The sequence below is a fragment of the Burkholderia sp. BCC1047 genome (assembly GCF_902833155.1).
GTDB classification, from domain to species: Bacteria; Pseudomonadota; Gammaproteobacteria; order Burkholderiales; family Burkholderiaceae; genus Burkholderia; species Burkholderia sola.
In genome coordinates this window covers 1-56843 of the sequence record NZ_CADFEH010000037.1, presented here as the reverse complement: position 1 = coordinate 56843, position 56843 = coordinate 1, and the positions used below count along the sequence as shown (strand labels likewise).

The window sequence follows — 56843 nt, the reverse complement described above, 5'->3', positions numbered from 1 at the left end:
TATCGGTCTATCCAATAGTCAAGCTGACTTGATGACCGGCGCCGCTCTCGAAGATCGCCACGCGGCAACCCCATCGGACCGCGCCGGGAGGCCGATTTCGTCGAGCAGCATGATGCTAGAATAATCGGTCTATGCTGCTGAAACATCGAGGAGGAAGCCGTTCGTGCGAGCCAACAAACGCCAGCTGGTGGTAGACAAAGCGACCGAACTGTTCTCCAGGCACGGATTCCACCCGGTGGGTGTCGACTGGATCATCGACGATTCCGGTGTCGCCCGCATGACGCTGTACCGGCATTTTGCGAGCAAGGACGAGCTGATCCGCGAAGTGCTGGTCCAGCGCTACGACCTGATCGTCGGCAGCATCGCCGCGCAATTGCAGCACGTCGCCGATCCGGTCGAGCGCGTCAAGACCATCTTCGACTGGTACGCGGCGTGGTTCAGGACGCCTGAATTTGCCGGCTGCCTGTTCGAGCGCGCGCTGGCCGAATTCGGCACTGCTTATGCGCCGATCTCGGATGTCGCGATCCGCTATCGCCGCAAAATGGTCGAATGGATCGCGGAACTGATCGCGGCGCTCGTGCCGCCCGAAGCCGCCAAACGGCTGGCAACGGTCTTCATGATGCTGCTGGACGGCGCCACGGTCGAGGCACGGGCGTTCAACGATTCCGCTGCTGCCGCGCGCGCGTGGCAAGCCGCGCACGCCCTGCTCGAACAGGCGATGCACGCGACGGTCCCGCCCGTCGACGGTGCGGCTAGCCCGACGTAACGCACGTCGCGCGCCGTCGGGCCGGCCGCGCGAGACGCCGCCGACCGGGCACGGCGATTGCGCCTGCTGGACTCCCGGGAGGCCGCGATCATGAACGACAACGATTTTCTCCAGCCGGAGCCGACGGAGCCGGCCCCGAATGCGGCCACGTGGGTCCGGCGTCTCGGTCCCGGCCTCGTCACCGGCGCGGCCGACGACGACCCTTCCGGCATCGGCACGTATTCGCAGGCGGGTGCGCAGTTCGGCTTCGAATTGCTGTGGGCGCTGCTGTTGACGTACCCGCTGATGACGGCCATCCAGCTGGTCAGCGCGAGAATCGGCCGCGTGACGGGCAAGGGTCTCGCGTCCAACATGCGCACGCACTATCCGCGATGGCTGCTGTACGGGACGGTCGTGCTGCTGATCACGGCCAACGTGATCAACATCGCCGCCGACCTGTCGGCCATGGGCGCGGCCGTCAATTTGTTGCTGCCCGGCCCGCAACAGCTCTACATCGTGTGCCTCGGCGGCGTGTCGGTCGTGCTGCAGGTGTTCGTTCCGTACGACCGCTACTCGCGTTTGCTCAAATGGACCGCGCTGACGCTGCTGGCGTATGTCGCGGTCGCCCTCATCGTGCCCGTCAGCTGGGCCGAGGTCGGCCGCGCGATCGTGCAGCCCCATGCGCAACTGACCGCCGCTTATCTGACCACGGTCGTCGCGGTGCTCGGCACGACCATCAGCCCGTATCTGTTTTTCTGGCAGGCGTCTCAGGAAGTCGAGGAATTGCGCGCCGCGCCGAACCAGCGGCCGCTGCGACGCATGCCGCGTCAGGCGCCCGCGCAGTTGCGTCGGATCAGCTTCGATACGTGGTTCGGCATGGGCGTCTCGAACGTGATTGCGTTCTTCATCGTGCTGACGGCGGCGGCCACGCTGAACGCGCATCACATCGACGTCAAGACTTCCGCGGACGCCGCGCGGGCGCTCGAGCCGGTTGCCGGTCACTTCGCGTACGTGCTGTTCGCGCTCGGCATCGTCGGCACCGGCCTGCTGGCGCTGCCGGTGCTCGCGGGATCGGCCGCGTATGCGGCGGCCGGCACGTTCCGCTGGCGCAACAGTCTCGCGTTGCAGCTGGGCGTCGCGCCCGAATTCTATGCGGTGATCGTGTTGGCGATCGTCGGCGGAATCGCGTTCACGTTCACGCATTTCGACCCGATCCGCGCGCTTTACTGGAGCGCCGTCATCAACGGGGTAAGCGCCGTGCCGATCATGGTCGTGATGATGCTGATGGCGAGAAGCAGACGCGTCATGGGGGAGTTCGCCGTCAGCGGCACGCTTGCGTGGGGCGGATGGATCGCGACGCTCGCGATGGCGATCGCGGCGCTGGGCGTGTTCGTACCGGGATAAAGCCCGCGGCGCGGTTGGCGCGGGTCGCTGCGCTCACTCCAGTTCGCCCCTGTTTATCGCCGTGCCGACCGCATTGCGCAGCACGTCCGCGAGCCGCTGGTTTTCGTCGATGCGGGCCTGTTCGATCGCGACGTCCTCGGCGTTGCCCGTGCGGCGCGCCCATTCCTGGCGCTCGCGCGCAAAGATCATGCGCTCGTGAACCGCGCGAATGGCCCCCCATATCGCATCCTCTGCTTTCTGGGCTTCGGCGTCGTCGAGCGAAAGCACGGAGAACGCATGCCCGGTATGGCATCGATATCGCAACGGACGATCGTCGCGCATGCGCCAGAGCACGCCGTTGCAACTGGGGCACGTGAGGGCGGAACGCGTCCCGATCTCGTCAAGCAGTCCCGGGTCGACGAGGCCGTCCTCTGCAATCCGGCTCTCATGGTCCAGGTCGCGCAAGTCTGCCATTTTCCGCTGCTCCTTCACACGTGCGCCGTAGACCGCTGCATGAATGGTCCCCGGCAGTTCCCCGGCCTTTGCGACCGCATCGGCTCCCGTCGCGGCCAGCGCGCTGCGCGGCATCGACGGCGCTTCGCATTCGTCGGGGTCCTGAACGATACCGTAGCCGCCCCGTGCGCGAATCGCCGCCAGGCCGGCCGCGCCGTCATCGAGATCGCCGCTGAGGACGACGCCGATCGCACCGGCGCCATATTCGCGGGCGGCAGACCGGAACAGCGGATCGGCGGCCGGTCGGGCGAAGTTCTCGGCCGCGGTATCGAGCAGCCATAGATTTCCGTCGCGCACGATCATGTGCCGGTCGGGCGGCGCCACGTAAATTCTGCCCGCTTGCGGCGGTTCCCCTTGTAGCGCCACGCTCGCATCCAGCGTACCCCATCGCGACAGCAGCTCCGGCAACATCGTCCGATGTCGACCAATGTGCTGCACGATGCAAATCGGCACCGGAAAATCCGCGGCGACGCCGGCCATCAGCGTCCGGAGGACCGGGAGACCGCCTCGGGACGATGCGATTACGACGATATCTCGACGATCCATAGACCCCCCTTTGCGGAGATAGCCGCAAATCGGGTGCCTGAACCGGGATTCCGCGACGGGCGGCCACCCACGCCGCAATGCGGGTCGAATGGCGATTGCCGGAAACGCCGCCGTGGCAAGCCGCGCCCGAACGACCCGCGACGCACGCGCGGGCCGTCGGCCGTCATCGGGTGTCCTGAGGCACGTCGCCGAGTGCCGCGAGCAACATCCCGAAATCGAGCGGTTTTGACAGATGGCTGTCGAAGCCGGCTTCCGCCGCGGCCCGGACATCGTCCTGGCGATTGCGGCCGGTCAGCGCAACGGTCCGGAGCGTGGCCCAGCGCGGATCGGCCTTGATCCGGCGAAGCAACTCGTAGCCGTCCATGTCGGGAAGCCCGATGTCGGACACGATCGCATCGACGGACGCCTCCTGCAGCATCGCCAGCGCCGCGGCTCCGTTTTTCGCGGTCTGGACCACCGCCCCCGCCAGTTCCAGCAGCGCGGTGAGCGACATCGCCGTCTCCTGATCGTCCTCGACCAGCAGCACGCGCAGGCCGGCGATATTCCCCTCCGGCACGCCGCTGCCCGCAGACACGGCGCGCTCGATCGGTGCGGCCGGCAGCCATACCGTCATCGTGGTGCCGGACCCCGGGCCATCGGACGTCGCGGCGATCCGGCCGCCGTGCATTTCGACGAGTTGCCGAACGAGCGCCAGCCCGATACCGAGACCGCCGCGGGTCCGGTCGCGCGGCGCCTGCCGGAACATGTCGAAGACATGCGGCAGCGTATCTTCGTCGATCCCCTGCCCGTCGTCGGTCACGTCGACACGCAGCATCTTGCCCTCATGCGCGAGCCGCACGACGATCTCGCCGTGCGGCTGCGTGTACTTGAGCGCATTGGACATCAGGTTCCAGAAGATCTGCTCGCATCGCACCGGATCGGCCAGCGCGATGGCCGGCTCCGTCGGCAGCTCCGTTTGCAAGATCAGGCCGCGCGCGTGCACGTCGAGCTCGCAGGTATCCGTGATGCTGCGCAACATCGCCGTCAGATCGACACGGCCCAGCTCGAGCGCGAGCTTGCCGGTCTGGATGCGCGACAGATCGAGCAGGTCGTCGATGATCTGCGCCTGTGCGCGCACGGCCTGCCGAATCGAATCCGCGGCGTCGCGCACGGCGGGAATGTCACGCGTCTCCGGCAGGCGCGGCAGCATTTCCGACTTGACGCCGATCAGGTTGAGCGGATGCCGCAGCTCGTGGGACAACACCGCAATGAACTCGTCCTTCAGTTGACTCGAACTGAGCGCCTGCTCGCGTGCCGCCTGTTCCCGCGCCAGCGCTTCGCGGTTCGCGTCGTCGCTCTGCTTGCGCAGCGTCATGTCGCGCACGATCTTCGCGAAGCCGTTGAACGACGTATCGGAAATTGGCGTGACGACGCCGCTGCAGAAAATCCGCCGTCCGTCCTTGGTCCGGTGCCAGCGTTCGTCGTCCGCGCGCCCTTCGCGGGTCGCGATGTCGCGCTCGCGCGTCGGCACGAGCGCCTGTCGGTCGCTCGGCTCGTAGATCAGATCCACGTCCTGGCCGATCATCTCTTCTTCCGTATAGCCGAAGATGCGTTCCGCACCGGCGTTCCAGCTCACGATGGACCCGTTGCCGTCCTGGATGATGATCGCGTAGTCCTTGGTCGATTGCGCGACCAGACGCAGGCGCTGCTCGCCTGCCCGCGCCGCCTCTTCCGCGTGATGCCGGTCGGTGATGTCGATCAGCGTGATCACCGCGCCGTCGATGTGGTCGTCCGCCGTCCGGTAGGGCAGCAGGCGCATCAGATACCACCGGCCGGCCTCGCTCTCGATCTCGCGCTCGATCAGCCGCAGCGACTGAAACGACTGCCGGACGTCGTCTGCCAGCGTCGGATACCGCAGGGCATGCGTGATATGGAACAGCGACCTGCCCAGGTCCGTATCGATCAGATTGAAAATCGCGGTGGCGTTGGGCGTAAACCGCTTGACCCGGATTTCCTTGTCGACGAACACGGTCGCGATCTCGCTCGACGCGATGATGTTGTGGAGATCGTCGTTCGCTTTCGCGGTGTCTTCGATCCTTGCCTGCATTTCGGCGTTGGCCGTCGTCAACTCCTCGTTGACCGATTGCAGTTCCTCCTTGCTGCTTTCCAGCTCCTCGCTCGTGGAGCGCAACTCTTCGTTGATCGCCTGCAGCTCCTCGTTCGACGCCTTCAATTCCTCGACGGACGTTTCGTACTGCTCGATGATCGTCGCGAGTTGCTCGCGGCTGTGCTGCAGCTCCTGTTCGAGCTGGGCCAGAACCGGGTCCTGCCCGCTCGTCTCGACCTGGTCCTCCTCGGTCATGCGGCCGGCCACCTCGTCGAATACGATGAGCAGGAATTCCGCATTCGCGACCTTGTCGTGAAACGGCCTGACCGTCATGTTGATCCACGACACGCGGGCATCGTGTGCCCATTTCACCCGGCGCGCCTCGACGCTCGTGCCCGTTTGCAGCGCTCGGAAAATCGCGGTGCGCAGATCGAGCCGCAGATCCGGCAGCACCAGCGTCATGATGTTGCTCGACAGTTCGCCGCCGACGTGCCGCAGGAACCGGCCCGCGTTATCCGACAGATGAACGACGTTCGATTCCTTGTCGATGATGACGCTCGGCGGCGAATACGTTTCGAGCGCGCGCTGATGGAGCTCCGAATAGGAGAAGTTGCGTTGGGCCGGGCTGGCCGGCACGCGCAACGGCGGCTGCGGCGCGGCCCGCTCGTCGGTTGCGCCGGATTCGACCTGGAACAGCGGCGGAAAGCCCGTGGCCGGCTTCGCGCGATGCGTGACGACGCGTGCGCGGTAGATCCGGCGTTTCTTGTCCACGACGGCAAACAGATCGTCCGCCGCGTCGGCGGACTCCGCGGTGCCGAGGAACAGATAGCCGTTGGGGCGCAACGCGAAATGGAACAGCTCCAGGATTTGCCGCTGCACCGCCCGCTCGAGATAGATCAGCACGTTGCGGCACGAGATCAGGTCGAGATGCGAGAACGGCGGATCGCGCAGCAGGCTGTGCGCCGCGAACAGGATACGTTCGCGTACCGCCTTCGCGATCACGTAGTGCGCGCCTTCCCGCGTGAAATACCGCTGCAGCAGCGGGGCGGGCACGTCGCTCGCGATCGACAGCGGGTAGGAACCGGTCCGCGCGCGGACGATCGCCGCTTCGTCGATATCGGTCGCGAAGACCTGGATGGCCTGGCTCGACATCGCGGCCTCGCGCGCCCGCGCCAGCAGCAGCGAGATCGAGTACGCCTCGTCGCCCGTCGCGCATCCGGCCACCCACACGCGTACCTGCTCCTCGCCGGACTCCGACGCGAACAACGAGCCGATCACTTCCCGTTCGAGGAAATCGAAGGCTTCGCGATCGCGGAAGAACTGGGTCACGCCGATCAGCATGTCCGCCAGCAGCGCGTTCGCTTCTTCCGGCGTGGCCCGCAGGAAATCCCGATACGCGAGGAGATCGCGCTGGCCGTTGACCTGCATGCGCCGCTCGATGCGTCGCAGCACGGTCGCCCGCTTGTACAGCCTGAAATCGTGGCCGGTGCGTACCCTCAGGTGCATCAGAATGTCGGAGAGCGCCCGTTCGGGATCGTTGACCGTCGGCCGATCGACGTTGTGCAGCGATTGCGCGAATTCGAGGCTTTGCTGTTCGATGCGACGCGCATTCGACCAGAGTTCGAGCAACCGTTGCGGCATCTCGGCCGCCGGCAGCACGATATCGACGCGCGCCATCGCAATCGCGTGCTGTGGCATCTCCGCGTGCTCGGCGTCGTCCGGCGTCTGCGCGAGCGTGATGCCGCCCGCCTCCTTGATGCGGCTCAAGCCCGCGGCGCCGTCGGAGCCGGTGCCGGACATCACGATGCCGACCGCGCGCCAGTCGTGCGCGTCCGCCAGCGTCCGAAAGAAGTGGTCGATCGTGAACGGAACCTCGTCGGCCCGGTCCCGGCTGCGGCAACGAAGGCATCCGTCCGACATCTCGAGCTGCATGCCCGGTGCGATCACGTAGATATGGTTTTTCTCGATCGGCACCGTGGACGTCACCTGATGCACCGGCATGCCCGTCGTGCGCTGCAGGACGGCGTCCATATGACTGACCTGTTCCGGCGCGAGATGGACGACGACGACGAACGCCATGTCCATGCTCGTCGGCGCACTCTCGAAAAAGGTCTGCAAGGCCGTCGTACCGCCCGCCGACGCACCGATGCCCACTACCGGAAACGACAGATCGCTCTTCAACGTCGCGGGCGATGGAGGCCGCTCCTTGTGCGTAGGCGCTTGCCGTGCCATTGAATTCTCCTGATGGTGTTGCGGAACAGTGTGTGCCGGGCGCCGATCGGTGCCGGGTCGCATCGCCCTCGTCCGGCCGTCCCACGATCCCGCTGGCGATACTTCCCCTGCGCTTCCATGCGCATTGTACGGCACCGGCGAGCGTGACCGCGCGCCTGACGGAAGGCCTGCAACCCGCGTGCTGCTGAGCGCCGCGCCCGCACGCGCGTGTGTCACCGGGACGTCATTCGTGCCGACATACCCTCCCCATCGGTTGGCGAAACGCGATGCTTTGCGTCGATCGCCAGCGGGAACGAATCGTGCTCCTGCGCCGGCCCGTCGGATTCAATTTATTTCCTTTGACGGATGCCGTATTACCGGCGAATATTCGCGTCGATCAAGTGGTTAGTACCGCTCAAAAACAAAACGAAACGATGCTCGCCCACGCAGTCGGGGACGTTACGCTGCTTCGCCAACAGATACTGAATCGAAGGGGAAGAAATGACGCCGTTTTCCCAGGATGTGAGCAAGCAAACCGCCGCCGTCTCCAAGGCAGCCACGCCGTCGCCCGTTTTCTGGAAAGCGGGGCCGATCGTCGAAGCCGCTCCGCCGGAGCCGAAATCCGCGACGCCGGACCTGCGCGATTTCTTCGCCGCCGCCGCGCTGCAGGGCTTGCTGTCGCGCGACGCCGGGCGCAACGTGTCGACGATCGCCGACTACGAATCGAAGCGCGCGGTCAGCGCCTATCGGCTCGCCGACGAAATGCTGAAAGCGCGCTGAACACGGGCTGCCGCGATCGTCCGGACGCTGACGCTCGGGCCGTTCAGGTGCCGCCCGACCGCCACGCCATCGCGCCGATCGGCCCCGCCAGCAACACGGCATTCAGCCCGACGACGACGGCAGTCGCGCCAAGCGCGGCGCAGCGCGCGATGCGTCCGCTCGCGAAGGCGCCCATGACGTCGCGCCGTCCGCAGAAGTAAATCAGCGCCAGCATCGGCACCGGCAGGACGACGGACAGCACGACCTGGCTGATCACGAGCGCCTGCATCGAATCGACGCCCATCCCGACGACGACGAACGCGGGCGCCATCGTGACGAGCCTGCGCAGCCAGACCGGAATCCGGAACCCGACGAAGCCCTGCATGATCATCTGCCCGGCCATCGTGCCGACGACGGAACTCGAGATGCCGGCGCTCATCAGCGACACGAGAAAGCAGGTCGCGGCGGCCGGGCCGAGCAACGGGGTGAGCATCCGGTACGCCGCTTCGATTTCCACGACATCGCGATGATCGGCATGAAACGCCGCGCTCGCCATCACGATCATCGCCATGTTGATCGCGCCCGCAACGGACAGCGCGACGATCACTTCCCGATCCGAGAAGCGCACCATCATCCGGCGCTGCGCGTGGTCGAGCCCCGCCGCGCGTCGCTGCGTGAGCCCGGCGTGCAGATACAGCGCATGCGGCATGATCGTCGCGCCGACAATGCCGACCGACACCATCAACGCGTCGCCGCGCGGCCATTCCGGCACGACGGCATGCCACGCGACGTCGGCCCACGCGACCGGCGCAATGAACATCTCGGCGAGATAGCAAAGACCGGTCACGCCGACGAATACGCCCACGGCGATTTCCATCGGCCGGAACCCATTCCGGTCGGCCAGCAGGATGCCGTAGGTGGCGAGCGCCATCACGAACATCCCGGCGAAGGTCGGCAGATCGAACAGCAACGACAGCGCGATCGCGCCGCCGAGAAATTCGGCGAGCTCGGTCGCCATCGCGGCGAGTTCGCTCGCGACCCACATGCCGAACACCAGCGGCCGCGGGAAATGCATGCGGCAGAGCTCCGCGAGATTCCGGCCGGTGACGATGCCGAGCTTCGCGGACAGCGACTGGAACAACATCGCGATGCCGTTCGCCATCAGCACCACCCAGAGCAGCGTGTAACCGAACTGCGCGCCGGCCCGGATGTTCGTCGCGAAATTGCCGGGGTCCATATAGGCGACCGACGCGACGATCGCCGGCCCCGCGAACGGCAGCGCCGCCCGCGGCCCGCGCCGGCGGCCGGCAAACACCTCGCGCATGTCCGTCGCGGTGCGCTCCGTCGCCGCGTTCCTGTCGAGCGTCGCCATCTGCACTCCTTTGCAAAACCGCCATCACGCGCGTGCCGACGCGGCCCGCCCCGCGCGCCGCCGACACGCCGCACCGCCTCCGTGCCCGGCGTGGTACGGCCCATGCCGCCGAAATGACAACTGCTTGAAAATCCGGCAACGAGGGCTTCAGGTCATGCGATGCGCGCTCGTATTGCCGCCGATTCCCCCCTTACCGCGTGCCGCGTCCGGGCATCGACAGCGGTCCGCGCCGTTCGCGAGAAGTCACGCGTCGCGACCCGGTCGCGCCGTCTCCATCCGGCGCGTGTCCGTGCGTCGCCGGCCGTCGTCGCCTGGCGTCGCGATACACGCATGCCACTCGACGAAAGCGGCCGGCATCGGCGGGAAACCGCTGCCCCTACACAGCCCGCACCGGCCAGCATCGCGCGTACCCGGGCTCGTCGGCCGGCCACGGGATCGATTCGTGCTGGGTCGCCACCGCGAATGTCGCGCAACCCTTTCCATGGAGATGCCATGTTCATCCACAACACACGGCTTCAGTACACGGTGCGCGTGGGCGCGCCGAACCCCGGCCTCGCCAATCTGCTGCTCGAGCAGTTCGGCGGCCCGCAGGGCGAACTCGCCGCCGCGATGCGCTATTTCACTCAGGCGATCACCGAGGAGGATCCCGGCCGCAAGGACATGCTGCTCGACATCGCCACCGAGGAGCTGAGCCATCTCGAAGTGATCGGCTCGATGGCCGCGATGCTCAACCGCGGCGCCAAGGGCGAACTCGCCGAAGCAGTCGACGAACAGGCCGAGCTGTACCGCAAGCTGCACGGGGCGGGCAACGACAGCCACGTGACGCAGGTGCTGTACGGCGCGGGCGCGCCATTGACGAATTCCGGCGGCGTGCCGTGGTCGGCCGCGTACATCGACACGATCGGCGAACCGACCGCCGACCTGCGTTCGAACATCGCAGCCGAAGCGCGGGCGAAGATCATTTACGAACGGCTCATCAACGTGACCGACGATCCGGGCATTCGGGACGCGCTCGGCTTCCTGATGACGCGCGAGGTCTCGCACCTGAAGTCGTTCGAGAAGGCGCTGTATGCGATCACCGCGAATTTCCCGCCGGGCAAGCTGCCGCCGAAGGCGCCGTACGACAGCGTGTACTTCCGGATGCAGCCGGACGCGGCGCCGCTGGTCGGCCCCTGGAATCATGGAGAGGGTCTCGAAATCCGCGACGCCGAGCCGGCCGTCGACGGCGGCACCGGCATTGCCGAAGGGATGCTCGAGCCGCAGCAGGTGGACGCCATCGAGGCGATGGCGCAGCGGCTCGCGTCCGATCCGAACAGCGACCCGGTGACCGGGGCCGAACTCGGCGCGGGGCCGCCGGTGCCGCAGGGCCGCGAGCCCGGCAAGCCGGACGGTGGCGCCTGAGCGGAAGCGCGAAGACGGGCGCCCGGGGGTTACCGAGAGCGCCTCTTCGTTCTACTGATGATGAAATGACAATAGCCTGACACTGCAGGCGACGAACGTTCGATGGACTGGCTGCGCGACGCGCAAACGCACTTGCTCTCGCACTCGCCATGGAGCGTTCGGCGCGCGTCAGGCGCCTGCTTCGCCGGTCCCGGCCTGGTCGGCCATCAGGTACTGGATGACCAGCGTCGGATCGGCGATGTCGAGAATCAGGCGGCGCATCACGCGCTTGCGCATATGGTCGTCATCCAGCGTCCACGGCCCCGCCGCATCGCCGAGGTAGCGGCCGATCGCGACGCGATGGTCGCCGTCCGGAGGCAGGCCGAGCCGCGCCGCGAGCAGGCCGGCGATGACGTCGTCGAGTTCGACGTGCAGCGGCCTGGAATCGATCGAGAGTTCGAGCTTCATGGTCGGTCTCGCAAACATGAAAAGGCGGCGCGGCGCGCCCCCCCCCGCTGTCGCGCGCGCCGGGAAAAGCCGCTCCGGCCAGCGGCTGTTCGACGATCGCAGGCGAGCCTGCGACGCCGGTCAGTAGCCGAGTTCGGGTGCGGGAGCCGGCTCGGCGCTATCCTCTTTCGGCGCTTGCGCGACGGTCGCGTCGGTCGTCAGCACCAGGCTCGCGATCGACGCGGCGTTCTGCAGCGCGGTACGCGTGACCTTGGTCGGGTCGACCACGCCCGCATCCACCAGATCGCCGTACTCGCCGGTCGCCGCGTTGTAGCCGAAGTTCCCGGTGCCTTCGAGCACCTTCGACACCACGACCGACGGTTCGTCGCCCGCATTGGCCGCGATGACGCGCAGCGGCGCCTCCAGCGCGCGCAGCACGATCCGGATGCCGGCGTCCTGGTCCGCATTCGCGCCCCGGATGTCCGACAGCGCCGCGCGCGCACGCAGCAGCGCGACGCCGCCGCCCGGCACGATGCCTTCCTCGACCGCGGCGCGCGTCGCATGCAGCGCATCGTCGACGCGATCCTTCTTCTCCTTCATTTCGACCTCGGTGACCGCGCCGACCTTGATCACCGCCACGCCGCCCGCGAGCTTCGCGACACGCTCCTGCAGCTTCTCGCGGTCGTAGTCGCTCGTCGCTTCGTCGATCTGCACGCGAATCGACTTCACGCGCGCGTCGATGCGCGCCGCATCGCCCGCGCCGTCGATGATGATCGTATCGTCCTTGCGCACCTCGACGCGCTTCGCACTGCCAAGATCCTCGAGCGTGGCCTTGTCGAGCTGCTTGCCGGTTTCCTCCGAGATGACCGTCGCGCCGGTCAGGATCGCGAGATCCTCGAGCATGGCCTTGCGTCGATCGCCGAAGCCCGGTGCCTTGACGGCGACGACCTTCAGGATGCCGCGCATCGAATTCACGACGAGTGTCGCGAGCGCTTCGCCTTCGACGTCCTCGGCGACGATCAGCAACGGCTTGCCGGCCTTGGACGCCGCCTCGAGGATCGGCAGCAGGTCGCGGACACTGGAGATCTTCTTGTCGTGCAGCAGGATCAGCGCATCGTCGAGATAGGCCGCCTGCTTCGCCGGATCGTTGATGAAGTACGGGCTCACGTAGCCGCGATCGAACTGCATGCCTTCGACCACGTCGAGTTCGTTCTCCATCGACTTGCCGTCCTCGACGGTGATCACGCCGTCCTTGCCCACTTTCTCCATCGCGTCGGCGATGATCTTGCCGATCGCTTCGTCCGAGTTCGCGGAAATCGCGCCGACCTGCGCGATTTCCTTGTGGGTCGAAATCGGCCGGGACAGCTTGCGCAGCTCGTCGAGCACCGCGCCGACGGCCTTGTCGATGCCGCGCTTCAGATCCATCGGATTCATGCCGGCCGCGACGTGCTTCATGCCTTCCTGCACGATCGCCTGCGCGAGCACGGTGGCGGTGGTCGTCCCGTCGCCGGCCACGTCGGCCGTCTTGGACGCGACCTCCTTGACGATCTGCGCGCCCATGTTCTCGAAGCGGTCCTTCAGCTCGATTTCCTTCGCGACCGACACGCCGTCCTTCGTGATCACGGGCGCGCCGAAGCCGCGTTCGATCACGACGTTGCGGCCTTTCGGGCCGAGCGTCACCTTCACCGCGTCGGCCAGCACGTTCACGCCCTTGACGATCTGCTGGCGCGCGCCGTCGCGGAATTTCACGTCTTTTGCAGTCATTTTCTTGCTCCGGATACAGTCGTTGAACGAGATGCCGCGCGCATCGGGCTGCCACCCGTGCGACGCGGCCGAATCGGCATTCAGGCCGCTTTCCTGGCGGCCGGCGATTCGGGTTCGAGTACGCCCATGACGTCCTCTTCGCGCATCACGAGCAGTTCCTCGCCGTTCACCTTCACGGTCTGGCCTGCATATTTGCCGAAGAGAACCTGGTCGCCGACCTGGAGCTGCAGCGGGCGCTGCGAGCCGTCCTGGAGCAGCCGGCCGCTGCCGACCGCAATCACTTCACCCTGCTCGGGCCGTTCGGCGGCCGAATCGGGAATCACGATGCCGGAGGCCGTCGTCCGCTGCTGTTCGATTCGCTTGACGATAACCCGGTCGTAGAGGGGACGAATCTGCATTTTCATCTCCTGAGCGATGAGATCACCTGGAAAAGGGAATCCGCTGGCGCGTGCATGCGCAAGGCTGCGCTGCGCCGGCGTGCCATCGATTGGCGAAAAGCGAAATAGTGGCGCGGAGAGCGCGCTTCAAGAGGGTGAAAAAAGGACGTTTGTAACAAAATGTTTCAACGCGGAATGGACTGTTTGATGATCGGCGGTTGTCTCGCGACGGGCCATGCGAATCGTCGCGAAGCGGCGCTTGAAATCCGCGCTTCCCATCCTATTTTGGGTATCGCTCAAGCAGCCGCGGCTTACGCGCTGCGTGTTTCGATTTGTTTGTCAGCGAGGCCTCTCGTGGATCGACGAACTGGAGCGCGTGGTCCGGTTCGTCCTCCGTGCGAGGTTCAACCCGGAGCGAATCATGAACGATCCTTACTTTATCTTCGATCGGCTGCCGGAGGTCGGCCGCCGACCACGACGCGCCGCCCGCGTCGTCACGGGTCTGACGGCCGGCCTGCGGAAAGCGCGCAACGGCACGCGTCGCTTCGCGCCGATCGGCGCGCGGGTACATGCCGCGCGCAAGCCGTTCGCGTTGCGCGGCGCGCCCCAACCCGCCGCGATCGGCCGACCGAAGCCGCCGCGCCGTCGGGTCGCCGGGCCTGGACGCATGCTGCACCCTATTTCGTTGTTCCGCGTCACGCCTGCGGGTGGCGGCTCCATGCGCGACGGGGGGCGGCCATGCTGAGCCCGCACGAATTCGCGACGCTGATGCTGGTGTGCCAGGCGCCGGATCAGCTCGACATGAATCGCGCCGAACTCGATGCGTTGCTCGAACGGCAACTCGTCATGCTCGAACATGGCGCCCCCGGCCGCCGACGCGCGTATCTGACGAAGAAAGGCCGATCGATTCTCCATGCGCTCGGGGCCGACATCGCTTCCCGCCGGCGCCATGGGTCGACGACGGAGCGCGGCGGTCAAGGCGAAGCGCCTGCCGCGCTATCGGACGACGCCGGATGACGCGGCTCGGTCGCCGACTCGGCGACCGAACTGCTTACGATGTCATTCGCTTTGGCAATGACAGGGGCGTCCACCATTTTTCCATCGACGCTAATGGCCGAGCCGTCGCTTTCCTGAACGGCAGAAAGGACGCGGTGCGCCCACTCGATCTCTTCCAGGCAAGGGCGGAGAGCCGCGTGTACAGGCTCGATTTGTTTGGGGTGGATGCACAGCTTGCCCCTGAACCCGAGATTGCGAGCGCGAACCGTATCCCGACGGATCCTCTGGGCATCATCGATTGCTGCGGTGACTCCGTCCACGGGCGCCGCGATGCCGGCAATCCGTGACGCTATGGTCAGTTGCGAGCGGAAGTACACGAGCTCATCGCCATCCCCTTGAATACCGGTGTCGACCTGAAAGTCCAAGGTTCCAAACAGAAGGCGCTCGACTTTCGGCACCTTCGCAAGCGAGCGGAGGTCATCAAATGCAACCGCGGTTTCGATGAGCGGCAGCAGTGCCGCTTCATCGGAGATCTCGTTCGCAAGGTTCGACAGCAGGTCGGCTCGCTCGGCCTTGGGAACGACGATGCCCTGGAGGCTCCGACACGTCCGAAGAGCCGTTATATCGTCCCGGTACCACGCGGTATCGACCGCGTTCGCTCTCACATACGCTCGTCCACCATTCTTGAGCCACGACATGACGGCATCACGCGCCTGCGCTTTCGCGGTGGGTGGCACCGCGTCTTCGAGGTCAATGATTACCGCGTCCGCGCCCGCAGCGCACGCTTTGTCGAATCGTTCCGGTCGATTGCCGGGAACGAACAAATAGGATCTCGGATACATAGGATTTTTCCAGGCGCTGAGCTTGCGTCTTGCAAGCCGTAACAGGCATCGGTCTCCCGACGTAAGCATCGTGATGATGCTTAGCGAGCGACCTCTACGAAACGCTCTGATACCGACTTCTGTTCGACAGTCTTTTGCCTGCCAAGGAAGAACGCCGCGCACGCGCTGACGACAGACATGGCCGCGAGAAAAGCGGCAACGGCGTAGGCGGAATGGAACGTCTGAAACAGCCAGAGCGAAATCATCGGCGCGGGGCCGCCGGCAATAATCGACGCGCCTTGGTATCCAAGCGACGCACCGCTGTAGCGAATGCCGGGAGGAAACGACTCGGCAATGAAAGCGGCCTGCGACCCGTAGAGCGCCGCGTGAATGACCATGATGACGACCGTGCCTGCAATGACGGCGAGCGGAATCTTCGTATTGAGCAAGGCGAAGTACGGGAAAGCGAACAACATCATGCAGATGGCTGCCGACATGTAGGTCTTCCGACGGCCGATGCGGTCCGCCAGATGCCCAAAGTACGGCAACGCGAAACACGCGACGACAGCAGCAATCAACACCGCGTTCAGGATGAACGCCTTGCCGAGGCCAAGGTTCTTCGAACCGTACAGCATCGCAAACGACGTAAGCATGTAGAACGCGGCCTGTTCGCCGGGACGGACGAGCGCCGAAAGCAATATCGCCTTCCACTCGGTTCTGATGGCTTCCCGAATCGGACTCCTGGTGCGATCGACCGACTTGTTGGCCTCGACGAAATCCCGGGTCTCCGGCACGCCCATACGAATCAGCAGGCCGAACGCCAGAAGCACGCCGCTTGCATAGAAGGGAACGCGCCAGCCAAAGTCCATCAGCGAGTCGCCGCTCCAGCGGCTGCAGACGCTCCACACGAGCACCGAGATAACGAGGCCGAGAGGAACGCCAACATTCGGCAACGACGCCATGAAGCCGCGACGCTTGCCTTGATGACTTTCCATCGACAGGAGGACAGCGCCGCCCCACTCGCCGCCCACGCCGATTCCCTGGAGGAACCGAAGTCCGATCAGAAGCCAGCCGGCAGCGGGTCCGATCTGTTGCGTGGTGGGCAGTAACCCCACGAACAACGTCGCAACGCCCATCAAGGTCAGCGTGGCGACGAGCGTCGATTTGCGGCCGACACGGTCACCCATGTAACCGAAGATGGCTCCGCCCAACGGGCGCGACAGAAAGCCCACGAAAATCGTGGCGAACGACTCCATGAGGCCTTCCGAGCTACCGTGTGCAAAGAAAAGCTTCGGGAAAACGAGCGCGGCTGCGGTGCCGTAGATGAAGAAGTCGTACCACTCGATCGTGGTGCCAATGACACTTGCGATTGCTGCGCGGCGCTCGATGCGCTTTGCGTCCTTCGACTGGGTCGAGGCATCGGCCTGACCGAGAGGGGCGTTCGGGTGCATCCATGTCTCCAATCTTGAAAAATTTTGTCGAGGCAAATTTGTGTGCGTTCAGAACGAGGCTTCGGCTCGCATGGACACTGCACCGCCGGGCAAGCTCACCCAAACGACGAGTGGGTCGCCGTCCGGCGCGGCGTTGAACGCCAATTCGTTGCCCAGCACCGACGGCTGAATGCCGCGATAACGAAAGTGCTTCAGGCGACGTCCGCTCACTTCCTCGGCGAAGCTTGCAAGGAGCGTTGCATTGAGGGGCCCGTGAATCACGAGATTCGGATAGCCTTCGACCGCTCGGCAGTAGTCCGCGTCGTAGTGAATGCGGTGGCCGTTGAACGTCAGCGCGGAGTAGCGGAACAGCATCGTCGAATCGGGTTTCACTCGACGCGTTCGCTGCGGTTGGGGCATGTCCGTTTGCGCCGGCGTGGCGCCGCCCTTCGACGCTTCCTTGTAGACAAGGTCGTGGTGCTCGGTGACAAGCACCTTCCCTTCGCGCACGACTTCATGCAGGACGGTCACGAAGACGAGTTCGCCGCTTCGTCCTTGTTTGTGCTCGACCGATGCGATGCTCGAACGCCTTTCAACTTCCGCGCCAAGCGGCAGGTCGCCATGAAATTCGAGCGTTCCCCCGGCCCACATGCGGTTCGGCAACGGGACGGGTGGCAAGAAGCCGCCTCTTGCGGGGTGTCCATCTCGACCGAGCGCCGAAGGTGCGTCGCCACTCAGGAAATAGAGCCAATGCCAAAGCGGCGGCAATCGTGCGCCGTCGACGAAGTCAGACTGCGGCATTCCGAGGGTCGCGGCCATCAGTCGTGCGTGACGCGACGACAGGACGTCACGGTCGGACTGGCTCTTGCCGATCCATTCGCGGAGGTGGGCAATGTCGACGACGCTCATGCGAATTCTCCGACTTGTTTCGTGGCGAACTCGGCGCGAATCCGCTCGGTGTGTTCTCCCAACTTGGGCGCCGCGTCATAGTGTTGGCTGTCCCACGGCGCGCGAACCGCCGGCGCAATCATTCGCAATGCTTCGCCGTCGACTGTCATCGGCCACGTCCGCAGCGCAGGGTGTTCAGCCATCTGGGCAACCGAGCGAACTTGACCATACGCGGTGTTCGAGATTGACAGGCGTTGGAGTGCTTCACTGCATTCGACCTTCGCGAATGCGTCGGCAATCAGCCGTTCGAGGGCTGCTCGGTTTTGCACGCGATTCGTGTTGGACGAGAAGCGCGCGTCTTCCGCCACGTCCGGTTGCTGGAGGAACGCCGAGCAGAACTGACGCCACTCACGCTCGTTTTGAATGCTGATGACGATTTCGTCACCGTCCTTGGTCTTGAACGCGCCATACGGCGCAATGGAAGGATGCTTCAGACCCTGGCGTGTAGGGGCGCCATTTCCGTAAACCTGGTGTACGTAGGGGATCGTCATCCAGTCCGCCGCACCGTCGAACAAGGAAACCGAGACACCCGATCCCTTGCCTGTGTTCGAGCGAAGCGCGAGAGCCGACAGCACGGCAATGGTCGCGTTCATCCCCGCGCCAATGTCGCAGATGGAAACGCCAACGCGCCCACATGCATCCGGTGCGCCGGTGATACTCGCCAGACCGCTTTCGCACTGCACGAGAAGGTCGTACGCCTTGAGATGGCTCGCAGCGTTGTTCGTGCCGTAGCCGCTGATATCGCACGTGATCAGACGCGCGTGCATTTCACGCAGTCGTTCACTGCCGAATCCGGCTCTATCCAATGCGCCGGGAGCCAGGTTTTGAACGAAGACATCGGCCTCCGCAATAAGCCGATGCAGGAGTGCGGCGTCATCGGCGTCCTTGAAGTCCAGCACGACCGATTCCTTGCCGCGATTTGTCCAGACAAAATACGACGATTGACCGTTCGCGGCCGCGTCGTAGCCACGCGCGAAATCGCCTTCCGCGCGTTCGATCTTGATGACCCGCGCCCCCATTTCCGCCAGGCGTCCTGTGCACAAAGGCGCCGCCAGCGCTTGTTCGATGGAGACGACGACCAAGCCGGCGAGCGGCTTCGCCGAGGATGCTTCACCCACTGATGCGACCATCACTGCCTTCCCGAGTTAGGTTGATGGCTACCAGTATCGGAAAACGCCGCGGTCGATTACAGCGAGATTTCACGAACGGATCGTTCGCGGTTAACGAAATCGTGCAATGCAGCAATTTGCGTACCGCAAGCTGGCGAGTGCTGCTGTGCTATAAAGCCGGCGTCATCTTCGCCAAATTCGAACACGATGAGCTATGACTTGACTGACCTGAAGGTGTTCGTCGCCGTCGCCGAAGAAGGCAACGTCTCGCGCGGCGCTGAACGCTGCCACCTTGCGCCATCGTCTGCGAGCCTTCGAGTGAAGAATCTTGAAGACTCGGTAGGGGTGACGTTGCTGAGTCGGCATCCGAGAGGCGTTGCGCTGACGGCGGCGGGCCAGGTTCTCGTGGAGCACGCACGGCGTTGTCTCGCTCAACTCGACCAAATGCGCTCGGATCTTTTGCCTTTCACCCAGGGAATGACCGGGCACGTCACCGTATTCGCCAACAACAACGCGATCAGCTCCCATCTGCCGGATGACCTCGCTCGTTTCTTCGCGGCGTTCCCGAGCGTGCGCATCACACTGGAAGAACGACTGAGTCACGACATCGTCGCCGCGGTGGTGGCCGGTCGAGCGGATGTCGGTGTCGTGGCATTGGAATCCGGGCATTCGGCGCTGCGGTTCGTACCGTACAAGAAGGACCAGCTGGTCTTGCTCGCGCCTGTGACACACGCGCTCGCCAGGCAGAGCGAAGTCAGCTTCGAGGCCTGCCTGGATCAGCCGTTCATTAGTCTGCAATCAGGGGCTGCGCTGCACACGTTTCTGGTGAACCATGCCGCCGCGCTGGATGGACGACTCGACATTCGCGTGCAGGTATCCGGTTATCGGGCTATCGCTCGCCTCGTATCGTCGGGAGCTGGAATTGGTATCGTTCCGCGAACAGCGATCGAATCATCGGATGAAGGAAAGATCGCGGTCATCCCGCTGATCGAGCCTTGGTCTCAGCGTAACCTGCACGTATGCGTACAGCGCAATCCGGCAGAGAAGAACCTGTACCGGGACAAGTTGGTCGGCATGCTGTGCCATGCTTCGGACTGATTCGCCGAAAAATAAAACGAGTACATCGGCCTCACTCAGCCCCCCCGTGACGGCTCAGAGATCCAGCACCAGCCGTTCGCCGCGGCATCGCGACACGCACGGCATCATGCAATCGTTGCGGGCCTTTTCCGCCGCGCTCAGGAACGCGTCCCGATGATCGGGCGTGCCCTCGAGCACGGTCGTCCGGCATGCGCCGCACACGCCCGCCTCGCACGACGTGGCGACCGCGATGCCGTGCTCGTACAGCACATCGGTGATCGACTGTCCCGGCGGCACGAGCAGCGCGCGCTGCGAGCGCGCGAGCTCGATCCGGAACGCGTCGGCCTCGCCGTCGGCCGGCTCCGCGGCTGGCGCGGAAAAATACTCGTGATGAAGCCGCGCATCGCCGAGCGCCGGGCGCGCGATCGCGTCGACGGCCGCCATGAACGGCGCCGGTCCGCAGAAATACAGATGCGAGCGCGAATCCATCGCGCCGACGATCGCCTCGATCGCGTCGCGGGTCGCGTCGGGCGTCAGCCCCGTGTGCACCGTCGCGACGTCCGCGAGCCGCGACGCGAGCGTCGCCCCGTACGCGGCCGCGTCTGCCGAACGCACGAAGTAGTGGAACGCGAGCGGCCGCCCCGCGCGCACCAGGCTGTGCGCCATCGCGAGCAACGGCGTCACGCCGATCCCGGCGGCGAGCAGCACGGCCGGGCTGTCGTCCGGCGCGAGCGGGAAGTAATTCAGCGGCGCGCCGATCCGCAGCACGTCGCCTACCCGGATCGCATCGTGCACGTGCGCGGAGCCGCCGCTCGACGCCGGCTCGCGCTTGATCGCGATCTCGTACACGCCGCGCTCGACCGGATCGTTGCACAGCGAATACTTGCGCGTGAGCCCGTCGCGCAGATGCAGGTCGATATGTGCGCCGGCTTCGAACGCCGGCAGGGGGAGACCCGGCGCGTCGCTGACGAGCCGCAGCGAAATCACGTCGCACGCGACGCGCTCGCGCGCAATCACGCGCGCGGCAAGCAGATCGTTTTCGATCATTGGATTCACCGTTCAGGAAAACTCACAGCAGCCCGATCAGCCGCCACCACAACGCATTGATCGGGATCACGAACACCACGCCCAGCAGCGCCGTCGCGATGCAGTACCGGAGCACCGCCCCCCGGTCCAGCTGCGCGAGCGCGTTGCCGAACACGATCGGCGGCGACTGGTACGGCAGGACCGTGGTCGCATAGCCCATCACCTGCGCGAGCAGGCCGGCCTTCAGGTGCAGCCCCTGCGCGAGCAGGCGCGACACGATCGGCACGTATAGCGCCGGTTCCGCATTCGACGTGACCGCGAAGCAGACGACGATCGACAGCGCGGTCAGCGCGAAGTACATGAGCATCGGGCTGTCGCGCAGCGCGTCGAGCGCGAGCGTGTCCGGCACGCGCATGTCGAGATGGTTGACGAGCGCGGTCAGCCCGATGATCGCCGCGATGAACCACAGCAGGTCCATCTTCAGCGTCGCGGTGAAGCGCTCGAGCTGTGCGGGCGGCGACGTGCCGAAGTAGACGAGCGCGAAGCCGAGCCCGACCCAGCCGGGCGCGATGCGATGCACGGCGTCGGTGAACCAGAACGCGAGCGTGATTGCCAGCAGCACGATCGCGTGCCATTCGCGGCGGCCGAGCGCGACGCGCGCCGCCGGTATCTCGACTTCGCCGACCGTATCCGCGAACAGCCACCAGGACGCGAACACCAGCACCGCGCCGCGCACGATCACGCCGGCCGGAAAGAACAGCAGCAGATACTCGGAGAAGCGCAGATGCATCCCGTGCGACTGCTCGAGAATCCCCGCCATGATCACGTTCGGCAGGTTCGCGGGCAGCACCGCGGCAGCCAGCTCGTACGAGCCGACGATCACGAGCAGCAGGATGCCGCGCCGCCCGTTCGCGTGCGCGCCGAGCTTCACGACGTCGCAGTAGCCGATCGCGATCGGAATCAGGATCGCGATCCGCCCGAACGTCGACGGCATCACGAGCGACAGCAGGAAGCTCAGCGTCGCGAATGCGAGCAGCGCCTTCAGGTACGAGCCGCCGATCCGGCGCGCGAGCGCGATGCCGATCCGTTCGCTCAGGCCGCTCTCCTTCAGCGCGAAGCCGATCGCCGCGCCGCTGAACACGAGCCAGAACGCGCTCGACCCGAAGCCGGAGAAGATCTCGGCGGTGGGCACCGGCGTGCAGGTCGCCGCGAGGAAGAAAAACAGCAGCGACACCCATAGGCTCGCGACCGCGCCCGTCGCCCACAGCACGATGCAGGTGAACACGATCGCGACGATGCGTGCGTCGCCGGCCGACACCGTGCCGCGCGCGCCGAGCGCGGCGACGCTCGCGAGCCCCGCCGCGAGCAGCGCGACCGTGACGCGGCCCGCCGTCAGCATGCCGGCGCCGCGGCCCGGCCCGCCGAGCACACCGCCGCTCAAGCGCGCATCACCGGCGAGTTCGCCGGGATCTCGTACTCGACGTGCGACTCGTCGAAGATGTCGCCGAATTCGCGCTGCTGGCGGAACGTCGGGTCCGGCGCGCAGCTCATCGGCAGATAGCCGCCCATCCATGCGCGCAGGTCGGTCACGTCCGGCGCGCCGCCGTACACGTTCGCGACGGGCCGCTCGCCGCGCGCGACCGCGTCGATCTGCTCCTGCAGCATCTGGCGGAACATCACGATCCCGCGATCGGACGCGCCGAGGTTCTCGCGCGAACGATCGAAGATCGGGCCCTGCGTCTCGACCGCCATCGCATCCTGGCTCATGAACGTGTCCATCAGATAGCGGCCCGCCGCGTCGGTGCGCGCCGGCTGCCGGACGATCTTCGGCGCCTCGTGAGCGGGCGGCTGCGCGCCGTCCGCGTTCGGCGTGAACGACACCCAGACGATCCGCGTCGTCGTATCGTCGACCGGCACGCGCCAGTGCATCTCGGTCATGATCCGCAGCATGTTCGGGAACACCATCAGGTTGCCCCAGCCACGGCCCTCGCCTTCGTATTCCCAGCTCTTCACGATGCCCCAGTCGAAGCGCTGGAAGCCGAACCGCTTGAACGGCTTGCCGAAGCCGGACGCGTCGCGCATGCCGAGGCGCTCGAAGTATTTCGAGTGCGTATAGAAGGTGTGCGTGACGTCGACCGCGTTTTCCTGCACCTGGAACCAGTTGCACGCGAGATCGTCCTGCACCTCGAAATGGCGAACGCCGTCGTTGCGCACGAGGATGTCCCAGTTCGGAAACGCAGGCTTCTGCTCCGCCGGCCCCATGTAGGCGAAGATCAGCCCGCCGCATTCGTGCGTCGCATAGCTGTCGATCAGTTTCTTGCAGACGCGGCTCGCCTTCGCCGATTCGAACGGCCGCTCCACGCATTCGCCGGCCGCGTTGTACTGCCAGCCGTGATACGCGCAGCGGATCGTGGCTTCCTCGACGAAGCCGTACAGCAGCGATGCACCGCGATGCGGGCAACGCTCCTGCACGAGCAGCACGCCGCCGTTGCCGGTGCGCGCGAGCACCAGATCCTCGCCGAGAATCCGCACGCGTTTCGTCTGGCCGGCTTCGGCCAGCTCCGACGAATAACCGACCGGATGCCAGTAGCGACGCAGCAACTCGCCGCACGGCGTGCCGGGCCCCACGCGGGTCAGCAATTCGTTGGTGGCGTGGTCAAGCATGAATACACCTCTCTCTCAGGTTGTAGCGGGCTGTATCGCCCCGGAGACGGCTGCGTACCGGCGAACCCTCGAGTCGCGATACGTCCGTCGATAAATCTATTTTTTTAGACTAAATAAAGTGAAGGAAAAATGCAAGGCGGGAAAATCCACAATTTTCAGCCCGCCATCGCCGCCGCATCACCAGAAATCGGTCGATGTGTATAATTAAAAAGACGAACGGTGCGCGCGATCGCCGAGATCGACGCGCCGCGCGTCGGCCAACCAGGAGGACAAGATGGCGATCATTGGCGTGATGGGCTCGGGCAAGAACGAATGGCCGGAGTGGGCGACGCCGCTCGGAACGTGGATCGCCGCGCAAGGATTCGACCTGCTGACCGGCGCCGGCCGCGGCGTGATGCTGTCGGTCGCGCGCGCCTACGCGACGACGCCGGGGCGCCGCGGCCGCTCGATCGGCATCGTGCCGAGCGAAGCGCACCCGCTGTTCGGCTTCGTGCCGATCGCCGGCTATCCGAATCCGTTCATCGACCTGCCTATCGTCACGCCACTGCCGCGCAAGGAAGCGGACGCGCCGGACGACGCATTGAGCCGCAACTACGTGAACGTGCTGACGAGCGACGTCGTCGTCGCGCTGCCGGGAAGCAAGGGCACGCTCGACGAGATCCGCCTCGCGACGCGCTTCGCGAAGCCGTTGATCTGCACGGGCCCCGCGAGCGCGTTCGATGGCGTCGCGGCCGGCACGCGCATCGTGTCGGCGCTCGATGACGTCTATGCATTCGTGCTCGCGCACGTGAACCGCGCGGAAGGCGGCGCGGGCGCACACGTTCCGTCGGCGTGAACCGCACGCGTTCCGGCTCCGCGGCGCGTCGGCCGCCATCGCTTTCCGTCGCTTCCCGTATTGCCGGTCACAGCCGCGCAATCGTGTCGGCGAGCACGCGCACGCCCAGCATGAAATCATCGATCGACATCGCCTCGTGCGGGTTGTGCGACCCGTGATCGTTGCGCACGAACAGCATCCCGCTTGGCACGCCCGCGTTCGCGAACAGCGCCGCGTCGTGGCCCGCGCCGCTCGGCAGCGTCACATACGGCACGTCGAGCCGCGTGCACGCGTCGGCAAGCGCGGCGCGCAGGGTGGCATCCATCCGCGCCGGCGCGCTCGCCAGCCGCCGGTCGAAATCGAATCGCACGCCACGCTCGCGCGCGATCGAATTGCATTCGGCGATCAGCAGCTCATGGAAGACGTCGAGCGTCTCCGTGCTCTCGCTGCGCGCCTCGAAGCTGAAATGCACCTGGCCGGGAATCCGCGAAATCGAATGCTCGTCCTGGTCGGTCGACACGATGCCGGTCGTCACGACGAGATCGATGTTGCGTTCGAGCAGCCGGCGCCAGTGCTCGTCGAGCCGCGTGATCAGCTCGGCGACCGCGAAGATCGCGTCGTGCCGCAGGTCGCGCGGCACCGCGCCGGAGTGGCCGGCCTCGCCGATGCAGCTGATGGAGTTGTGCCGCACGTTGCCGCGAATGCCGGACACGACCGCGACCGGCAGCCCGCGCGCGACCATCACGGGCCCCTGCTCGATGTGGAGCTCCAGATACGCATGCGCGCGTCGCACGTCGAACAGCGGCTTGCGCGCCCGCACCGCGTCGATGTCGACGCCCGCCGCCGCCATGCAATCGGCCAGCGGGCGGCCGGTGCTGCGATGCTTCATCGCGAGATCGTCCGGCGTCAGCCGGCCGAACAGCGCGCTCGATCCCATGTAGGCCTTGCCGAACCAGGCGCTCTCTTCGCCGCGCAGCGCGATCACGTTCAACGGGTGCGGCGACGCGCGGCCGACGCGCCGTTGCGCGACGAGGCACAGCAGCCCCGCGACGATGCCCGCGAGCCCGTCGTAGTTGCCGCCATGCGGCACCGAGTCGAGATGCGAGCCGACCCAGATCGCACGCGCATGCGGGTCCGCGTCGGGCAGGCTGAAGACCAGGTTGGCCGCACGGTCGACGCGCACCGCGATGCCCTCGCGTTCGGCGTGCGCCGCCAGCCGCTGCGCGGCCGCCGTTTCGCTGTCGCCGTAGCTCTCGCGCGTGACGCCGACGCCGTCGGCCGACAGCACGCGGATCTCGTCGAACCACTGCTCGGCGAGCGCCGTCAGTTCGGCAAGCGGCAGCGCCGCCGCGTCGTGCACGTCGAGGTCCGCCGGCGCGTCCGGCCTGTCGGTATGTGCGTTCATCACACCCCCGCCGTCGTGCCGCGCGCGCGCGCCGGCGCCGCGCAAAAGCGTTGCCAACGCTCGCTCAGCTCCGCGTCGAGCCTGACCTGCCCGGTCAGCGACGCGATCGCGCCGATGCCCTCGTCCGCGCAAAACTGCTCGAGCCCGTCGATGATCGTGCGCATCACGCCCGGATCGCGGAACGACGCCGTGCCCACCTGCACCGCGCTCGCGCCGGCGAGCAGAAACTCGATGGCGTCGGCGGCGCTCCGGATGCCGCCGCAGCCGATCACCGGAATCGACACGGCGCGATAGCACTGGTGGACGAGCCGCAGCGCGATCGGCTTGATCGACGGCCCGGACAGGCCGCCCATCACGTTGCCGAGCGACGGCCGGCGCGTGCGCACGTCGATCGACATGCCGAGCACCGTGTTGCCCATCACGATCGCATCGGCGCCCGCGTCCTGCGCCGCTTGCGCGATCTTCGCGATGTTGCCCGCGTTCGGCGTCAGCTTCACCCACAGCGGATGTCCGGTGCGCATGCGGATTGCGTCGACGACCTGCCGGGTCATGCCCGCGTCCATCCCGAACGCCATGCCGTCCGCCTCGAGATTCGGGCACGAGATGTTCGCCTCGATCGCCGCGACGTCCGGCCGCGACAGCGCCTCGCACGCGCGCGCGAACGCGTCCGCCGTATCGGCGGACACCGACGCGACGACCGGCGTGCCGTGGCCCGTGTACGCGGGCAGTACGTGTTCGAGATAGTCGTCGATGCCACGGCTCGGAATGCCGATCGAATTCAACATGCCGTCACCCGCGTCGGCGACACGCGGCGTCGGGTTGCCCGGGCGGCTGACGGGCGACACGCTCTTGATCACGAGCGCGCCGAGCCCGGTCAGGTCGAGCGCATCGCGATACTCGATCGCGAAACAGCCGGATGCCGGCATCACGGGATTGCGCAGGCGCAGTTCGCCCACGCGTACGCTCAGGTCAGCCAACTTCCACCTCCCCCTCCGTCACCACGTCGCGAATCGCGAACACCGGGCCCTCGCGGCACACGCGCCGGAATGCGCGGGTCGCGCCGTCGTCGAACATCCGCACGCACGACAGGCAGACGCCCATCCCGCATGCCATCCGTTGCTCGAGCGCGACCTCGCCGCGCATCGACGGATGGTCGGCGAGCACGCGCTGCAGCAGCGCGAGCAATCGTTGCGAGCCGCACGTGTAGACCGCGTCCGGCCGATCGCGCGCGATTCTCGCGCGCAGCAGCGCGTCCACGTTCGCGACCGCCGACGAGCCGTCGCTGTCGAACACCGCATGCACGTCGGCCGGCGCGCCGCGCAGGAATTCCGCGGTCATCAGGTCGTCCGGCGTGCGCGCCGACATCACAACCGTCAGCGCGATGCCCGCCCGCCCCGCGCGCTGCACGAGCGGCGCCATCGTCGCGAGACCGACGCCGCGCGCGACGAGCAGCAGCCGTCGCGCATCGGCGTCGAGCGTGAACGGGCGACCGAGCGGCCCGACGATCGACAGCCGCGCGCCGACGCCGAGCTGCGCGAGCGCACGCGTTCCTTCGCCGGTGACGTTGTACAGGAACTCGATTTCGCCAGCGCCGGGGCCGACGCCGTACACGCTCATCGGGCGCGGCAGGAATGGCCGATGCAGATCGCTGACGGGGCAGACGAGCTGATAGAACTGGCCGGCCTGCGTGACGCTCGCGAGCGGCGCGTCGGCGCGCACGCGCAGATAGCGATAGCGCCGGTTCACCGCGCGATGCGCGACCACGTCGCACGCGTGCGTGGCGACCGTGGCCGCCCACGGCTGCGCGCAGGCGCGCGCCCCGTCGATCACGTCCATCGTTCTCTCCTCGTTACGGTTGGGCGGGAGGCACGCGCGTCAGTCGAGCGCGCGGTCCTTCAGTTCCGGAATCAGCGTGACCGTGACGATCATGTCGAGCACGTAAAGCGCGGCCAGCATCGCGATCGCGATCTGAAACGAATAGCGCGCGGCGAGCGCGCCGACGACGAGCGGCCCGAGGCCGCCGATCGCACGGCCGACGTTCCACAGCACGTTCTGCGCGGTCGCCCGCACCGCGGTCGGGTACGCTTCGGACATCAGCGTGCCGTAGCCGCCGACCATGCCGTTCACGAACATGCCCATCAGCGCGCCGGCCCACAGCATCGTGGCCGGGTCCGTCAGCCGCGAATACACGAATACCATCGCCACCGCGCCGAGCTGGTACAGCAGGAACGTCGGCTTGCGGCCGATCCGGTCGGCCAGATGTCCGAACAGCCAGACGCCGGCCATCATCCCGAGCACGGTCACGGCGGTCCACACGCCGGATTTCGTCAGCGAGAAGCCGAGCTGCTTCGACAGGAACGTCGGCATCCAGATCATGATCCCGTAGTAGCCGAAGTTCTGCACCGCGCACAGCACGACGATGCCGATGCTCGTGCGGGTCGTGCGCGCATCGGCGAACAGCAGCCGGAAACGCGCGCCCGTGCGCGCCGGCTGCTGGCTCCGGACGAACACTTCCGGCTCGTGCAGCTTGTTGCGCAGCACCCAGGCGACGATCGCGGGCAGCACGCCGATCGCGAACATGCCGCGCCAGCCGACGCTCTGCAGCAGCAGCGGCGTCAGCAGCGACGCCGCGAGCACGCCGCTCTGCCAGCCGAGCGCCACGTACGACGACACGCGGGCGCGCTTGGCTGCGGGCCACGCTTCGGCCGCGAGCGCCATGCCGATGCCGAATTCGCCGCCGAGGCCGATGCCGGCGATGGTCCGGTACGCGAGCAGATCCCAGAAGCCCTGTGCGAACGCGCATAGCCCGGTGAACACCGCGAAAAGCAGGATCGTCCAGGTCAGCACGCGCACGCGGCCGTAGCGATCGCTGAGCGTGCCGAAAATCACGCCGCCCGCGACCGCGCCGACCAGCGTCCACGTGACGAGCGCCCCCGCCTGCTGCGCGCCGAGCTGCAGCGACGCCGAAATTGCCGGCAGCATGAAGCCGAGAATCAGCAGGTCGAAGCCGTCCATCGCATAGCCGATGGCCGAGCCGGCCAGCACTTTCCACGCGTAGCGCGACACCCGTTCGGGCGGTGCGCCGGCGGGCGCGGCCGCGGAGGATCGAAGGTTCGCTTCCATGATTGTCCGTATCGTGAGGAGGTAATATCGATGCCGGCGGTCCGTTTTCGCGGTCGTTTGTCGTTTTTTCTAGACGAACTGACCGCGACCCGATCGTCGGCATCGCGCAGCTTAAGGGCGTGGCCCGGGCAGATTCGCGCCGGCGTCGCGCATCAGACGACCAGTTCCTTCGACACCTGCGCGGCGAAGCCGTTGAGCGCCGCGAGCAGCGCGTCGTCCGAGCGCCCGCTCGCATCGCTCAGCCGCCGCGCGTGCTCGCGCAGTTCGGCGAGAAACGCCTGCACCGTCTCCGTGCAAACCGCCACGCCCTCCTGCCGTTCGGCGAACGTCGCGGCCGCCTGTGCGAGCAGCACCAGCGCCGCTGATTCCCGCCCGTGCGGCGCCGCCGCGTCCCGGCAGCGCGTCGCGAACCGGTGAATGTCGGAAAAGCCGACGACGTCCTGTGCCAGCCACTGTGTGGCGTCCATAAGGTTCATGCTTTCCTCCTCGTCTAAATATTTAGACTACCCGCATCAAAAACGGAATGCAAGCGTCCGATGTATCGGGGTAAACCGCGAAACCTCGCATCGCGACGCCTGCGTCAGAAACGCGTGCGCAGGCCCGCGCCGTACGTGATGCCGGTCGACAGCCCGCCGACGTGATCGACCTTGATCGCCGAATAGAGGTCGGTGCGCTTCGACAGCAGATAGTCGTAGCCGAGCGCGCCGGTGCTGCGATGCGCGCCGTCGGCGAGCGCCCCGCTCGAATGCGTATACGCGTAGCTCGCCAGCAGCGAACCCACGCCGATCGGCACGCTGACGCCGGCCTGCAGCGTATCGCCGTGGAAGTTGCCGCGCTGCGCGCGGTTCGCGACGTTCATGTACTGCGCGAACAGCTTCACGACACGCCAGTCGTACGACGCGCCGACCTGCACCGTGCGCTGGCTCGACAGGCCCGGCGCCGCGGCGAGCGCGCCGTCGAGATCGCCGGGCGTCGCGCTGAAATTCACGTACTGGAAGACCGCGGCGGCCGCGAACGCGCCGCGCGCGTAGTTCGCGTTGACGCTCCATTTCTTCGCGCCGTTCCGGCCGGCCGTATTGCCGAGTGCATACAGCAGCCCCGCATTGAAGCCGCCGAACGTCGGGCTCGTATAGGCGAGCGCGTTGTTCCACGCCGAATCGCCGACCACGCCCTCGGCGCCCACGCCCTTGAACGTGTGGAAGATCATCGGCGAGAACGTGTACGAATTGAACAGCGGGTTGAACTGGATCGTCGCGAGATACAGCGGCGTCGTGATCCGGCCAAGACGAAGCTGGCCGAACCGCGTCTGTAATCCCGCGTACGCATTGCGCGAAAACAGGCTGTCCCCGGCGTAGCGGCCATACGCGCCGCTTTGCGGTTGAAAGTAGCTTTCGAGCACGAAGAACGCCTTGTTGCCGTTGCCGAGATCCTCGCTGCCGCCGAGCCCCCAGAACGACGTCGTCATCCCGCCGCCCGACTGCACGAGCGCCGTGCGAGCGCCGGGTTGCTTCACCGAACCGACGAAAGCGTCGGCAACGCCGTACAGCGTCACGCTCGACTGCGCGTGCGCGAGCGGCGCGATGCCAATGGCGCCTGCCGCGCCAGCCATCAGGAATCCTGCCCGAAATCGGGCGCACGGGGTGCGAAACGTCATGCTTTTCTCCTCCCGGCGCAATGGGCCGGCACGTGGGAATGTCTGGAAGGTGCGATGCCTCTATCGCCGACAACGTCTGCGCGCGCGCCGTTCGTCCAAATATTTAGACGACGTGCCCGCGCACGGACACGGGCCGGTCGCAGGCCGTTACCGCGCACAAGATGAGCGCAAGCCGCGGGTGTGCGAGCATCCGTCGTCGGCTACGTTAAAATACCCGATACAAAAAAATAGACAAACATCGATCTTCGCGATGCCCCCGGCAGGATGGCGGCGCGGCGCGGTCGCGCAACCGGTGTCTGTCGATTTTTCACCCGCCACCTAGAGGTACTTCATGTCCACCGCCGGTTTCCGAAAAACGCGTCTGCGCGGCGCGCGCTTCGACTTCGACAGCATTGGCGAGCGCTTGCGCGCGTACCGGATGGCTGCCGAGTTGCGCAGCGAGGATGTCGCCGAGCGCCTGAACATCTCGCGCGCGGCGGTCTACAAGCTCGAACGTGGCGAGATCGTCAAGATCGATACGCTCGAGCGGCTCGCCGCGCTGTTCGGCGTGTCGCTCGCGAACCTGATGGGCGTCGAGGTCGAGTATCACGATTCGGCGATCAGCTATTTCGAGCGCATGCGGCAGATCGAGAGCCGCTCGCAGCGGATCTTCGCGCATTTCGATCCGTTCTCGTTCCTGCTGACCTCCGACGATTACGAAGGCTGGCTGCGCCAGATGCTCGAGGAAAGCATCCCGCCGTCGCTGACCGATGCCGCGTGGCGGCAGACGCTGTCGAAAGTGATGGCGATCCTCGCGGACCGGAAAGCCGCGTTCCGGCGCGCACCGCTGAACGTGACGAGCCTGATCGGGCTGCGCCAGATCGAGCAGTTCCTGCACCACGGCCTGGTCGGCCGCCTCGGGCTGCCGCCGGGCGTGCAGCTCGAGCGCAAACTGGCGGCGCGCCGGGAAGTGATGCGAATCGTCGGGATGCTCGAGGACGATGCGAAAGGCGTGCGTATCGGCATCGTCAGCGACAACCTGCCGAATGAGACCTTCCAGATCTTCGAGGACGACGACAGCGCGCATATCGCGGTATCGCCGTTCCGGCTCGGCGAGCTGCCGAACATTCGTACCGGCATCGCGACGATCACCACGTCGGCGGATGCCGTCGCGATGTACCGGAAGATGATCGACCGGCTGTGGACCGATTCCACGAAGGGGGCCGACGGGGCCAGGCTGCTCGTCGATCTGCTCGACCGGGCGTAGTGCGGCGTCGCATCGACCCTGGACCATGGGCGATACCGGTTGACCCGCACCGCGCGCGTTCCAGCACTGCTCTTCCTGACCTGGCCCCCTGAAGTTTCTACATAAAAACCGTCAAACTTCCGCGTCCACCCGCGCATCACCCGCCCGACGTGATGCGCAACCGCGATCCAACCACGCTCGTATCCCGATCCGATTCGACCGGCAAGCCAAAGTCCGAATTCATCATGCGGCTCGACGAACACTAAAAAGACAATAAAAACCGCGTCGCGAACAGATGCTCGGTCAACATCGGCCGCTCACCCGCCCGATGGCCGTTGCCAGCTGGCGCTTCGGCAAATTCCAGCGCACCGCGACGGAACATCCCGATCATCACGATTCGTTTAACTTTCCGTGAGGACTTCGACACCGGCCGCCGCCTACGATGGGCGCATGTTTTCAGCACCTGCTTCCAGGAGCCCATCATGCCCACCCGCAGACATCTGCTGTTCGCCGGCGCCACCGGCCTCGCCGCGCTCGCGGCGCTGTCGTCCGCCGGCCGCCGCGCGCTGGTCGGCCGCGCGTTCGCCGCGCCGCCGGCCGGCTCGCCGAAGGCCGCCCCGTTCGAAATCACGCTCAGCGACGCCGAATGGCATCGCCGGCTCACGCCCGCCCAATACACGGTCCTGCGCGAAGCCGGCACCGAGCGGCCGTTCACCAGCCCGCTGAACGACGAGCACCGGCACGGCACGTTCGCGTGCGCCGGCTGCGACCTCGCGCTGTTCTCGTCGACCACCAAGTTCGACAGCCATACGGGCTGGCCGAGCTTCTGGAAACCGCTCGACCACGCGGTGGGCACCGACACCGACGCGTCGTTCGGGATGGTCCGCACCGAAGTGCACTGCCGCCGCTGCGGCGGCCACCTCGGCCACGTGTTCGACGACGGCCCCGCGCCGACCGGCCTGCGCTACTGCATGAACGGCCTCGCGCTCGCGTTCCACCCCGCCGCCGCCTGATCCGGCCCCACGCCCATCCGACTGGAGAACGCATCATGCTGCTCATCGTCCTTGCCTATCTCGGCGGCGTGCTCACGATCCTGAGCCCGTGCATCCTGCCCGTGCTGCCGTTCGTATTCGCGCGCGCCGACCAGCCGTTCGTGCGCACCGGCCTGCCGCTGCTCGCCGGCATGGCGCTCACGTTCGCCGTCGTCGCGACGCTCGCCGCCGTCGGCGGCGGCTGGGTCGCGCAGGCCAACCAGGCCGGCCGCTGGATCGCGATCGTGCTGCTCGCCGTGTTCGGCCTGACGCTGCTGATGCCGCGTTTCGCGGAACACCTGACGCGCCCGCTCGTCGCCGCCGGCAACCGGCTCACCGGCTTCGCGCAGCGCGACGGCCGCCCGGCCGGTCCGGCGTCGTCGCTGCTGCTCGGCGTCGCGACGGGCCTGCTGTGGGCGCCGTGCGCGGGCCCGATCCTCGGTCTCGTACTGACCGGCGCCGCGCTGCGCGGCGCGAGCGTCGGCACGACGCTGCTGCTCGTCGCATATGCGGCCGGCGCGGCGACGTCGCTCGGCGTCGCGCTCGTGATCGGCGGCAAGGTGTTCGCCGCGATGAAGCGCTCGCTCGGCGCCGGCGAATGGATCCGCCGCGGGATCGGCGCGGCGCTCCTGGCCGGCGTCGGCGCGATCGCGCTCGGCCTCGATACCGGCGCCCTCGCGCAACTGTCGACGGTCACCACGGGCGGGCTCGAAACGAAGCTCGTCGACCGCCTCGGCGGCCGCTCGAACGGCGCGCCGGCGGCGCCGGCTGCGACCGCCGCTACCGACGACGCGACGGGCGGCGCGATGATGGCCGCCGCAGCCGATGGCGCACCGGCCGGCGGCGGTGCGATGGCCGGCAGCGCGATGATGCGCGCGGCCGGCGCCACCGCGTCCGCGCTGCCTGTCGAAGGCACGCTGCCGTCGCTCGACGGCGCGGTGCAGTGGCTGAACTCGCCGCCGCTGACGGCGGCCGGGCTGCGCGGCAAGGTCGTGCTGGTCGATTTCTGGACGTATTCGTGCATCAACTGCCTGCGCACGCTGCCGTACACGACTGCCTGGGCACGCAAGTACGCGCCGTACGGGCTCGTCGTGATCGGCGTCCACGCGCCGGAATTTGCGTTCGAGCGCGACATCGGCAACGTGAAGAAGGCCGTGCACGACCTCGGCATCGACTACCCGGTCGCGATCGACAACGGCTATTCGATCTGGCGCGCGTTCAACAACGAATACTGGCCCGCGCACTACTTCATCGATGCGCAAGGGCGGATCCGCCATCATCACTTCGGCGAAGGCGAATACGCGCAGTCGGAACGCGCGATCCAGTCGCTGCTCGCCGAAGCCGGCCACCCGGACGCGCTGAACGTGCCGCTCGGCCTCGCCGGCGCGCCCGCGAAGGGTGCGCTCGCGGCGGCCGACAGCGCGGACGTCCGCTCGCCCGAAACCTATGTCGGCTATGCGCGCGCGGAAAGCTTCGCGTCGCCTGGCGGTGCGGTGCGCGATGCCGCGCACCGTTACGACGCGCCGGCCCGTCCGGATCTCAACGACTGGGGCCTTGCCGGCACGTGGAACGTCGGCGCCGAGCGCGCGTCGCTGGCCGCGCCGGATGGCCGGATCGTCTACCGCTTCCATGCACGCGACCTGCACCTGGTGCTCGGCCCGGGCGCGAGCGGCCGGCCCGTGCGCTTTCGCGTGACGCTCGACGGCGCCGCGCCCGGCGCCGCGCATGGCACGGATGTCGACGCGCAGGGCTACGGCACCGTCACCGGCCAGCGCTTGTACCAGCTCGTCCGGCAGACCGGCACGATCGCCGACCGCACGTTCGCGATCGAGTTTCTCGATCCCGGGGTCGATGCGTACGCATTCACTTTCGGCTGATCGCGCGCGCTACCGCCATCCCGGCGCCGCTTTTCCCAACGCATTCCGAAGGAGCAAAACATGAACCCGATCCCTACCCGCGATGCCGCCGGACGCCGGCGCGCCGCCATGCTGCGCCGCATCGGCGCCATCGCCGTCGCGGCGGCCGCCGTGTTCGGCTACCAGCGCATCGTCCATTCCGCCGAGCCGATGCGTACCGTGCCCGCGCCGACGCTCGACGAAACGCCCGGCGCGTCGCACGACGAGACGGCCGTGTTCGCCGGCGGCTGCTTCTGGGGCGTGCAGGGCGTGTTCGAGCACGTGAAGGGCGTGAAGCAGGTGACCGCCGGCTACGCGGGCGGCGCGCCCGAAACCGCGCACTACGCGCTCGTCGGCTCGGGGCTCACGGGGCACGCGGAATCGGTACGCATCGTCTACGACCCGACCCAGGTCACGTACGGCCGGCTGCTGCAGGTGTTCTTCTCGGTCGCGCACGATCCGACCGAGCTGAACCGGCAGGGCCCCGACGAAGGGTCGCAATACCGGTCCGCGATCTTCCCGACCACCGCGCAGCAACGCACGGTCGCGACCGCGTACATCGCGCAGCTCGGCGGCGCGCATGTGTTTCCGGCGCCCGTCGTCACGCGTGTCGAAGCCTACAAGGGCTTCTATCCGGCCGAGGCCTATCATCAGAACTACCTCGAACTGCACCCCGACGCGCCGTATATCGCGTTCAACGACCTGCCGAAGGTCGCCGGGCTGAAGCAGCGCTTCCCGGCGTTGTATCGTGCCGACCCGGTGCTGTAGCGCGAAGCCCGCTCGTGAGTCGCTTGTGCGTCGCTCGTGAGCCGTTTATGGGCCGCTTGTGACCGTCTGCTCGCTGCTGACGGGCTGCCGCCCGCCGCCCGGCAGAGCCGCCGGCACCACGCACCAGCGGCGTCCGGTTTGCGCCGGATCAACGAACCGGCGGACGCGATGCCGGGGCAAACCCGCATCGCATCCGCCGCGATCGGCAACTTCGCGTAGACTCTCCTGATTCCCGCCGCTTCTTGCGGCGTTCGACATTCAGTCCCGCCAGGAGGCGTCACGCATGCGCGCAGTGCCTTTGCCTGACAGCAACACCCTCGAAGAACCGTCCACCGGCGCGGTCGTGCGCGACCTGCGCCGCGTGCCCATTCACCCGGATCACTGGTACCCGCTCGCGTGGTCGCGCGAACTCAAGCGCGGCAAGACGCTCGGCGTGCACTTCGCCGGCGATCCGATCGTGCTCGTGCGCACCGAATCGGGCGCCGTGTATGCGCTCGAAGATCGTTGCGCGCACCGCCAGGTGCCGCTGCACGCGGGCGTCGTGAGCGGCGAAACGCTGCGCTGCTGCTATCACGGCTGGACCTACGCGTGCGACAGCGGCCGCTGCGTCGACGTGCCCTACCTCGGCCGCGAGCACTTGCCCAACGGCGTGCGCGCGTATCCGTGCCGCGAGGCGCACGGGCTGATCTTCGTGTTTCCGGGCGACGCGACGCTCGCCGACGAACGGCCGTTCCCCGCGCTCGAATCCGCGGACAATCCCGCGTACAAGACACGCCGCTTCGGCCGCGAGGTCAAGTGCCACTACTCGTTCATGCACGAGAACCTGATGGACATGAACCATCAGTTCCTGCATCGCAAGCAGATGGGGCAGATGCGCGCGCGCTCCGTGGGCCGCCGCCGCGGCGACGACTGGGTCGAGGTCGACTACACGTTCGCGCGGATGGAGGGCAAGCAGCCGGTCGGCGAGGCGCTCGTGTTCGGCGCGAGCAAGAAGCCGGCCGACCAGTCCGACAAGAGCGTGATGACGGTGCGCACCGGCTACCCGTACCAGACGCTGCAGATCCGTTCGAGCGAAGGCACGCTCGTGATGGACCTGTGGATCGTCTACGTGCCGCTCGACGCCGAACAGCGCACCAACCGCACGTTCGGGCTGCTGTCGATCCACAAGCCCGGCATCCCGTTCGCGCTCGATCTCGCGTGGCCGCTGCTCGTGTGGTTCACCGAGCGCATCTTCCGCGAGGATCGCTGGATCGTCGAGCGCGAGCAGGAAGCGCACGACGCCCAAGGCGCCGACTGGAACCACGAGGTGTTTCCGGTCATCAACGAGCTGCGCGACCTGCTGCGCCAGTGCGGCGCGCGCACCGTGATCCCGATCCGCGACGCGCGCGACAGCGCATGACGTGACGCATGCGGCGCGCCACGGCGCGCGCCGTTACAGCGTGAACGCGCCCGGCAGCAATGCGCGGGCCGTCGTGATCTCGACGGCCCCTTTCAGGTTCGCGAGGATCACCTCGATATCGGGCTTGCCGATCTCGATGATCACCTGACGACATGCGCCGCACGGCGCGATCGGGCCGTCCGTGTCGCCGACGACCGCAAGCCGCGCGAAATCCCCCGGCCGATGGCCGGCAGCGATCGCCGCGAACAGCGCCGTACGTTCCGCGCAATTGCACAGTCCGTACGACGCGTTCTCGACGTTGCAGCCGTGGAACACCGTGCCGTCGCGCGCCAGCAGCGCCGCGCCGACCTTGAAGCGCGAATACGGCGCATACGCGCGCTCGCGCGCCGCCTTCGCCTGTTCGATCAGTTCGTCTCGTTCCATCGTGGTGATGCCTCCGGGAGCAGGGTCAGCCGATCTGCTGGTAAAGGGTCGGCGGCGCTTCGCCGGTCTCGCCGAGCACGTAGCTGCGGCGCACGGCGTCCGCCGCGTGGGCCGCGGCCGCTTCGTCGCGGGCATGCACGAAACCGAGCGGCTCGCCGGCCTCGACGCGCTGCCCGATCTCGGCAAGCGCCGTCAAGCCGACGCTGACGTCGATCGCGTCCTCCGCGCGCGTGCGGCCGCCGCCGAGCGCGACCACCGCCAGCCCGAGCGCGCGGCAATCGACGCGCTGCACCACGCCGCTCGCGGGCGCCGCCACCGGCACGATCACGGCCGCCCGCGCCAGATGCCGCGCGGGCGCGTCGATCAGGTCGGCCGGGCCGCCGAGCGCGACGACCATCCGCGCGAAACGCTCGGCCGCCGCGCCGGAATCGAGCGCCTGCTGCAGCTTCTCGCGTGCGTGGGTGGCATCGCGCGCCAGCCCGCCGGTCACGAGCAATTCGGCCGACAGCGCCATCGTCACGTCGTGCAGACGTGCGGGACGCGACTTGCCCGTCAGGTAGTCGATCGCGCACGCCACTTCGAGCGCATTGCCCGCGCACGGCGCGAGCGACTGGTTCATGTCGGTGAGGATCGCGGTCGTCTTCATGCCGGCACCGTTGCCGACGTCGACGATGCTGCGCGCCAGTTCCGCCGATTTCTCCGCCGTCGGCATGAACGCGCCGGAGCCGACCTTGACGTCCATCACGAGCCCGTCGAGCCCTGCCGCGAGTTTCTTCGACAGGATCGACGCGGTGATCATCGCGACCGATTCGACGGTCGCCGTCACGTCGCGGATCGCATAGATGCGCTTGTCGGCCGGCGCGAGCCGCGCGGTCTGCCCGATGATCGCGACGCCGACCTCGCGCACCGTGCGGCGAAACGCGTCCGTCTCGGGCATCACGTCGTAACCGGGAATCGCGCTCAACTTGTCGAGCGTGCCGCCGGTGTGTCCGAGCCCGCGCCCCGAGATCATCGGCACGTAGCCGCCGCACGCGGCGACCATCGGCCCGAGCATCAGCGACACGACATCGCCGACGCCGCCCGTCGAATGCTTGTCGATCACCGGCCCGCCGAGATCGAGCGCGCGCCAGTCGAGCACGTCGCCCGAATCGCGCTGCGCGAGCGTCAGCGCGACGCGTTCGTCGGTGCTCAGGTCGTTGAAATACACGGCCATCGCGAACGCGGCCACCTGGCCCTCGGTCACGCTGCCGTCGGTCACGCCGCGCACGAACGCGGCCATCCCGTCGCGATCGAGCGGCTGCCCGTCGCGCTTCCTGCGAATGAATTCCTGCGGTAGAAACATCGTTGCCTCGCGTCAAACGGTCGGAGTCTGCTGCACGGGTCAATGCAGCGAAAAGAACAGGCCGGCAATCGCCGCGCTCATCAGGTTCGACAGCGTCGCGGCCGTCAGCGCGCGCAAGCCGAGCCGCGCGACGTCCGAGCGGCGCTCCGGCGCGACCGCGCTGAAGCCGCCCGCGAGAATCGCGATCGACGAGAAGTTCGCGAAGCCGCACAGCGCGAACGACACGATCGCGAGCGTCTTCGGGTCGAGCACCTGCAGGCCGGCCGCCGCCGCATGCGCGCCGCCCTTCAGGTACGGCGACAGGTCACCGTACGCGACGAATTCGTTGAAGATCAGCTTCTCGCCGATGAAGTTGCCGGCCAGCGTCGCATCGTGCCACGGCACGCCGATGATCCACGCGAGCGGCGCGAACAGGTGGCCGATGATGCCGACCAGCGTGACCTGCGGAAAGCCCGCGAACGCGGCCGCGCCGCCGACGATCAGGTTCATCAGCGCGATCAGCCCGACGAACGCGATCAGCATCGCGCCGACGTTGATCGCGATCCGCAGGCCGACCGACGCGCCGGATGCGGCCGCTTCGATCACGTTGGCGGCGCGCTTGTCGTCGAAATCGAGGCCGTCGACCACCACGCGGCTCGGCTCGACGGTCGGAAACAGCAGCTTGCCGAACAGCAGCCCGCCCGGCACCGCCATGAACGACGCGGCGAGCAGGTACTCCATCTTCACGCCGAGCCCGGCGTAGCCGACCAGCACCGAGCCCGCCACCGACGCCATGCCGCTCGCCATCACCGTGAAGATCTCGGCGCTCGTCATGTTGCGCACGAACGGCTTCACGAGCGCGGGCATCTCGCTCTGCCCGAGGAAGATCGTCGCGACGGCCGAGCACGCCTCGATGCGGCTCACGCCGAGCACCTTTGCCAACCCCGCGCCGAGGATCGCGACGATCCATTTCATCACGCCGATGTAGTACAGCACCGAGATCAGCGCGGTGACGAAGATGATCATCGGCAGCACGCGCAGGCCGAACACGAACCCGCCGTCGCCGAACAACTGGAACATCCGCGCGTCGACGAGCCCGCCGAACACGAATGCGATGCCGTGATTGCCCATGTCGAGCACGCGATTGACGCCGTTCGCGGCCGCGGCCAGCGCCGCGCGGCCGGACGGCACGAACAGCACCAGCGCGCCGATCGCGAACTGCGTGAGCAGCGCGGCGATCATGGTCCGCGCGCTGACCGCGCGACGGTTGTTCGACAGCAGATACGCGACCAGCAACAGAAACAGCATACCGAGGAGACTGCGCAGAATATCCACCTTTGTGCTCCTTTCTCACTATTTGAACTGTCCGGCGGGCGGCCCGTGCCCGCGACCCGCGTGATCGGGTGGGTGGATGTTACTCGCTCGATATGCACACCCGCAACGTCGCCAAAATCGCCGCGCTCAATGGCATCGATCGTTTCTGTTTTCGTCTTCGAGAACTTGATCAGTTGTTCTATCTACGCCGCTAAAACACGCGCGGGGCGTGCCGTCAGAACGGACACGCCCCGCGCGACACGCATCGTTCAACCCGCGCGCTCGACCGGATGCGGCTCGCGCAGCCGGTTCGCGATCCGCGCGGCCTCGTAGTAGCCGGCGGCCGGCGGACGCTTCAGATAGCGGCCCGCGCCACGCACCGCGCGCAGTTCGCCATCGGCCCATGCGAGTGCGCCGCGCGTGAGCGTGTGCGTCGCGACGCCCTGCACGGTCATCCCCTCGAACACGTTGAAGTCGACCTGCTGATGATGCGTCTTCACCGAGATCGTCTTCGTCGCGGCCGGGTCCCACACGACGAGATCGGCATCGGCGCCGACCTGCACCGCGCCCTTGCGCGGATACAGATTGAAAATCTGCGCGGCATTGGTCGACGTGATCCGCACGAACTCGTTCGGCGTGATGCGGCCGTGATTCACGCCGTGATGCCACAGCACCGACATGCGATCCTCGACGCCGCCGCAGCCGTTCGGGATCTTCGTGAAATCCTCGCGGCCCATCGCCTTCTGCGATGCGCAGAATACGCAGTGATCGGTCGCCGTCGTATGCAGCTGCCCCGACTGCAGCCCGCGCCACAGCGCCTCGCGATGCTCGGCCGAGCGGAACGGCGGGCTCATCACGTGGGCCGCCGCGCGCGTCCAGTCCGGATCGCGATAGACGGCCTCGTCGATTACCAGATGCCCCGGTAGCACTTCGCCGAACACGCGCAGCCCTTCACTGCGCGCACGGGTGATCACGTCCACCGCATCCTTCGCCGACACGTGCACGATATACACAGGCACGCCGAGCACCTGCGCGATGCGGATCGCGCGGTTCGCGGCTTCGCCTTCCACCTCGGGCGGCCGCGATAGCGGATGCGCCTCCGGCCCCGTGATCCCGCGCGCGAGCAGCGCCTTTTGCAGCTGGAACACGAGCTCGCCATTCTCCGCGTGCACGGTCGGCAGCGCGCCGAGTTCGAGCGAACGCGTGAAGCTGTTCACGAGCACCTCGTCGTCGGCCATGATCGCGTTCTTGTATGCCATGAAGTGCTTGAAGCTCGAGACGCCATGCTCGCGCACGAGCGTGCCCATGTCGCGGTGCACGCTCTCATCCCACCACGTCACGGCCACGTGGAAACCGTAATCTGAAGCCGCCTTCTCGGCCCAGCCGCGCCATTCGCGGAACGCCTCCATCAGCGGCTGCTTCGGGCTCGGAATCACGAAGTCGATGATGCTCGTCGTGCCGCCCGACAGCCCGGCCGCCGTGCCGGAATAGAAATCGTCGCTCGCGGTCGTGCCCATGAACGGCAGTTCCATGTGCGTATGCGGATCGATGCCGCCCGGCATCACGTACTGGTCGTGCGCGTCGACGACGGTTGCGCCGGCCGGCGCGTCGATCTGCTCCGCAATCTGCAGGATCGTGCCGCCGTCCTGCGGGTCCGCGCAGAGCACGTCCGCGCGATAGGAGCGGTCCGCATCGACCACGGTGCCGCCACGAATCAGGATTGCCATGTCGTTGCCTCCTCGTTGACTGTCGGGTGCCGCATGCCGCGCGCGAGTCGCATCCGGCTCGCGCGTCATGCGCTCGCGATCTGCGCGCGCGGTCCGGCGCGCCACTTCATCCAGGTGCCGTACACGCCGGACGCCAGCACGAGGCCGACGAACCACGCGTACGTGTAAAGCGTATTGAAGAACGCCGGCACGTTCGGAAACGACGCCGGAAACGCCGTATGCAGGAAGCCCGGCAGGTTCGGCAGCACGCCGACCGCGAGCGCGACGAGCGCGGCCGGGTTCCAGCCGCGTGCGTAGCTGAAGCCGCCGCGCTCGTCGAACAGCGCGCGCGTGTCGAGCTGCGTGCCGCGAATCAGGAAATAGTCGACCATCAGGATGCCCGCGACCGGCCCCAGCAGCGCCGAATAGCCGACGAGCCAGGTGAAGATATAGCCGTCCGTCGTCGCGAGGATCTTCCACGGCATCATCACGATCGCGATCGTCGCGGTGATCATCCCGCCCGTGCGGTACGAGATCGCCTTCGGCCACAGGCTCGAAAAATCGTAGGCAGGACCGACCAGGTTCGCCGCGAGGTTGCAGCACATCGTGTCGAGCGTGAGGATCACGAGCGCGATGCCCACGCCGATGCCGGTCATCCGGCTCGTCAGGTCGATCGGATCCCAGATCGCATTGCCGTAGATCACGACGGTCGCCGACGTGACGACGACCGACACCACCGACAGCAGCGCCATCGGCAGCGGCAGCCCGATCGACTGGCCGATCATCTGGTCGCGCTGCGAATGCGCGAAGCGCGTGAAATCGGGAATGTTCAGCGCGAGCGTCGCCCAGAAGCCGACCATCGCGGTCAGGCCCGGCCAGAAGGTCGCCCAGAACAGCCCGGCCTTCTTGCCGCCCGCCGCGAACTGCGACGGCGCCGACAGCATCGTGCCGAACCCGCCCGCCTTCGACGTCGCCCACCACACGAGCGCCACGCACATCACGACCTTGATCGGCGCGGACCAGCTTTCGAGCCAGCGGATCGAATCGGTGCCGTGCCAGATGAAGTACAGCTGCAGCACCCAGAACACGAGAAAGCACGCGAGCTGCCCGAACGAGATGCCGACGAGCGGCAGCGCCGCGCCGTGCAGCGCGTTGCCGGTCAGGATGTTCAGCAGCGTGTAGATCGCGCTGCCGCCGAGCCAGGTCTGGATCCCGTACCAGCCGCAAGCGACGATCGCGCGCAGCAACGCCGGCAGCTTCGCGCCCTGCGTGCCGAACGACGCACGCACGAGCACCGCGTACGGAATCCCGTGCTTCGCGCCTGCATGGCCGATCAGCAGCATCGGCACGAGCACGATCAGGTTGCCGAGCAGCACTGTCATCACCGCCTGCCACGGCGACATGCCTTCCTGGATCAGCCCGGCCGCGAGCATGTACGACGCGATGTTCATCACCATCCCGACCCACAGCGCCGCGAAGTGGTACCACTTCCACGTGCGCTGCGCCGGCGTCGTCGGCGCGAGGTCGTCGTTGTACAGGCTGCCGCCGTGCGCCGCGGCGCTGTCGGGATCGGCGGGAATCGCTGCGTGATTCATCGAACACACTCCACGAAAACGTCAACGCCGGCATCGTGCGATGCCGGCCCGGGTGGAACGAAAGGCGGCGGTGCAGGATGCCCCGCATCGCCGGACGCCGGTCAGGCAGCCTTCTTCGCGTGCTTCTCGGGCGCCGCGGCGCCTGCACTCGCCCCCGCCTCCGCGCTCGCCGGATTGTTCGGATGCGTGGTCCAGTTCGCGTAGTCGCCCGCGTCGACGCGCTCCATCGTGATGCATTGCTCGACCGGACACACATGCATGCAAAGATTGCACCCGACGCACGCCGAGTCGATCACTTCGAAGTGCCGCACGCCGTCTTTCGTCGCCGTGATCGCCTGATGCGACGTGTCCTCGCACGCGATATGGCACAGCCCGCACTGGATGCAGCGGTCCTGGTCGATGCGCGCCTTGATGTCGTACTTCAGGTTCAGGTATTTCCAGTCGGTCACGTTCGGCACCGCGCGGCCGCGAATGTCGTCGAGCGTCGCGTAGCCCTTCTCGTCCATCCAGTTCGACAGGCCGTCGGCGAGATCCGACACGATCCGGAAGCCGTAATGCATCGCGGCGGTGCACACCTGCACGCTGCCGGCGCCGAGCACCATGAACTCGGCCGCGTCACGCCATGACGAGATGCCGCCGATCCCCGAGATCGGCAGGTTCGGCGTTTCCGGATCGCGCGCGATCTCGGCGACCATGTTCAGCGCGATCGGCTTGACCGCCGGGCCACAATAGCCACCGTGCGTGCCCTTGCCGTCGACGGTCGGCATCGGCGCCATCTGGTCGAGATCGACCGCGACGATCGAGTTGATCGTGTTGATCAGCGACACGCCGTCCGCGCCGCCCTTGTATGCGGCGCGCGAGCCCATCCGGATGTCGCTGATGTTCGGCGTGAGCTTCACGAGGCACGGCAGCTTCGTGCCTTCCTTCACCCAGCGCGTGACCATCTCCACGTATTCGGGCACCTGCCCGACCGCCGCGCCCATCCCGCGCTCGCTCATCCCGTGCGGGCAGCCGAAGTTGAGTTCGACCGCGTCGGCGCCGGTATCCTCGACGAGCGGCAGAATCCATTTCCAGTCGCGCTCGTTGCACGGCACCATCAGCGACACGATCAGCGCGCGGTCCGGCCAGTCGCGCTTCACCTGCGCGATTTCTCTCAGGTTCACGTCGAGCGGACGGTCGGTGATCAGCTCGATGTTGTTCAGCCCCGCGATGCGCTGGCCGTTCCACTGCACCGCGCCGTAGCGCGAACTGACGTTGACGACGTGCGGATCGAGCCCGAGCGTCTTCCAGACGACGCCGCCCCAGCCCGCCTCGAACGCGCGATTGACGTTGTAGGCCTTGTCGGTCGGCGGCGCGGACGCCAGCCAGAAGGGATTCGGCGAAGTAATGCCTGCGATGGTGCAGCGGAGATCGGCCATGTTCGGCTCCGTGAGAAGGGGGTCGTGTTCGTCGGTGTGCGTGCGGTGCGTCGCGCGTTCAGGCCGCCTTCGCGTCGCGCGCCGCGAGCGTCGCGTCGATCGACGCGGCCGCGCGCTTGCCGTCCTGCACGGCCTGCACCGTGAGGTCGATGCCGCCCGTCGCCGCGCAGTCGCCGCCGGCCCATACGTCCGGCAGCGCCGTGCGCCCGTCCGCATCGACCGCGATACGCGAACCGTCCGTGGTCAGCAATTCCGCCGCGATGCCGTCCGGCACGAGCGTCTGGCCGATCGCCTTCAGCACCATGTCCGCGTCGACCGTGAAACGCTCGCCCGACGCGGCCTCGAATTCGACGGCCGTGACCTGCCCGTCCGCACCTGCGATGCGCACCGGCTTCGCGTGCGTGACGAGCGTGACGCCGCTCTTCTGCGCGAACTCGCGCTCGGCCCACGTCGCGCTCATCGCATCCACGCCGCGCCGGTACACCATCGTCACGCGCTCGGCGCCGAGCTTGCGGCTCTGCACCGCCGCATCGATCGCCGTGTTACCGCCGCCGATCACGACCACGCGCCGCCCGACCGGCACGTTCTCCAGCCCGTCCGCCTGCCGCACCTGCTCGATGAAATCGACCGCGTTCATCACACCGCCCAGTTGCTCGCCGTCGATCGCGAGCGTGCGCACACCGCCGAGGCCCATCGCGAGAAATACCGCGTCATGCTGTTCGCGCAATGCGTCGAGCGTGACGTCGCGACCGAGCGCCATACCCGTTTCCAGCGTGATGCCGCCCACCGACAGCAGCCATTCGACTTCGCGTTGCGCGAAATCGTCGACGGTCTTGTACGCGGCGATCCCGTATTCGTTGAGGCCGCCGGCCTTCGGCCGCGCGTCGAACAGCATGACGCGGTGCCCGGCGAGCGCGAGCCGGTGCGCACAGGCGAGCCCAGCCGGCCCAGCGCCGACCACCGCCACGTGGCGGCCCGTCTCGGGCGCGCGCCGGAACTGAACTGCGCCGGTCTCCATCGCCCAGTCGGTCGCGTGCCGCTGCAACGCGCCGATCGCGACCGGCTGCGCATCCTGATGGTTGCGCACGCAAGCGCCTTCGCACAGGATCTCGGTCGGGCACACGCGGGCACACATCCCGCCGAGCGGATTCGCAGACAGGATGTCCATCGCCGCGCCTTTCAGGTTGCCGTTGCCGATCTTGCGGATGAAGCTGGGGATGTCGATCTGCGTCGGGCACGCGTGCACGCACGGCGCGTCGTAGCAGTAGTGGCAGCGGCTGGCGGCAGCCGCCGCGGCGGTCGGATCGAGCAGCGGCGCGATATCGGCGAATTCGCACGAGAGTTGCGTGGACGACAGGCGATGCGCGGCGATATCGCCGGTTGGCTGGGTGGTCATACGCGTTCCTTCGACTGGGTGGAGACAAAGCCGTCCCCGCCGGCTGCGGATGCACAGTCGGGGCGGTCATGCTTAGGAATGCTATGGTCGAACTATGCGCGGTCTACTGGCCGCGCTATACCCGATCCGTCATGAAGCCGGCTCGCACGCACGCGACAGCATCGCGTGCAGCAGCACATTCGCGCCGGCCTCGATCCATGCGGGCGTCGCGTCCTCGATCTCGTTGTGGCTGATGCCGTCGATACATGGCACGAACACCATCGACGTCGGCGCGACCTGCGCCAGATAGCACGCGTCGTGGCCCGCCCCCGACACGATGTCGCGATGCGAGTAGCCGAAGCGGTCGGCCGCATCACGCACGGCCGCCACGCAGGCGGGGTCGAACGCGACCGGCTTGTAGTAGAAAATCTGCTCGAGTTCGGTGTCGAGCCCGATGTCGCCCGCGATGCGCGCGACGCCGTCGCGCAGCGCCGCGTCCATCTTCGCGAGCACGGCGTCGTCCGGATGACGGAAATCGACGGTGAAGAACACGCGGCCGGGAATCACGTTGCGCGAGTTCGGGTGGACCTGCATCATGCCGACCGTCGCGCAGCCGAACGGCGCATGATCGAGGCCGATCCGGTTGACGAGATCGACCACCCGCGACGCGCCGAGCAGCGCGTCGCGGCGGCGCGGCATCGGCGTCGGTCCCGCGTGCGCTTCCTGGCCGGTGAACGTGATCTCGTACCAGCGCTGCCCCTGCGCGTCGGTCACGACGCCGATCGTCTTGCACTCCGCTTCGAGAATCGGCCCCTGCTCGATATGCAGCTCGAACGCCGCGTGCAGCTTGCGCCCGCCGCACGGCACATCGCCCGCGTAGCCGATGCGCGCGAGCTCCTCACCGATCGTCTTGCCGTCGACGTCCTTGCGCGACAGCCCGTAGTCGAGCGTGAACACGCCCGCGAACACGCCCGACGCGACCATCGCCGGCGCGAAGCGCGAGCCCTCCTCGTTGGTCCAGATCACGACCTCGACCGGATGCTCGGTCTCGATGCCGTGATCGTTCAGACTGCGAATCACCTCGAGGCCGCCGAGCACGCCGTAGATGCCGTCGAAACGCCCGCCGGTGGGCTGCGAATCCGCGTGCGAGCCCGTGACGACCGGCGCCGCGTCGGCCACGCGGCCCGCGCGGCGCATGAACACGTTGCCCATCGTATCGACCGTCACCGTGCAGCCGGCGGCCTTCGCCCAGCCGACGATCAGGTCGCGGCCGGCCTTGTCGAGATCGGTCAGCGCGAGACGGCACACACCGCCCTTCGGGGTCGCGCCGATTTTCGCGATTTCCATCAGGCTGTCCCACAACCGCCTGCCGTCGACCTTGATCGACGTGTCGAAAGCTGCCCGCTTCACTGTTTCCGATACCGCGTTCATTCGTATCGCTCCTGTGGGGTCGGTGATGTCGTCGGCCCGGTCTGTGCCGGTGCATGAGACCTGTTTCGGGGCACGCCGCCCGGATGCGGTGCATGCCCTGTCGGTTCGCGAAACGCGTTAAATCCTGTCCGATTGGACAGGTTTTAGACGATCAAAATGACCAGCGCAACGTCTTTCTTGCGCGACGCACCGGAGCGAGAAACGTGCCATCGCAACGCAGCATCCCCGCGGCGTGGCAGCATCCATCTGCGTGCGCGCGACGCGGATCAGCGGCTAGAATGAAGCCCAACGCGGCATGGCCGCCGCGCGAGGGTAACGATGAGACATGACGAGGCGACGATCGAAGCCACCGACCGGGACGAAACGCCGGCGCCTTTGCGGCGACGCAAGGCGCACATTCGCGAGTCCAACGAAGCGCATCTGCTCGCGTGCGCGGAGGCCGTATTCGCGGAACGCGGGCTCGCCGGCGCCAGCACCGCGATGATCGCGGAACGCGCGGGTCTGCCGAAGGCGAATGTGCACTACTACTTCCCGACCAAGCTCGCGCTGTACCGCCGCGTGCTCGACGACCTGTTCGAGGACTGGCATCGCGCGGCCGGCTCGTTCGAGGCCGGCGACGATCCGGTCGAGGCGATCGGCGGCTACGTGCGCGCGAAGATGGCGCTGTCGCAGCGACGCCCGCTCGGCTCGAAGGTGTGGGCCAACGAGATCATCCACGGCGCGGAGCACATGCAGGACATCCTGTCGCAACGCGTGAAGCCGTGGTTCGACACCCGCGTGAAGGTGATCGAAGGCTGGATCGCACGCGGGCTGCTCGCGCCGATCGACCCGCATGCACTGATGTACCTGATCTGGGCGACCACGCAGCACTATGCGGATTTCGATGCGCAGATTCGCGCGCTGAGCGGCAAGCGCGCGTTCACGAAGAAGGCGTTCGACGAAAAGACCGAGCAGGTCGTGCAGCTCGTGATTCGTGCGTGCGGCGCGGTGTCGCCGAACGCGAAGCCGTAGCGCGACACGACGATCCGCCGAATAAAAACGGGCGGCGCGCACCACACGGGGATGTCCCGTGTGGTGCGCGCCGCCCGTGATGCCACGTTCGCGCGTGCGAACCACACGACGTGTTATGGCGACGTATTACGCGATGCGCTCGATCGCAATGGCCGTCGCTTCGCCGCCGCCGATGCACAGCGAGGCGATGCCGCGCGTCAGGCCGTACGTTTCGAGCGCGGCCAGCAGCGTCACCATCACGCGCGCGCCCGATGCGCCGATCGGATGCCCGAGCGCGCACGCGCCGCCGTGCACGTTCACCTTCTCGTGCGGCAGATCGAGGTCGCGCATCGCGGCCATCGGCACCACCGCGAACGCTTCGTTGATCTCGAACAGATCGACGTCGCGCAGGCTCCAGCCGGTTTTCTCCGACAGCTTGCGCAGCGCGCCGATCGGCGCGGTCGCGAACAGGCCGGGCTTGTCCGCATAGGTCGAATGCCCGACGATCACGGCCTTCGGCGTGAGGCCGAGGCGCTCGGCTTCCGAGCGGCGCATCATCACGAGCGCGGCCGCGCCGTCCGAGATCGACGATGCGTTCGCGGCCGTCACCGTGCCGCCGTCGCGGAACGCGGGCTTCAGTGTCGGGATCTTGTCGCGTTTCGCCTTGCCCGGCTGCTCGTCGATCGACACGACGCTTTCCGTCTTGCCGGCCTTCACGGTCACCGGCGCGATCTCCGACACGAAATACCCTTCCGCGATCGCGCGCTGCGCGCGCGTCAGCGACGCAATCGCGAACGCATCCTGCGCTTCGCGCGTGAACTGGTAAGCCTGCGCGCAATCCTCGGCGAACGTGCCCATCAGGCGGCCTTTTTCATACGCATCCTCGAGCCCGTCGAGGAACATGTGGTCGAGCACCTGCCCGTGCCCCATCCGCATGCCCGCGCGCGCCTTCGGCAGCAGGTACGGCGCATTCGTCATGCTCTCCATCCCGCCCGCCACGGCCACGCCCGCCGAACCCGCCAGCAGCAGGTCGTGCGCGAACATCGCCGCCTTCATCCCGGAACCGCACATCTTGTTGATCGTGGTCGCACCCGCCGCAAGCGGCAGCCCCGCCTTCAGCGCGGCCTGGCGCGCGGGCGCCTGACCCTGGCCGGCCGGCAGCACGCAGCCGAACACGATTTCATCGATGCGTTCGGCCGGCACGTTCGCGCGCTCGAGCGCCGCGCGAATCGCCACCGCGCCGAGGTCGCTGGCGCTGGCCGCCGCCAGATCGCCCTGAAAACCACCCATCGGCGTGCGCGCCGCGCCCACGATTACGATCGGATCCTGAGTCGTCATGATTCACTTCCTCCAGTGTCAGCGCGGTGCCATGCGCAACGCGCCATCGAGACGGATAACTTCGCCGTTCAGCATCGTGTTCTCGGCGATGTGGCGCACCAGCGCCGCAAATTCTTCCGGGCGGCCGAGCCGCGGCGGGAACGGCACGCTCTTGCCGAGCGCGTCCTGCACGTCCTGCGGCATGCCGGCCATCATCGGCGTCGCGAAGATGCCGGGCGCGACCGTCACGACGCGAATCCCGAAGCGTGCGAGCTCGCGTGCGATCGGCAGCGTCATGCCGACCACGCCGCTCTTCGACGCCGCATACGCGGCCTGTCCGATCTGCCCGTCGAACGCCGCGACCGACGCGGTGTTGACGATCACGCCACGCTCGCCCTCCGCGTCGGCGTCCTGCTTCGACATCGCTTCGGCGGCCAGCCGGATCATGTTGAACGTGCCGACGAGGTTGATCGATACCGCCCGTGCGAAGCGGTCGAGCGAATGCGGGCCGTCGCGGCCGACGACCTTCTCGCCCGGTGCGACGCCCGCGCAATTGACGAGCGCATCGACGCGGCCGAACGCGTCGCGCGCGGCCGTGACGGCCGCCTGACCGTCGGCTTCGCTCGTCACGTCGGTCTTCACGAAGCGCGCGGCCGCGCCGAGTTCGTTGGCGAGACTCGTACCCGCCTCGTCGTTGACGTCCAGCAGAACGGCCTTGCCGCCTTGCGCGACGACCATGCGCGCCACCGCGGCGCCGAGGCCGGAACCGGCGCCCGTAATCAGAAAAACGCGATCCTTGATATTCATTCGCAGTCCGTATTCAGGGTTGAGCGGCCTTCTCGGCTTCCATCTTGCGCAACACGAAGCGCTGGATCTTGCCGCTCGGGGTTTTCGGCAACGCGTCGACGAAGTCGATCGCGCGCGGATAAGCGTGAGCGGACAGCCGCCGCTTCACGTGCAGACTCAATTCCTCGGCCAGTTCGGGCGTGCCGTCGAACCCTTTCGACAGGACGACGAACGCCTTCACGATTTCCGTGCGCTCCGGGTCGGGCACGCCGATCACGGCGGCTTCGCTGACGGCCGGATGCTCGATCAGCGCGCTCTCCACGTCGAACGGGCCGATCCGGTAACCGGACGACGTGATCACGTCGTCCGCGCGGCCGATGAAGCTCACGGCGCCATCCGGCTCCAGTTCGACGTTGTCGCCGGTCCTGTAGTAGCCGCCCGCGATCGCCGGCGTGTCCTGCTGCCAGTAGCCCCGGAACCACAGCAGCGGCGAGCGCGCGATGTCGATCGCGAGGTTGCCGGGCTCGCCGGGGCCGAGCTCGCGGCCCGCTTCGTCGAGCACCGCGACCCGGTAGCCCGGCATCGCGAAGCCGGCTGAACCGACGTGCACCACGTGCGTGAGGCCGTGATGGTTGTTCACGACCATTCCGAGCTCGGTCTGGCCGTAGTGATCGTGGATCGGCGCACCGAGCGCCGCGTGGAACCAGCGCACGACTTCCGGATTCAGCGGTTCGCCCGCGCTGCTCACCACGCGCAGTTGGCCCTTCATGCGCGCGGCCGCTTCCGGCCCGGCCGCCATCAGCATCCGGAACGCGGTTGGCGAACCCGCGAGGCTCGTGATGCCGAGCCGTTCGATCACGTCATACGTGCTGTCGACCGTGAAGCTGCCCTCGTAGAGCGTCGTCGCATGGCCGAGGAGGAGCGGGCCTGTGATCGCGTAATAGAGGCCGTACGCCCAGCCCGGGTCGGCGATATTCCAGAACCGGTCAGTGGCGCGCAGATCGACCGCTTCGCGCATGTACGCGCCGAACGCGAGCAACGCGTACAGCGGCACCGGCACGCCCTTCGGCAAGCCCGTCGTGCCCGACGTCGACATCATCATGAACAGGTCCGACCCCTTGCGCGGCACAGGCTCGAACGTATCGGACCGCGCGTCGAGCGCCGCGCGGAAATCGATGTCGTGCGCCGACAGCGTCTCGCCTGCTTCGCGCACCGTCGCCACCGGCGGGCAATCGGCGATTTCGTCGAGCTTCGCGCGATTCGCGACGTTGGTCACGATCAGCCGCGCATCGCTCATGCGCAACCGGTGCTCGATCGCCTTCGGGCCGAATGCCGTGAATAGCGGCTGATACACGGCGCCCGCGCGCCACGTGCCGAGGATCGTCGCGACGAGCTCCGGCGTGCGCGGCAGCAGCCCGGCCACCACGTCGCCCGGCTTCACGCCCTGCGCGACGAGCAGGTTCGCGACCCGGGCCGACAGCGCCTGCATCTGCGCGAACGTGAAGCGGTGGTGCTGCCCGCCGGCGTCGATCCAGTCGAGCGCGATCGCGTCCGACTTCGCGTGCCGGTCGCAGCATTCGATGCACGCGTTCAGGCCGCGCTCGAGGTCGCCGCTCAGTTGCGCGGCGGCGGTCTCGATACTGAATCGGGCCACGGCGTCGGCGTAAGCCGGCACCGCCCGGGCGGTAGCTCCTTCTGGCATGCGTGTCTCCTGTGCGTTATGGCCGCCGGCGAGCCAGGGGCGCGACGGGGATACATCGATAGTAGACAGCCCATACATTGCAATCAATGACAAACGGAATCTAGAATCGTGATCGCTTTTGCCATGTCGGGAGGACGCAGGAAAATGGGGCCGCAGATGATTTCGCCGGATTTCGTCGACGATGCGCTCGCGTGCCTGCGCCGGCACGACTTGGCGACGGCGCCTGTGCTGCGCACCGCCGGGCTGCCGGCCGTCGTGCGCGAGCCCGTCACGCCGCAGCAGTACGGCCGACTGTGGCTCGCGATCGCGGGCACCCTCGACGACGAATTCTTCGGGCTTGCCGCGCGCCCGATGCGGCGCGGCAGCTTCACGCTGCTGTGCCACGCGGTGCTGCATGCCGGCACACTCGACAAGGCGCTGCGGCGCGCGCTGCAGTTCCTCCGGGTCGTGCTCGATGAACCGCACGGCGAGCTCGTCGTGGCCGATGGGCACGCGCAGATCGTGCTGGCGCAATCGGGCACGCCATACCCGGCGTTCGCATACCGGACGTTCTGGCTGATCCTGCTCGGCGTCGCGTGCTGGCTGATCGGCCGGCGCATCCCGCTGCAGCGCATCGATTTCGCGTGCCCGAGCCCCGGCCAGCGCAGCGACTATCACCAGTTCTTCGGCGTCCCCGTGCATTTCGACCGGCCTGACAGCCGACTCGCATTCAACGCCGCCTATCTCGCGCTGCCGACGATCCGTTCGGAGCAGGCGCTGAAGACCTTCCTGCGCGGCGCGCCTGGCAATCTCCTCGTGCGCTACCGGCACGACACGGGCTGGGTCGCGAAGACGCGCGCGTACCTGAAGGCGCTGCCGGCCGCCGAGTGGCCCGACTTCGACACGCTGGCCGCGCGCCTCGACACGACGCCCGCGACGCTGCGGCGGCGTTTGCGCAGCGAAGGGCAAAGCTTCGCGGCGATCAAGGACGAGTTGCGCGGCGCGCTGGCCCAGTCGCTGCTGCGCGGACACGCGCTCAGCGTCGCGGAGATCGCGGCCGAACTCGGCTTCACCGAGCCGAGCGCGTTTCATCGCGCGTTCCGGAAATGGACGGGCACGAGCCCCGGGGCATTTCGGCGCGACGTGCATGCGGCGAACGCGGAGTCTTGAGTGGCATGCAGGTGCGGAGCGTCTCGCCACGCGCCGCTGATACGATGCAAACACGTGGCTGCCGTCCGTTGTCCGCGGACCGCGGCGAACATCGATCAACCCTCACCGCTCACGCTCCGATGCAAGCCACCCACTTTTCCGACACCGAACTGGCCGATCTGCGCGCGCACGGTATCGTGCTGTTTGCCGGCCGCGTGATCTTCGACGCACAACCGCCGATGGCGGCCGACCAGATCGCAGCCGTGCAGGCCTGCTGTCATGGCGACATTCCGCTTCCGTTGCTCGAGCTATGGCGCGTCACGGCCGGCGGCAGCCTCGACTACGACCTGACGCTGGAGATGAACGGCAATGTCGAAGCGATCAGCTGGAGCGAGTTGTTCTACAACGGCAGCGACGGTTACCGCGACCTGCAGGGCTGGATCGACCATGAACTCGAACTTGCCGAAGAAGCCGCGGAAGAGAACGCGCGCACGTGGAACGGCAAAATCGGTGCGCTGCCGTTCGGCGGCTTCGAATATTGCGACCGCATCTACGTCGTGACGGAGCCCGGCGCCCACGACTATGGCCATGTACTTGCGTGGAAACAGGGGTTGCCGCCAGCGTGGCGCGGCGCGATGCACGACGACGGTGTCGCGACGGTCGCCCCCGATCTGTACGCGGCATTCGGCGCGCTGCAGCTTCATGTCGATCCGCTGGCGCCCGGCGGCGAACCAGGCACCGGTGTCACGCTGCTCGAATACGTCGATGAACGCCGCGATGATCATGGCCTGTCGGCATCGCTGGCGGACAAGCTGATCGCGTTCTATCGACAAGCGGTGATCGACTGGCGCACGCCGCTCGCCGACGGCACACTCGGCGCGCAGCCGGTGCTCGCACGTCACGCATTGCGCCATGCGATCGATCACGACGATGCGGCACTCATCGCGCGATTGGCGCCGCTCGTCGCCGATCTCGGCGTGGCGCTCGCCGGCAGTTCGATCCCGACGGATTACGCGCTGCGACGCCAGAAGTTTTCCGCCGCCGCCGCGTTGCTCGCAGCGGGCGCACCGGTCGTGCCCGATGCGCTGGCATCCGTGTCCGGCGCCATACCGGCCACGCTGATGCGCATGCTGCTTGACGCCGGCGTGCAGCCGGATGCCGACGCAATGGCGCGTTGCGTCGCGGGCGGCGCCACCGATAGCGCACGGCTGATCGGCGCAGCGCTGTCGGCCCATGGCGTCGATACGGCAGCTGTCTACCGCGCCGCGAGCGAGAAACTGCTGGACAAGCTGCAGGCCGACATCCGCAAGGTTCGCGCCGGCAAGCTCAGTCACTATCTCGGGCTCGACGGGCTCGAAGCACACGCCGAGCGCCTGCGGACATTCGATTGCTGACGTCAAGCAGGCGCCGATGCGCCGTGGGTTTGCCTGCAGCATCGCCGTCCGGTGCCGTTTGTTTGGATCGGATTTCTCCCACGTTCCGGTGCGAATCTGCATGAAGCTCGCCGCACCGCAGCGCGCGTATGACGTTGCACCCCGATCCGTCAGACCACATACTGGTCGGCCGGTCTGAACGAGGTTGCGCCGATGGTGAATGTCGATGGGAGCGCCGCTTCGATCTTCGGCGTGATCGGAACGGCCGTGTCGTTGCTGGCAGCGATCCCTTACGCGCTCGCGATCTACCGGCGCACCGTTCGCCCGCATCTGTTCACGTGGCTCGTGTGGTCGGTCGTCACGGCGATCGCGGCCGCCGGCCAGTTCGTCGCGGGCGCGGGGCCGTCCGCGTGGTGCACGGCGGCGATTGCCGTCACGTGCTTTTTGACGCTGATCGCCAGCCTGTTTCGCGGCGAGCGTGGCTGGACGGGCCTCGACTGGTTGTTCCTGTGCGCGGCACTGTCGGCCATTCCGCTGTGGATGCTGACCGACGATCCGACGGTGTCGATCTGTCTGGTCACGCTGATCGAGCTTGCCGGCCTTGGCCCGACCGTGCGCAAGACGATCCGCGATCCGTGGAGCGAGAGCCTCGCCTATTTCGCGCTGTGCGTGCTCAAGTACGCACTGGCGTTGCTGGCATTGAGCACGTGGAGTGTCGCGGTCGCGTTCTATCCGGTCGTCAATCTCATCGCGTCGATCGGCATCTGCCTGGTGATGCTGGTCCGACGTCAGTCGTTGTCGAATGCGCGGTAGGCTGCGTTTGTCGCCGCCGTGCCGCTTCCCTTCCGAAATGATGCGAGGTCTGACATGGATGCAATCCGTACCGTCATCGAACCCTGCGAAACCGCGCTCCGCGCAGCGATGCTGGCCAACGATGTCGAAGCGCTCGACGCGCTACTGGACGACGATCTGGTATTCACCGTCCCGACCGGCCAGATCATCTCGAAGGAGGACTACCTCACCGCGCATCGCGCGAAGCTTCTGCGTCTCGACACACTCGACGTCCACGAAATGCGTGCATGCGCGATCGACGAGATGATCCTGACCACGACGCGAGCGAAGCTCGCAGGCCATTTCGATGGCGCGGTATTCGCCGGTACGTTTGCCTATACGCGACTTTGGCGTCGATCGGACGCCAAATGGCGCGTCGTTGCCGGACATGCATCGCAGGTCATGTAATTGCGCCGGCCGTGCTCTGTGGGAATCAGTTCGGACCGAAGCCGCCGCGAGAGGAATTAAGCGCTTTGTGATCGAAGCCGATCCCAATGCTGCACCGTTCTATCTGGCGGTCGGAGCCGAAAAAATCGGCGAAAAAAATCGAGTGCCATCCTGGGTAGATTCTTTCCGATCTTGCGGATTAGGGTCTGATAGGAGCAGATGGCAGCAAGATCGCTCACCGCGTGCAATTGATGGAATTGAGCTACCGACTGCGGTAACAGAGGTTGCAGCGGAAACAGCGTTGGATCAGTCCGGCCAGCGGGCCTGATAACGCCGTTTACGCCCCACTCCTGTCGCGAGGCACACCGAACATTTCCGCCGCCGAAATGCAAAAACCCCCGCCTTTCGGGCGGGGGTTTCTGGCTTAGGGAGCCTGACGATTACCTACTTTCACACGGGAATCCGCACTATCATCGGCGTAGAGTCGTTTCACGGTCCTGTTCGGGATGGGAAGGGGTGGGACCGACTCGCTATGGTCATCAGGCAAAGGGGGTTGTTCTGCTGGCGTGGCCAACAGAACCAATCTGGGAAGAAGCAGTAATTTTGAGTTGTGTGTATCACACACGAGAATCCAACCGTCCGACGCGCTCTGTAGCGCGAAACAGACTTGTTATAGGATCAAGCCTTACGGGCAATTAGTATCAGTTAGCTGAACGCATTACTGCGCTTACACACCTGACCTATCAACGTCCTGGTCTCGAACGACCCTTCAAGGGGA

Annotated in this window: 49 protein-coding genes, 2 rRNA genes and 1 pseudogene; 19 read left to right on the top strand and 33 right to left on the bottom strand. The window is 66.9% G+C overall.

Annotated features, from left to right (window positions below):
• The first annotated feature begins 163 nt into the window (after positions 1–163).
• Entirely contained in the window at positions 164–766 is a 603-nt protein-coding gene (locus HWX55_RS29480; RefSeq protein WP_175978300.1) for a TetR/AcrR family transcriptional regulator, read from the top strand.
• A gap of 90 nt (positions 767–856) precedes the next feature.
• Positions 857–2149, top strand: a complete 1293-nt coding sequence (locus HWX55_RS29475; RefSeq protein ID WP_175978299.1) for a divalent metal cation transporter — start codon at positions 857–859, stop codon at positions 2147–2149.
• A gap of 33 nt (positions 2150–2182) precedes the next feature.
• On the opposite strand, the gene HWX55_RS29470 is transcribed toward HWX55_RS29475, so the two are convergent.
• Complete coding sequence (locus HWX55_RS29470; protein WP_175978298.1) at positions 2183–3187, bottom strand: chemotaxis protein CheB; 1005 nt, start codon at positions 3185–3187, stop codon at positions 2183–2185.
• A gap of 163 nt (positions 3188–3350) precedes the next feature.
• On the bottom strand, positions 3351–7505 hold the full coding sequence (locus HWX55_RS29465) for a CheR family methyltransferase (protein WP_175978297.1): 4155 nt from the start codon (positions 7503–7505) through the stop codon (positions 3351–3353).
• A 480-nt stretch (positions 7506–7985) separates the two neighbouring features.
• Between HWX55_RS29465 and HWX55_RS29460 the strand changes: the two genes are divergently transcribed.
• Positions 7986–8264, top strand: a complete 279-nt coding sequence (locus HWX55_RS29460; protein ID WP_050016086.1) for a hypothetical protein — start codon at positions 7986–7988, stop codon at positions 8262–8264.
• Positions 8265–8307: 43 nt separating this feature from the next.
• Here HWX55_RS29460 and HWX55_RS29455 read toward each other — a convergent pair whose 3' ends face one another.
• Positions 8308–9615 carry an Nramp family divalent metal transporter gene (locus tag HWX55_RS29455; RefSeq protein ID WP_175978296.1) on the bottom strand — a complete coding sequence of 436 codons (1308 nt, stop codon included), beginning with the start codon at positions 9613–9615 and terminating at the stop codon, positions 8308–8310.
• Between the two features lie 492 nt (positions 9616–10107).
• Here HWX55_RS29455 and HWX55_RS29450 point away from each other — a divergent pair, with 492 nt between their 5' ends.
• A complete protein-coding gene (locus HWX55_RS29450; RefSeq protein WP_175978295.1) occupies positions 10108–11016 on the top strand; it encodes a manganese catalase family protein in 909 nt (302 codons plus the stop codon).
• Between the two features lie 168 nt (positions 11017–11184).
• On the opposite strand, the gene HWX55_RS29445 is transcribed toward HWX55_RS29450, so the two are convergent.
• The 3 genes from HWX55_RS29445 to HWX55_RS29435 all read right to left on the bottom strand — a co-directional run bounded on the left by HWX55_RS29445 (position 11185) and on the right by HWX55_RS29435 (position 13604).
• Entirely contained in the window at positions 11185–11463 is a 279-nt protein-coding gene (locus HWX55_RS29445; protein ID WP_175978294.1) for a hypothetical protein, read from the bottom strand.
• A gap of 120 nt (positions 11464–11583) precedes the next feature.
• Positions 11584–13206 carry a chaperonin GroEL gene (gene groL / locus HWX55_RS29440; RefSeq protein ID WP_175978293.1) on the bottom strand — a complete coding sequence of 541 codons (1623 nt, stop codon included), beginning with the start codon at positions 13204–13206 and terminating at the stop codon, positions 11584–11586.
• A gap of 80 nt (positions 13207–13286) precedes the next feature.
• A complete protein-coding gene (locus HWX55_RS29435) occupies positions 13287–13604 on the bottom strand; it encodes a co-chaperone GroES (RefSeq protein WP_006482399.1) in 318 nt (105 codons plus the stop codon).
• Positions 13605–13818: 214 nt separating this feature from the next.
• On the opposite strand from HWX55_RS29435, the gene HWX55_RS36220 reads away from it, so the two are divergent.
• Both HWX55_RS36220 and HWX55_RS29425 read left to right on the top strand, forming a co-directional pair.
• Positions 13819–14328, top strand: a complete 510-nt coding sequence (locus HWX55_RS36220; protein WP_244140675.1) for a hypothetical protein — start codon at positions 13819–13821, stop codon at positions 14326–14328.
• Positions 14322–14600, top strand: a complete 279-nt coding sequence (locus HWX55_RS29425) for a hypothetical protein (protein WP_175978292.1) — start codon at positions 14322–14324, stop codon at positions 14598–14600. Before HWX55_RS36220 ends, HWX55_RS29425 begins: the two co-directional genes overlap by 7 nt.
• On the opposite strand, the gene HWX55_RS29420 is transcribed toward HWX55_RS29425, so the two are convergent.
• The 4 genes from HWX55_RS29420 to HWX55_RS29405 form a co-directional block, all read right to left on the bottom strand.
• Entirely contained in the window at positions 14558–15421 is an 864-nt protein-coding gene (locus HWX55_RS29420; RefSeq protein WP_175978291.1) for a CoA ester lyase, read from the bottom strand. The genes HWX55_RS29425 and HWX55_RS29420 overlap by 43 nt on opposite strands.
• 80 nt (positions 15422–15501) lie before the next feature.
• A complete protein-coding gene (locus HWX55_RS29415) occupies positions 15502–16851 on the bottom strand; it encodes an MFS transporter (protein ID WP_175978290.1) in 1350 nt (449 codons plus the stop codon).
• A gap of 48 nt (positions 16852–16899) precedes the next feature.
• The gene (locus HWX55_RS29410; protein WP_175978289.1) at positions 16900–17739 is read right to left on the bottom strand and encodes a MaoC family dehydratase N-terminal domain-containing protein; all 840 of its coding nucleotides are present in this window, start codon (positions 17737–17739) and stop codon (positions 16900–16902) included.
• Entirely contained in the window at positions 17736–18908 is a 1173-nt protein-coding gene (locus HWX55_RS29405; protein ID WP_175978288.1) for a CaiB/BaiF CoA-transferase family protein, read from the bottom strand. The genes HWX55_RS29410 and HWX55_RS29405 overlap by 4 nt, the downstream gene beginning before the upstream one ends.
• A 186-nt stretch (positions 18909–19094) precedes the next feature.
• On the opposite strand from HWX55_RS29405, the gene HWX55_RS29400 reads away from it, so the two are divergent.
• Positions 19095–19985, top strand: coding sequence for a LysR family transcriptional regulator (locus HWX55_RS29400; RefSeq protein ID WP_175978287.1), 891 nt, complete (start codon positions 19095–19097; stop codon positions 19983–19985).
• Positions 19986–20039: 54 nt separating this feature from the next.
• On the opposite strand, the gene HWX55_RS29395 is transcribed toward HWX55_RS29400, so the two are convergent.
• Genes HWX55_RS29395 through HWX55_RS29385 form a run of 3 tightly spaced genes read right to left on the bottom strand, consistent with a single transcriptional unit; the run spans position 20040 to position 23654 of the window.
• Entirely contained in the window at positions 20040–21011 is a 972-nt protein-coding gene (locus HWX55_RS29395; RefSeq protein WP_175978286.1) for a PDR/VanB family oxidoreductase, read from the bottom strand.
• A 22-nt stretch (positions 21012–21033) separates the two neighbouring features.
• Complete coding sequence (locus HWX55_RS29390; protein WP_175978285.1) at positions 21034–22431, bottom strand: SLC13 family permease; 1398 nt, start codon at positions 22429–22431, stop codon at positions 21034–21036.
• Positions 22428–23654: an aromatic ring-hydroxylating dioxygenase subunit alpha gene (locus tag HWX55_RS29385; RefSeq protein ID WP_089490221.1), complete on the bottom strand. Its 1227-nt coding sequence runs from the start codon at positions 23652–23654 to the stop codon at positions 22428–22430. Before HWX55_RS29385 ends, HWX55_RS29390 begins: the two co-directional genes overlap by 4 nt.
• A gap of 274 nt (positions 23655–23928) precedes the next feature.
• Here HWX55_RS29385 and HWX55_RS29380 point away from each other — a divergent pair, with 274 nt between their 5' ends.
• The gene (locus HWX55_RS29380) at positions 23929–24489 is read left to right on the top strand and encodes a DNA-binding protein (RefSeq protein ID WP_175978284.1); all 561 of its coding nucleotides are present in this window, start codon (positions 23929–23931) and stop codon (positions 24487–24489) included.
• Positions 24490–24556: 67 nt separating this feature from the next.
• Here the strand turns inward: HWX55_RS29380 and HWX55_RS29375 are convergent, their stop codons facing one another.
• The 6 genes from HWX55_RS29375 to HWX55_RS29350 form a co-directional block, all read right to left on the bottom strand.
• Positions 24557–25873: a hydantoinase/carbamoylase family amidase gene (locus HWX55_RS29375; RefSeq protein WP_175978283.1), complete on the bottom strand. Its 1317-nt coding sequence runs from the start codon at positions 25871–25873 to the stop codon at positions 24557–24559.
• Positions 25873–26850 (bottom strand): dihydroorotate dehydrogenase, encoded by a 978-nt coding sequence (locus HWX55_RS29370; protein WP_175978282.1) that lies wholly within the window; start codon positions 26848–26850, stop codon positions 25873–25875. Before HWX55_RS29370 ends, HWX55_RS29375 begins: the two co-directional genes overlap by 1 nt.
• Entirely contained in the window at positions 26843–27709 is an 867-nt protein-coding gene (locus tag HWX55_RS29365; protein WP_175978281.1) for a dihydroorotate dehydrogenase electron transfer subunit, read from the bottom strand. The genes HWX55_RS29370 and HWX55_RS29365 overlap by 8 nt, the downstream gene beginning before the upstream one ends.
• A 39-nt stretch (positions 27710–27748) precedes the next feature.
• A complete protein-coding gene (locus HWX55_RS29360) occupies positions 27749–28996 on the bottom strand; it encodes an MFS transporter (protein ID WP_050016119.1) in 1248 nt (415 codons plus the stop codon).
• 152 nt (positions 28997–29148) lie between these two features.
• A complete protein-coding gene (locus HWX55_RS29355; protein ID WP_011660795.1) occupies positions 29149–29472 on the bottom strand; it encodes a hypothetical protein in 324 nt (107 codons plus the stop codon).
• A gap of 104 nt (positions 29473–29576) precedes the next feature.
• Positions 29577–30650 carry a porin gene (locus tag HWX55_RS29350; RefSeq protein WP_175978280.1) on the bottom strand — a complete coding sequence of 358 codons (1074 nt, stop codon included), beginning with the start codon at positions 30648–30650 and terminating at the stop codon, positions 29577–29579.
• Between the two features lie 331 nt (positions 30651–30981).
• Between HWX55_RS29350 and HWX55_RS29345 the strand changes: the two genes are divergently transcribed.
• Positions 30982–31896: a helix-turn-helix transcriptional regulator gene (locus tag HWX55_RS29345; RefSeq protein WP_175978279.1), complete on the top strand. Its 915-nt coding sequence runs from the start codon at positions 30982–30984 to the stop codon at positions 31894–31896.
• A gap of 241 nt (positions 31897–32137) precedes the next feature.
• Here the strand turns inward: HWX55_RS29345 and HWX55_RS36365 are convergent, their stop codons facing one another.
• The gene (locus tag HWX55_RS36365) at positions 32138–32266 is read right to left on the bottom strand and encodes a hypothetical protein (protein WP_279612705.1); all 129 of its coding nucleotides are present in this window, start codon (positions 32264–32266) and stop codon (positions 32138–32140) included.
• A gap of 91 nt (positions 32267–32357) precedes the next feature.
• Here HWX55_RS36365 and msrB point away from each other — a divergent pair, with 91 nt between their 5' ends.
• The 4 genes from msrB to HWX55_RS29325 all read left to right on the top strand — a co-directional run bounded on the left by msrB (position 32358) and on the right by HWX55_RS29325 (position 36968).
• Positions 32358–32888, top strand: coding sequence for a peptide-methionine (R)-S-oxide reductase MsrB (gene msrB / locus HWX55_RS29340; protein WP_175978278.1), 531 nt, complete (start codon positions 32358–32360; stop codon positions 32886–32888).
• Between the two features lie 35 nt (positions 32889–32923).
• The gene (locus tag HWX55_RS29335) at positions 32924–34783 is read left to right on the top strand and encodes a cytochrome c biogenesis protein DipZ (protein ID WP_175978277.1); all 1860 of its coding nucleotides are present in this window, start codon (positions 32924–32926) and stop codon (positions 34781–34783) included.
• Between the two features lie 60 nt (positions 34784–34843).
• A complete protein-coding gene (gene msrA / locus HWX55_RS29330; RefSeq protein ID WP_175978276.1) occupies positions 34844–35569 on the top strand; it encodes a peptide-methionine (S)-S-oxide reductase MsrA in 726 nt (241 codons plus the stop codon).
• Positions 35570–35852: 283 nt separating this feature from the next.
• Positions 35853–36968 carry an aromatic ring-hydroxylating dioxygenase subunit alpha gene (locus tag HWX55_RS29325; RefSeq protein ID WP_175978275.1) on the top strand — a complete coding sequence of 372 codons (1116 nt, stop codon included), beginning with the start codon at positions 35853–35855 and terminating at the stop codon, positions 36966–36968.
• A gap of 33 nt (positions 36969–37001) precedes the next feature.
• Here HWX55_RS29325 and HWX55_RS29320 read toward each other — a convergent pair whose 3' ends face one another.
• From HWX55_RS29320 to HWX55_RS29285, 8 genes are all read right to left on the bottom strand, one after another.
• Positions 37002–37391 (bottom strand): cytidine deaminase, encoded by a 390-nt coding sequence (locus HWX55_RS29320; protein ID WP_124594563.1) that lies wholly within the window; start codon positions 37389–37391, stop codon positions 37002–37004.
• A gap of 25 nt (positions 37392–37416) precedes the next feature.
• Positions 37417–38733, bottom strand: coding sequence for a thymidine phosphorylase (deoA, locus tag HWX55_RS29315; RefSeq protein ID WP_175978274.1), 1317 nt, complete (start codon positions 38731–38733; stop codon positions 37417–37419).
• 39 nt (positions 38734–38772) lie between these two features.
• The gene (locus HWX55_RS29310; protein WP_027786234.1) at positions 38773–40047 is read right to left on the bottom strand and encodes a NupC/NupG family nucleoside CNT transporter; all 1275 of its coding nucleotides are present in this window, start codon (positions 40045–40047) and stop codon (positions 38773–38775) included.
• Between the two features lie 248 nt (positions 40048–40295).
• Positions 40296–41753, bottom strand: coding sequence for a dihydropyrimidinase (gene hydA / locus HWX55_RS29305; RefSeq protein ID WP_175978273.1), 1458 nt, complete (start codon positions 41751–41753; stop codon positions 40296–40298).
• Between the two features lie 65 nt (positions 41754–41818).
• Positions 41819–43327, bottom strand: a complete 1509-nt coding sequence (locus HWX55_RS29300) for an NCS1 family nucleobase:cation symporter-1 (protein ID WP_175978272.1) — start codon at positions 43325–43327, stop codon at positions 41819–41821.
• Between the two features lie 101 nt (positions 43328–43428).
• Positions 43429–44745, bottom strand: coding sequence for an NAD-dependent dihydropyrimidine dehydrogenase subunit PreA (preA, locus tag HWX55_RS29295; protein WP_175978271.1), 1317 nt, complete (start codon positions 44743–44745; stop codon positions 43429–43431).
• A 58-nt stretch (positions 44746–44803) separates the two neighbouring features.
• Complete coding sequence (locus HWX55_RS29290; protein ID WP_175978270.1) at positions 44804–46141, bottom strand: NAD(P)-dependent oxidoreductase; 1338 nt, start codon at positions 46139–46141, stop codon at positions 44804–44806.
• A gap of 129 nt (positions 46142–46270) precedes the next feature.
• Positions 46271–47551 (bottom strand): Zn-dependent hydrolase, encoded by a 1281-nt coding sequence (locus HWX55_RS29285; protein WP_175978269.1) that lies wholly within the window; start codon positions 47549–47551, stop codon positions 46271–46273.
• Between the two features lie 318 nt (positions 47552–47869).
• On the opposite strand from HWX55_RS29285, the gene HWX55_RS29280 reads away from it, so the two are divergent.
• The gene (locus HWX55_RS29280; protein ID WP_050016176.1) at positions 47870–48562 is read left to right on the top strand and encodes a TetR/AcrR family transcriptional regulator; all 693 of its coding nucleotides are present in this window, start codon (positions 47870–47872) and stop codon (positions 48560–48562) included.
• A 126-nt stretch (positions 48563–48688) separates the two neighbouring features.
• Here HWX55_RS29280 and HWX55_RS29275 read toward each other — a convergent pair whose 3' ends face one another.
• Genes HWX55_RS29275 through HWX55_RS29265 form a run of 3 tightly spaced genes read right to left on the bottom strand, consistent with a single transcriptional unit; the run spans position 48689 to position 52346 of the window.
• Positions 48689–49879, bottom strand: coding sequence for an acetyl-CoA C-acyltransferase (locus HWX55_RS29275; RefSeq protein ID WP_175978268.1), 1191 nt, complete (start codon positions 49877–49879; stop codon positions 48689–48691).
• 18 nt (positions 49880–49897) lie between these two features.
• Positions 49898–50665, bottom strand: coding sequence for a 3-hydroxyacyl-CoA dehydrogenase (locus HWX55_RS29270; RefSeq protein ID WP_175978267.1), 768 nt, complete (start codon positions 50663–50665; stop codon positions 49898–49900).
• A gap of 13 nt (positions 50666–50678) precedes the next feature.
• Positions 50679–52346 carry an acyl-CoA synthetase gene (locus HWX55_RS29265; protein WP_175978266.1) on the bottom strand — a complete coding sequence of 556 codons (1668 nt, stop codon included), beginning with the start codon at positions 52344–52346 and terminating at the stop codon, positions 50679–50681.
• Positions 52347–52490: 144 nt separating this feature from the next.
• Here HWX55_RS29265 and HWX55_RS29260 point away from each other — a divergent pair, with 144 nt between their 5' ends.
• The 5 genes and pseudogenes from HWX55_RS29260 to HWX55_RS36215 form a co-directional block, all read left to right on the top strand.
• Entirely contained in the window at positions 52491–53495 is a 1005-nt protein-coding gene (locus HWX55_RS29260; protein WP_175978265.1) for an AraC family transcriptional regulator, read from the top strand.
• A 119-nt stretch (positions 53496–53614) separates the two neighbouring features.
• Positions 53615–54868, top strand: a complete 1254-nt coding sequence (locus HWX55_RS29255; RefSeq protein ID WP_175978264.1) for an SMI1/KNR4 family protein — start codon at positions 53615–53617, stop codon at positions 54866–54868.
• 192 nt (positions 54869–55060) lie between these two features.
• Positions 55061–55660: a hypothetical protein gene (locus HWX55_RS29250; RefSeq protein ID WP_175978263.1), complete on the top strand. Its 600-nt coding sequence runs from the start codon at positions 55061–55063 to the stop codon at positions 55658–55660.
• 54 nt (positions 55661–55714) lie between these two features.
• On the top strand, positions 55715–56086 hold the full coding sequence (locus HWX55_RS29245) for a nuclear transport factor 2 family protein (protein ID WP_175978316.1): 372 nt from the start codon (positions 55715–55717) through the stop codon (positions 56084–56086).
• A 10-nt stretch (positions 56087–56096) separates the two neighbouring features.
• A pseudogene (locus tag HWX55_RS36215) lies at positions 56097–56275 on the top strand (GNAT family N-acetyltransferase); the annotation flags it as partial.
• A gap of 221 nt (positions 56276–56496) precedes the next feature.
• Here the strand turns inward: HWX55_RS36215 and rrf are convergent.
• Together rrf and HWX55_RS29235 are read right to left on the bottom strand one after the other, a co-directional pair.
• Positions 56497–56609, bottom strand: a 5S ribosomal RNA gene (gene rrf, locus HWX55_RS29240).
• A 130-nt stretch (positions 56610–56739) separates the two neighbouring features.
• Positions 56740–56843, bottom strand: a 23S ribosomal RNA gene (locus HWX55_RS29235); the annotation flags it as partial.

Excerpts from the sequence above, each read along its gene's own strand:
- HWX55_RS29300 (WP_175978272.1), bottom strand. The coding sequence starts at position 43,327 with ATGAATCACGCAGCGATTCCCGCCGATCCCGACAGCGCCGCGGCGCAC.
- HWX55_RS29255 (WP_175978264.1), top strand. The coding sequence starts at position 53,615 with ATGCAAGCCACCCACTTTTCCGACACCGAACTGGCCGATCTGCGCGCG.
- HWX55_RS29410 (WP_175978289.1), bottom strand. The coding sequence starts at position 17,739 with ATGAGCGTCGTCGACATTGCCCACCTCCGCGAATGGATCGGCAAGAGC.
- HWX55_RS29265 (WP_175978266.1), bottom strand. The coding sequence starts at position 52,346 with ATGCCAGAAGGAGCTACCGCCCGGGCGGTGCCGGCTTACGCCGACGCC.
- HWX55_RS36365 (WP_279612705.1), bottom strand. The coding sequence starts at position 32,266 with ATGATCGGGATGTTCCGTCGCGGTGCGCTGGAATTTGCCGAAGCGCCA.
- HWX55_RS36220 (WP_244140675.1), top strand. The coding sequence starts at position 13,819 with ATGCGAATCGTCGCGAAGCGGCGCTTGAAATCCGCGCTTCCCATCCTA.
- HWX55_RS29360 (WP_050016119.1), bottom strand. The coding sequence starts at position 28,996 with ATGGAAGCGAACCTTCGATCCTCCGCGGCCGCGCCCGCCGGCGCACCG.
- HWX55_RS29415 (WP_175978290.1), bottom strand. The coding sequence starts at position 16,851 with ATGCACCCGAACGCCCCTCTCGGTCAGGCCGATGCCTCGACCCAGTCG.
- preA (WP_175978271.1), bottom strand. The coding sequence starts at position 44,745 with ATGGCCGATCTCCGCTGCACCATCGCAGGCATTACTTCGCCGAATCCC.
- HWX55_RS29245 (WP_175978316.1), top strand. The coding sequence starts at position 55,715 with ATGGATGCAATCCGTACCGTCATCGAACCCTGCGAAACCGCGCTCCGC.
- HWX55_RS29275 (WP_175978268.1), bottom strand. The coding sequence starts at position 49,879 with ATGACGACTCAGGATCCGATCGTAATCGTGGGCGCGGCGCGCACGCCG.
- HWX55_RS29470 (WP_175978298.1), bottom strand. The coding sequence starts at position 3,187 with ATGGATCGTCGAGATATCGTCGTAATCGCATCGTCCCGAGGCGGTCTC.
- msrB (WP_175978278.1), top strand. The coding sequence starts at position 32,358 with ATGCCCACCCGCAGACATCTGCTGTTCGCCGGCGCCACCGGCCTCGCC.
- HWX55_RS29280 (WP_050016176.1), top strand. The coding sequence starts at position 47,870 with ATGAGACATGACGAGGCGACGATCGAAGCCACCGACCGGGACGAAACG.
- HWX55_RS29260 (WP_175978265.1), top strand. The coding sequence starts at position 52,491 with ATGGGGCCGCAGATGATTTCGCCGGATTTCGTCGACGATGCGCTCGCG.
- HWX55_RS29355 (WP_011660795.1), bottom strand. The coding sequence starts at position 29,472 with ATGAACCTTATGGACGCCACACAGTGGCTGGCACAGGACGTCGTCGGC.
- HWX55_RS29465 (WP_175978297.1), bottom strand. The coding sequence starts at position 7,505 with ATGGCACGGCAAGCGCCTACGCACAAGGAGCGGCCTCCATCGCCCGCG.
- HWX55_RS29350 (WP_175978280.1), bottom strand. The coding sequence starts at position 30,650 with ATGACGTTTCGCACCCCGTGCGCCCGATTTCGGGCAGGATTCCTGATG.
- HWX55_RS29405 (WP_175978288.1), bottom strand. The coding sequence starts at position 18,908 with ATGGTCGCATCAGTGGGTGAAGCATCCTCGGCGAAGCCGCTCGCCGGC.
- HWX55_RS29395 (WP_175978286.1), bottom strand. The coding sequence starts at position 21,011 with ATGATCGAAAACGATCTGCTTGCCGCGCGCGTGATTGCGCGCGAGCGC.
- HWX55_RS29425 (WP_175978292.1), top strand. The coding sequence starts at position 14,322 with ATGCTGAGCCCGCACGAATTCGCGACGCTGATGCTGGTGTGCCAGGCG.
- HWX55_RS29290 (WP_175978270.1), bottom strand. The coding sequence starts at position 46,141 with ATGACCACCCAGCCAACCGGCGATATCGCCGCGCATCGCCTGTCGTCC.
- HWX55_RS29455 (WP_175978296.1), bottom strand. The coding sequence starts at position 9,615 with ATGGCGACGCTCGACAGGAACGCGGCGACGGAGCGCACCGCGACGGAC.
- HWX55_RS29345 (WP_175978279.1), top strand. The coding sequence starts at position 30,982 with ATGTCCACCGCCGGTTTCCGAAAAACGCGTCTGCGCGGCGCGCGCTTC.
- HWX55_RS29445 (WP_175978294.1), bottom strand. The coding sequence starts at position 11,463 with ATGAAGCTCGAACTCTCGATCGATTCCAGGCCGCTGCACGTCGAACTC.
- msrA (WP_175978276.1), top strand. The coding sequence starts at position 34,844 with ATGAACCCGATCCCTACCCGCGATGCCGCCGGACGCCGGCGCGCCGCC.
- HWX55_RS29420 (WP_175978291.1), bottom strand. The coding sequence starts at position 15,421 with ATGTATCCGAGATCCTATTTGTTCGTTCCCGGCAATCGACCGGAACGA.
- HWX55_RS29380 (WP_175978284.1), top strand. The coding sequence starts at position 23,929 with ATGGCGATCATTGGCGTGATGGGCTCGGGCAAGAACGAATGGCCGGAG.
- HWX55_RS29335 (WP_175978277.1), top strand. The coding sequence starts at position 32,924 with ATGCTGCTCATCGTCCTTGCCTATCTCGGCGGCGTGCTCACGATCCTG.
- HWX55_RS29270 (WP_175978267.1), bottom strand. The coding sequence starts at position 50,665 with ATGAATATCAAGGATCGCGTTTTTCTGATTACGGGCGCCGGTTCCGGC.
- HWX55_RS29400 (WP_175978287.1), top strand. The coding sequence starts at position 19,095 with ATGAGCTATGACTTGACTGACCTGAAGGTGTTCGTCGCCGTCGCCGAA.
- HWX55_RS29475 (WP_175978299.1), top strand. The coding sequence starts at position 857 with ATGAACGACAACGATTTTCTCCAGCCGGAGCCGACGGAGCCGGCCCCG.
- deoA (WP_175978274.1), bottom strand. The coding sequence starts at position 38,733 with ATGTTTCTACCGCAGGAATTCATTCGCAGGAAGCGCGACGGGCAGCCG.
- HWX55_RS29325 (WP_175978275.1), top strand. The coding sequence starts at position 35,853 with ATGCGCGCAGTGCCTTTGCCTGACAGCAACACCCTCGAAGAACCGTCC.
- HWX55_RS29250 (WP_175978263.1), top strand. The coding sequence starts at position 55,061 with ATGGTGAATGTCGATGGGAGCGCCGCTTCGATCTTCGGCGTGATCGGA.
- HWX55_RS29460 (WP_050016086.1), top strand. The coding sequence starts at position 7,986 with ATGACGCCGTTTTCCCAGGATGTGAGCAAGCAAACCGCCGCCGTCTCC.
- HWX55_RS29375 (WP_175978283.1), bottom strand. The coding sequence starts at position 25,873 with ATGAACGCACATACCGACAGGCCGGACGCGCCGGCGGACCTCGACGTG.
- hydA (WP_175978273.1), bottom strand. The coding sequence starts at position 41,753 with ATGGCAATCCTGATTCGTGGCGGCACCGTGGTCGATGCGGACCGCTCC.
- HWX55_RS29450 (WP_175978295.1), top strand. The coding sequence starts at position 10,108 with ATGTTCATCCACAACACACGGCTTCAGTACACGGTGCGCGTGGGCGCG.
- HWX55_RS29435 (WP_006482399.1), bottom strand. The coding sequence starts at position 13,604 with ATGCAGATTCGTCCCCTCTACGACCGGGTTATCGTCAAGCGAATCGAA.
- HWX55_RS29365 (WP_175978281.1), bottom strand. The coding sequence starts at position 27,709 with ATGGACGTGATCGACGGGGCGCGCGCCTGCGCGCAGCCGTGGGCGGCC.
- groL (WP_175978293.1), bottom strand. The coding sequence starts at position 13,206 with ATGACTGCAAAAGACGTGAAATTCCGCGACGGCGCGCGCCAGCAGATC.
- HWX55_RS29385 (WP_089490221.1), bottom strand. The coding sequence starts at position 23,654 with ATGCTTGACCACGCCACCAACGAATTGCTGACCCGCGTGGGGCCCGGC.
- HWX55_RS29285 (WP_175978269.1), bottom strand. The coding sequence starts at position 47,551 with ATGAACGCGGTATCGGAAACAGTGAAGCGGGCAGCTTTCGACACGTCG.
- HWX55_RS29320 (WP_124594563.1), bottom strand. The coding sequence starts at position 37,391 with ATGGAACGAGACGAACTGATCGAACAGGCGAAGGCGGCGCGCGAGCGC.